Here is a 57,671-nt window from a genome sequence, read left to right as displayed (position 1 = left end):
AATTGTATATGTAGATCAAGGCGGAAAGCCACCAGCATTTTATGCATCAGGTTGGCATAACAAAGAACTTAAAATACCTGCAAACCCTAAAGCTTTATTTAAGATTGCGAGTATTAACAAATTATATACTGCAGTGGCTGTTACAAAGCTAGTTGCTGATAAGCGTTTATCTCTAGACAAAACACTAGCAGATTACCTACCCGAATTAAAAGGACGTATAGAATATGCAGATAAAATCACATTAAAAATGATGATTCAGCACCGAAGTGGTATTCCTAACTACACAGATACTTTTAATTATTGGGCCGAACCGAAGGAAACCTATGAGGAAAACCTGAACTTAATACTAGATTTACCTGCAAACTTTACTCCTAATAAAAAATATCAGTATTGTAACACCAATTATTTATTACTCTGTAAAATAATGGATCGCGTTCTAGGTTACTCATATTATGACTTCATTCAAGAAGAAATTTTGGATCGCCTACAGTTAAAAAACACCTTTAGCTCTGTAAATGATGTAGATTTAGATAATATGATGAGCGGTTACCATGTAGGTCATCCATATGATTTAAAAGCTGATAATGTAGGTATGGTTGCAACTGCAGAAGATGTTGGTATCTTTTTAAGAGCCTTAAATGACGGCTCGCTACTAGATGGTAATGAGCAAAAAATCTATTCTTCTGTATACGAATACGAACATAAAGGCTGGGTTCCTGGATATCAAAGTATCGCAAAATACCACAAAAATTTGGATGCTATTGTTATACAATTTACAAGCACAACAGACACAAAATTGTATAACTGGAATTTAGCTGATATTATATACAATCGTACTATTAAAATTTTAAAACGCAAACAAGATTAAATTATGAAGACAACACCAAAACATGATGAGCGAATTGCAAAAATGACATTTGCCTCGGTATACCCACATTACGTAACCAAAGTTGAAAAAAAAGGACGAACACAAGATGAGTTACAAACGGTAATAACTTGGCTTACTGGTTTTGACAATAACCAAATACAAGAATACATAGACAGTAAAGCTACATTTGAAACATTTTTTTCTGATGCCACTCTCAATGAAAATGCCCATTTAATAAAAGGTGTTATTTGCGGCTATAGAATTGAAGAAATAGAGACTCCTCTTACCAAACATGTTAGGTATTTAGACAAATTGGTAGATGAGTTGGCAAAAGGCCGAAAGATGGAAAAAATTTTAAGAAGCGCATAATAAAAAAACACCATCAATCATGAAATCACAGTTAGTATACTTTATTTACTTATTTGTTTTTCATTAAGATTTTTCTCAAAACGGAAAAATTCATTCTATCAAAAGAACTTATAAATCTTTCAGAAACTTCAATACGAAGTAAACAAACAGCCTACAATGAATTAAAACACAAAAAATAAACCAGCCAAAAAAAGAAAAAGCCCAACATGTGTTGAGCTTTTCATTTTATAATTAAGGATATATTTTAGTCTAAATATCCCATTTTTTTCATCCATTCGTTATTAAACATTTTACCTACATAACGACTACCATGATCGTGAAATAACACAACCACTACATCATCAGGCTTAAAATGCTCTTTTAGTTGCAAAACACCTTTTATTGCTGCTCCGGCAGAATTTCCTAAAAACATACCTTCTTCTTTAGCTAGTAGCTGTGTGTAAACCGCAGCATCTTTATCAGTGACTTTAGTAAACCCATCAATTATTGAAAAATCAACATTCTCTGGTAATATATCTTCACCAATACCTTCTGTGACATATGGGTATATTTCATTTTCGTCAAAAATACCAGTTTCATGATATTTTTTAAAAACACTACCATATGTATCAATTCCCCAAACTTTAACATCCGGGTTTTGTTCTTTAAGATATTTTCCTACTCCAGAAATGGTTCCACCTGTTCCTACTCCTACCACAAAATGAGTAATCTTACCATCTGTTTGTTTCCAAATTTCTGGCCCTGTACTTTCATAATGTGCTTTTGCATTACTTGGGTTATCATACTGATTTACATACCAAGAATTTGGTGTTTCTTCACCAAGTCTTTTTGACACAGAATAGTAAGAACGTGGATCATCTGGTTCAACATCAGTAGGACAAACAACCACTTCTGCTCCAACAGCTCTTAATATGTCCATTTTTTCTTTAGACTGCTTATCACTAATAACAAAAATGCACTTGTAACCTTTTACAATAGCTGCCAATGCTAATCCCATACCTGTGTTCCCAGACGTTCCTTCAATGATGGTACCACCAGGCTTTAAACGACCATCTGCTTCGGCATCTTCAATCATTTTTAATGCCATGCGATCCTTTACTGAATTTCCTGGGTTAAATGTTTCGTATTTAGACAACACCAGACAAGGTAGGTCTCGTGTTAGTTTATTTATTTTTACTAAAGGTGTATTCCCAATAGTTTCTAAAATGTTTTTTGCGTATTCCATACTCATAATTTACTGCTGCAAATGTACTTTTTTTTGATAAGAATAGACGAATGTTTCTTGAATTACTTATCGCAATTTACTCAAACCTAATAGCCTTTACAGGAGATATTTTTGTAATAATATATGATGGTACAAGCAACATAAATAAACATAAAATAAATGTACCAAAATTTAAGGCTACAATGTAGCCTGCACTAATATAAACAGGCGCTTCGGTAACATAATACACACTAGGATCTAGTGGAAATAACTTTAAATACTTTTGAGCAAAAAGTATTGACAACCCAATAATATTGCCCCAAAGAAGTCCTAAAGTAATTAAATAAGAGGCATTATATAAAAATATCTTTCTGATACTCCAGTTATCACTTCCTAAAGCCTTAAGTATGCCTATCATTTGTGTTCGTTCTAATATGAGTACCAATAAGGCTGTTATCATATTTATACCAGCAACAAGAATCATAATACCTATAATGCCGTATATATTTTTTTCAAAAATTTTAATCCATTCAAAGATAGAACCAAATCGTTTTTCAACTGTTACAGCCTCTAGCATAGATGGAATGTTTTTATTTATTTGCAACTCTATGTCATTTAGCTTGCTGTAGTCATCAATAAGAACTTCAAAATGTCCTATCTGATTTGCGTCCCATTTATTAATACGTTGTAAATGTTTTATATCTCCAATAACATATGTTTCGTCAAAATCTTTAAACCCAGAATTATAAATACCTACAATGTTATAAGTAAGCATTCGTGGTTCTCTATTAGGATCGTCTCGTCTGAATAAGGTTGTAAACTTATCTCCTACGTTAAAATTTAAGCGATTTGCTAGGTATTGTGAAATAAGCACTTGCTCATTCATCTCTTGGGTATAATCGGGTAATTCTCCAGAAACTAAAAACTCCTTAAAATATTTCCAATTATAATCAGCGCCAACACCTTTTAGGATAATAGCTTCAAAATCGGTTTCAGTTCTTATAACCCCAAATTTTGTTGCTACTGCCTGGATATGCTTTATGCCTTCAACTGTTTTAAAATTAGGATAAAAACTTTGGTTAGTAGAAATAGGGTTACCACTCTCTTGCGAATTATTACTATCATAATTCATTATTGTTATATCGCCATTAAAAGCAACAACTTTATTTCTTATTTTTTGTTGTAACCCAATTCCTGTAGCTATCGCAATCATCATTACAATAATACCGATAGCAATTGCTGCTATACCAATTTTTATTATTGGTGCCGAAACGCTACTTTTATACGCTTTACTATCAATTATGCGTTTAGCAGTAAAAAATTCGAAATTCAAATGATACGATTTAATTTATATATGGTCAAAAATACAGTTTTATTATTTGTTTTGGTACTGATTTCATGCGGAAACTTATCTAAAGACAAAGCTACAAATGTTAAAACAGATACTAAAGCTACTCTTTTAAAGAATGAAGACAGCTTACCTATGGTTGGAGCAAACCAAACAGCACGTTATCTAACACTGCTAGAAGGAAAACGTGTTGGGATTGTAGCAAACCAAACAAGTGTTATTTTTAAAGCATCTGATGAATCATTACAACTTGAATATACCCATATAGTTGATTCTTTAGTTTCCTTAAACATAGATATAAAAAAAGTATTTGCGCCAGAGCATGGTTTTAGAGGCAAAGCCGATGCTGGAGAAATTGTAAAAGATGGTGTAGATACTAAAACCGGATTACCTATTGTCTCTTTGTATGGAAGCAATAAAAAACCTACTCCTGAACAATTGACTAACCTAGATTTAGTGATTTTTGATATTCAAGATGTTGGCGCACGTTTTTACACCTATATATCATCATTACATTATGTTATGGAGGCTTGTGCCGAAGCGAATATACCAGTACTTATTTTAGACCGACCTAATCCTAATGGGCACTATATTGACGGACCAATTTTAGAAACTAAATACAAAAGTTTTGTAGGTATGCATCCAGTTCCTGTAGTACATGGAATGACTATTGGGGAATATGCCAAAATGATAAACGGAGAAAAATGGTTAAAGGATGAAATCTCTTGTGATATTACTGTGATTCCCGTAAAAAACTATACACATAGCACACCTTATAGTTTACCTATAAAACCATCGCCAAACTTACCTAATGATACTGCTATAAACTTATATCCTAGTTTATGCTTTTTTGAAGGAACAAGTGTTAGCGCTGGACGCGGAACAGATAAACAGTTTCAAATTTTTGGAAGTCCAGCTCTAGACACTACGATGTTTTCTTTTAATTATAAATTTATACCTCAACCTAATGATGGTGCTAAATACCCGAAACATGAAAATGTAACATGCTTCGGAAAAGACTTAAGTAACAGTGCAAAATTAAACAGACTAGACTTAAACCACCTGATAGAAGCATATCAAGCTACTAATGATAAAGACGCTTTTTTTAATAATTTCTTTATCAAACTTGCAGGAACTGAAGCCTTACAAAAACAAATAGAAAGTAAGCACACAGCTTATGAAATAAAAAAAACTTGGGTACGTGGTTTACAGGCTTATGATAGTATGAGACAGCCTTATTTAATTTATAAATAAACTATTATTCAGACAATAAACCTAACAGCCTATCAGGGTAATCTGTAATGATACTATTTACCTTGTAGTTTATCATAGTTTGCATATCTGAAATTTCATTTACGGTCCAAGGTATTACTTGAAAACCAAGATCTTGATAGTGTTTCACACTAGTTTTATTTAATAATTCAAAATAAGGACTGATAATTTCAGGTTTAAAACTTAAACTTGTTAGTTTTTCATCAATGTTTTCATTTTCATCAACTAGCAGAGCTTGCTTCATAGTTGGTGCTTGTTTCTTTATTTCTTCTAGAATACGCACATCAAACGATTGTAAGTTACATCTATCAAAAACGCCATTGTCTTGTATCACTTGTAGTACCAAAGCCACATACTCTTTTGGAGCTGGTGTATAAACATGGTCATATTCTGGAGATGCTTTTATTTCAATATTATACTTTATATCAGGATTTAGAGAATCTGATTTTATAAAAACGTCTTGAAGTAATGGCTTAAAAGCATTCGTATTTTTCTGTTTAGGAAACCTTGGGTGCTGCATGCTACCACAATCAAATTGCTTTATAGAATCATAAGGCATTTGATAAAAGTTAAAAACCTTATCTTGACTTATTGTTATTTTATCTCCATTAGGTTTTAAACAATAAAAGCGGCTCATAAAAGGTTCATGAGAAACCACAACCTTTTTATCTTTGGATATGGCCAAGTCTAATTCTAATGTTTGAACGCCAAGTTCTATAGCTTTTGCAAATGCTGGCAACGTATTTTCTGGTAATAAACCACGACAACCTCTATGCCCTTGAACACCTATTGTTTTTTTTTCGCTACAGCTTATCATAATAATTACTAGGGTAAGTAAAATAATAGATTTAAATAGTTTCATCACCTGGAATGGTTGTTGGTTTTTTATACTTCTGGAATGGTTGAGATAATAAATTTGATACGCGACTATTCTCTTCTTCATCAGGGAACACATCAACACCATAAACAAGCTTATCGCGATCTAACTCCATATAAGTTCCTAATAATCTATCCCAGATTGAGAAAATATTACCATAGTTTGAATCCGTATAAGGAAGAATGTAATGATGATGTACCTTATGCATATCAGGAGACACAAAAAAGTAGCTCATTGCTTTGTCTACTTTTTTAGGCATTTTAATATTGGCATGTGTTAATTGAGTAAAAACAACAGACAGTGATTGATACAAAAACACAATAGCTATAGGTGTACCAACAATAAAAACACCTAAAATGGTAAACGAAAAGCGAATAACACTTTCTATAGGGTGATGCCTATTTCCTGTGGTTGTATCTACTTTATGGTCTGTATGATGCACCAAATGTACCATCCATAAAGGTTTTACTTTATGCTCAACCAAATGCGCTAAATAGGCTCCAAAAAAATCTAACAACATAACACCTAACAAGGCATATAGCCATAAAGGCATTTCTGGTAACCAATTAATGATTCCAAAGTTATTTACTTTAACCCAATCGGCTGTTTTTAGTAATATAAAGGCTAGTCCAAAATTTATAATAATCGTAGTAAGTGTAAAAAAGAAGTTAGGCCAAGCATGTTGCCATTTTTTATAATTGAATTTAAAAAGCGGAATGGCGCCTTCTAAAATCCAAAACAGCGTAATGCCTCCAACAAGCAGTAAACTTCTGTGGAGTGTTGGGATGGTTTCAAAGTAATTAATAATTGTTTCCAAATACTGCTTTTAAATGTTTTGTTCTAAAAATAATAATGCTTTTTGCTTATCATTTTTGTTTAATTTCTCTTCACAAGCTTTCGCTTTATCATCGTCTAATAATTTATATACAACATAATTAATGAAATTATAAAGCGAAGTGTTTAGTTTATCAATTTTCTCAACATCAATTCTATCAAGCTTTTTTAATGCTTTTTCAGGTTTATTTAAAATGAGTAATTCTTGTATTTCATAAAGCTCCATTTTTTGCAAAAAAACGTGTTTGTTCTTTATTGAGCTTTCTTTTAATTGCTTTTTAGATTCTTCAAAATAAGTTTCTGAAACATTTAAAAAATCATCCTTAATATCTTTAGTTACATAAAGTGTAAAATCTTGATATTTACAACCTAATCTAAACGCTGTGGTAAAATTATTTTTTTGATAATAATTAATTAAATCTCTACTCAACAGTGATGTATTTATGGCATATTTTTTTAGTAATTTGATAAGTTGTGATTTGTTTTTGTAGCTCATTTCCTTAAATACTACTTTACCATTTCCATCTAAAATAAAGATAAAAGGAATACCGTTCACACCATACTGTTGAGCGATACCCCGATTTCTATCTATGTCAATTTTAACAGGTATATAATTATCCATTAACACTTGTACGTCTTCCTTGCTCCAGGACTCAGAATCCATTCGCTTGCATGGCCCGCACCAAGTTGCCCAAAAATCAACAAGAACCAATTTGTTTGTCGCTATGGCTAGTTTTTTAGCTTCTTCAAAAGAATGTAACCAATTGTCAGCTTGAATAGTATTAAAAGAAAACAGGCATAAAAACAGGGCTATAAATAATTGCTTCATAATTATAAAACTATGTTTTTTGTTTTAAATATACTAAAAAAGTTAGAAGCTAGATAACACTAAAACATCAATACTATATTAAAACTTTATGCGCGCTTTCATTGCTTCTACAATATTAAAAGCTGCTGGGCAAATAGCGACATTTTTCATGGTGAGATTTGATATTTGCTGAAACTTTTTTCTATCGGTATGCGGAAACTCTCGACAGGCTTTAGGTCGTACGTCATAAATAGAGCAATAATTGTCTGCTCCTAAAAACGTACAAGGTACGCTTTGCAGCACGTAATCATTATCCTCATCAATACGCAAAAACTGATCGATAAACTGTTGCTGCTTCATTTTAAAATGTTTTGAAATTCTAGCAACGTCTTTATCTGTAAATAATGGCCCAGTGGTTTTACAACAGTTTGCACACTCTAAACAATCTGTTTTTTCAAACGCATCATCATGTAACTCTTGCATGATATAGTCTAGTTGTTTAGGCGGCTTTTTTTTAAGCTTTGTAAAGAAGGTTTTATTTTCCTTATGCTTATCTTTGGCGAGCTTTGGAAGATTGTTAATAATGTCTTGCATGCTACAAAAATACTATTTTTAACGAGATGCAATATCTCTTTGCAACCTTACTTATGACTAAAGATTTATTTGGAAAAGCGTTACTAGATTATCAAAATGGTAATTATACAGAAGATATAATTACATCTACCAACATATCTGATGAAGACGAATTACCAATTCCTTATTTGTTTAGAGGTTTCAAAGATATGCCTAAACTAGAGCAAAAAGCCTTACAATTATCTAAAGGTCAAGTTCTAGATGTTGGTTGTGGCGCAGGAAGTCATAGTTTGTTTCTCCAAGAAAAAGGTCTTGACGTGCACGCCATTGATATTTCTAAAGGCGCAGTAAGTGTTGCCAAAGCACGTGGCGTATTGCAAGTAAATCAAAAAGGTATTCTTGATGAGAAGAACACTTACGATACTATTTTATTACTTATGAATGGTACTGGTATTTTTCAAGAACTATCTCAAGTATCAAAATACTTATCACATCTTAAAACACTTTTAAAACCTGGAGGTCAAATTCTTATTGACTCTTCAGATATTGCTTATATGTACGAAGATGAAGATGGCGGTTTATGGATTGACACAAATGCCAATTACTATGGCGAGTTAGATTATTACTTAAGCTACAAAGGCGAAGAAGAATCACCAATGACTTGGCTTTATTTAGACTTTAACACCTTGTACACCGCTTGCAAATCTGTTGGTTTAGAATGTGAAAAAATTATGGATGGAGAACATTTTGATTATTTGGCGAAACTATCTTAAAGTCCTTCACCACCAATAAACGTTTCTAATACTTTGGTTTCAGGAATCAACTTCTCATTAACGGTCATAATATCGTTGTCTAGTATAATGAAGTCTGCAAATTTACCTACCTCAATACTTCCTTTTTCAGCTTCTTCAAAATTAGAGTAAGCTGCCCAAATAGTCATACCTTTTAAAGCTTCTTCTCGCGTTAATGCATTGTCACTATTAAATCCACCTTCTGGATATCCTTCTAAATCTTGCCTAGTTACAGCTGCATAAAACGTTAATAACGGACTCACTTTTTCAATAGGAAAATCAGTTCCTAAAGCAATTTTTTCTGATGCTTTTAAAAGTTCTTTGTATGCATATGCACCATGAATTCGATCTTCTCCCAACCTATCTTCAGCCCAATACATATCACTTGTAGCGTGTGTTGGCTGCACAGATGGCAGAATATTACTATTCTTAAAATAGTTAAAATCGTTATCGGTGATTATTTGTGCATGCTCTACACGCCAACGTCTATCTTTTTGAGTCTTTAAAACTTTCTCATAGGTTTTTAAAACAAATGTATTTGCGGAGTCTCCAATAGCATGTGTATTCATTTGATAATTTGATTCAGCTATCCTATTTGCTAATTTTTCATAAGCTTCAAGTCCTATAATCATAGCTCCAAAATGATTCTCTGCATCTGTATAAGGCTCTTTTAAAGCAGCTCCTCGAGAACCTAAAGCGCCGTCAGCATAAACTTTAACCGAACTCACATTAAGTTTATCTGTTTTTATTTTTCCTTTTGATAAGTAATAATCTAAATTTTCGTTTGAATTACTAATCATAGCATACATACGCATTTTTAAATCACCTGCTTGTTGTAAACTATCAATTAGCTCAATCACAGGTTTATCTAATCCTGCATCATCAACTGTGGTAAGCCCTAAATTCTTACAAATAGTTTGTGCTTCTAACAACGCTTTAATTTGCTCTTTTTTTGTTGGGCTTGGAAAAATGGCTCTAACCAATTCCATAGGATTATCTATTAAAACACCTGTTAACTCACCATTCAATTTTAAAATCTCTCCACCTTCTACTTTAGTATCTTTTGTAATTCCTGCTAAATCAAATGCCGCTTGATTACATAACATAGCATGACCGTCTATTCGTGTTAAAGCCACAGGAGTTCTTGGATACAACCTATCTAAAAGGCGTTTATCAGGATACGTTTTATCTTCCCAGTCGTTTTGATCCCATCCGCGACCTAACAAAAATGTAGTGTTTCGTTGATTTTGAAAGTCAACAACGCGTTTCATCATATCACTAAAACTTGTTGTTCCTGTTAAGTCAACGCGATTCTGCTGTAATCCTAATCCGTAAAAATGACAATGCGCATCAATAAATCCTGGGAAAATGCTTTTTCCTTGAGCATCAATAATAGTATCAGCCTCGTAATTGTTTTTTAGTGTTTCTGATGTTCCTACCTCAACAAACTTTCCGTCTTTAATAGCAAAAGCTTCAGCTATGCTAAATGTGTTATCTACTGTATATACTTGGCCGTTTACAACCAATGCATCGACTTGTTTTTTTTCTTGCTGGCATGCAAACACCAAAAAAATAATTGATAAGAGACTTATATTTTTCATATTAAATGCTTTATTCACTTTGGTAAAAATAAAAAAAGCGCCCAATATTGAACGCTTTTGTCTTGATAGATTTTTTATGGTTTAAAAATCAAACTTATATGTTGCTCCAGCCAGTACTTGAATGGTTTGCACAGGATAGTTTGCCCAACGCATATAATCTTGATTTGCTAAATTATTTCCTTTTAGAAAAACTGATAGTTTATCATTAATATGATATCCTAGATTTACATTGGCATCAAAATAACCATCTAACGTAACGGTTTGCTGTATAAATGGTGTAAATAAACCTGACAAAGCGTTACTAGCTTCTCGTTCTCCTACATAAAACAGACTAGCTCCTGCATACCATTTTTTATTTATTTGATAATCGGCAAATAGCGACCCTTTGATACTTGGTAAGTTCCAAGCTTCAGCCTCTGAATCAACGTCATAAATAAAATAATCAGCTTTTAAACCTAATGTGAAATTTCTATTTACATCAACACTTAAAGCTCCACCAAAACTAAACGTTGACACATCGTCATAAACAATACCATAAGAGTTACCAAAATGGTAGTTTTCAGAAGCACTAAAAACTTGTAAGCTGTTTACTTTGTATAAAGCTTTATCGCTTTCAGCCATATAATTTCCATGTATATCATAACTTACATTATTAGATACTTTTCCTTTTAAACCAATGTAGCCATTATATTGTTGATCTGTTGGTAAAATATTTAGTGTTGGTGATACAAATGGATTTTCTTGCACTAAATCATAATACGTGTTTTGATTTAATCCGCCTTGAATTCCTCCATAAGCAATAAGAATTTCGTCAACAATTCTATATGAAGCTGTAACATTTGGATAGATGTAAAACTTGTTATCACTATTTTCAAAATCGTTTAAATAGTAAGCAGAAACTCCTAAATTTACGGTCAAATCATCTTGTGTTATTCTGTATGATGGCGATAAACCTACGCTAAAGTTTCCGTATTTCACCTCATTTGCAGACTGATAATTTTGATCAAATTTACCTCCTAAATATCCTATGTTAATAGCGGTAGAAATCTCTTGATCTGCAATAGGAATATCGGCTGTTCCGCTTGCTGTAAAGTAATTTTCACCAGAGCCATTGTTGTCTCCAAAATGTCTTAAAAACACGCGTCCAGATTTTATGTAAGTATCTTCAAATGCTATATCACCGCCTAAATGCGCACCGTAAAATGTGTGTCCTACATCTAAATCATTTGTAGCTGCTATTAGAGGCACAAAAGTGTTTATTGCACTTGGTAAACCATACCAGTTATATTTTTGATGCAAACCTCCTAACTCAACATTCCAGGTAAGATCCCTTAAACTTTTTGAATAATTTACTTGAAGTTTCGTATCATAAAAATCATCGTCTAATGCAACGTCTTTTATACCACCTTGTGATGAATGATGCGTAACATAACCGCTTACACTTTCTGTTCGGCTTAAAGCATGGTTTAGATAAACTTCGCCTAAAATTGAAGTATAACTTCCAAATCCTAATGTGGCATAGTTGTCATACAATTTCGCAGGTTCTTCTTTGTCTACTACGGCGGCTTTTCCTTTTGCTGGAGTAAATGTTGATGCTACAGGAAAAGAAAAAATATTGTATTCTATTTGCTTTTTTGCTGCTGTTACATCATCATCTAAAGACGGTTCTTCTTTTACCTTAAAAGCATCTGAAATAGTTGGTGTGTAAGGCTTAACAACATTAATAACATTTGTGTCAATGGTATCATTTTCGCGTTCTTGTGCCCAAGAAACAGTTGCTCCTGCTATTAAAAAAAGGGTTAATATATTATAAATGTGCTTTCGCATATATTTTGATTTTGTTTGATATTTTTATTCTTCTTTTTTAATAATTGTTTGAGACTATAAAGCTAGCTACAATTAATCTTCAATTTCTGGTTGTACAGATGCATTGGTTTTAGCTTCTTCTGCTTTAATTTTGCTTAACTCTTCTTTGGCTTCAGAAACAACATCACTATAGTCTTTAAAATTCTCTATAACGCTTTCTAATATATAAGTTGCTTGAAAAGCATCTTTAAGTGCGTAAAAGTTTTTGGCCATAAGCACTAATCCTTTAGCACTATAGAGTTTGTATCCTGAATAGTCTTTTGCTAATTGCTGTACAACTTCATTAGATGCTTCATAAGCACCTTCTTGGTTTTTAAAATATGCATTGTAGTATAAAGCTTCAGCTGCTGTCTCTCCTGTTGCTGTTTTTTCTACTTCGGAGTAAGCTGCTTTTGCTTTTGTTTCATCGTTGGTCTTCATTGCAGAACGCGCAATGATTACATGAGCATCACTTTTTATTTTATTATCAATTTTAGATTGTACCAATACTTTCTCGGCATAAGAAACTGCTTCATTGTAGTTTTCTAATTGATAGTTTGCTTTCATTAGGTTAGATTGAGCAAAAACGACATTTTGCGGGAAACTAGCTTCTGTTTCTAAACGCTTTAGTACAGGTATTGCTTCAAGCCAGTTTTTCTTTTCTAAATATACTTGAGAAAGTCGTGATAAAGATTCTTCAGTAAACTCGCTTTGTGGCGCATCAAGAACTGCAACATAATGTGACGCTGCATTAGTTTTTAAATCGTCTTTGTAATATAGTTGCGCTAGGTAGAAATGTGCTTGCAATGCGTGAATTCCGTTAGGAAATTGATTTAAATAATTATTAAATTGACGAATAGCGTCATTACTTTTATTATCTAAATATTTTTTCTCTGCAGACTCATAAGTGGCATTGTCTAAATCAGTATCAGTGACATTTACATAATCTAGTGTTTGTACCCAACTTGCATATTCGTCTACACGACCTAAATCAATATAAATTAACCTTGCTGTAGATACTGCTTGATTTGCTTCTGGAGTTCCTGGAAATGCTTTAGCGACGTTTTTAAATTTGGTTAATGCTTGTTCATTTGCATTTGCATTATAGTGCACTAATCCTTGTCTTAACATAGCTTTTGGAACTAATGAACTTCTGTCGTATTCAGCATTTAAGCGGTCATACATTTTTAAAGCTTTGACGTTTTCACCTTTTTTTACGTATGAATTTCCTAACTCATACATGGCATCGTCACGAAGTGTCGATTTTGGATATCGGTTAATGAAAGTCTCTAAATCAGCTATTTTTTTGTTCACATTTCCGGCATAACCTTGACTCAATGATGCTTGAAAAAAAGCATAATCAGCATCTACTTTATTAATTTTTATAGCTTTGTGATACGAAGCAATGGCACTATCATAATCACTAGATACAAAATAGGCATCTCCCAACCTTAAATAAGCATCATTTAAGCGAATAACATCATCACTATGGTTTGCTATAAATGTTTTGAAATGCTCGGTTGTTTTTGGATAATTCTTTTGTTTAAAATAAGTATAAGCTAAATTGTAATCAATGTTTGTTACCTCTGGAGTAGATGTAGAAACTGTTTGCTGCTGAAATTGCTTAAATCCTATTAAAGCATCTTCATAATTTGTTAAACTATAATCGGTTTCGGCTTTCCAGAATGTTGCTCTAGCTGTGTATATATCCTCAATAGGTTCTTTTAAAGATTTATCAAAAAGTGTTTCTGCTTCTTGATAGTTACCTTCATTATAAAGCTCTAATCCTCTGTAAAAAGTAACCTTTTGATAAGCTGCCTTGTTTGCATAACTTCGTTTTCCTTCTAGTAATTTAAGAGCTTCTTGATAATTCTTTGAAGTAATGTAAGAGTCTATCAATAATGTTTCTATTTCTTCTTTGTATTGTGTATCAGGATACGTTTCTAAATAGCTTGTTAGTACTTGTGGTACCGACTGATATGGGTTTCCTATCTCGTAACTTATTTTAGCATAATTAAGCCAAGCATCCTCTTGAATTTTCAAATCATAATCCATTTGAGATGCGTTTCTAAAGGCATTTAGTGCTTCTTGCTTTTTATTTAAATGCACATAGCTTTCCCCTAAATGATAGTAGGCATTTTGAGCTACGCCATTATCACCACCTATTATTTTATTAAATTCAGAAATAGCATTTTCATAGTTTCCTTGCTTATAATAAGCATACCCCAATTGATAATAATCTGTGTTATTCCACTTTCCTTTTTTTCCTCGGTATTCTTTTAAGAACGGAATGGCTTCATCGTATTTTTCTAGATTAAAATAACTTTCTCCAATAATTTTATTGAGTTCAGATATTTCGTTTCTATCGCTTTTAGGTAGTTGCGCTTTGGCAAGTTTGATAGCCTCTTCAAATTTTCCTAATTTAAAGTTTAAGTCAGCTTGATAGTAAGACAACTTTTCTTTGTATTTCTCTTGATCACTTACTTGATCAAAATATGTATTGGCTGTATTGTAATCATCGCCTTCATAAGCCATAAAACCTATGTAATACTTGGCTTGAGAGCCGTACTTTTGTGAACTCTCTAAACGAGATAAGTGTTTTTTTGCAGTTGCATAATCTTTTGTAACAAAGGCCACATAACCGTTGTTAAAACTAAATTTGTCGCGTTCTGATCTAGCTAACGAAGATTCATCAACCTTATCATACCACTTTTTTGCATATGCATATTTTCCATTAGCGAAGTAATAATCTGCTACATCAAGAAAAGCTGAATTGCGCTTGGTACTCATTGGGTAATCTTCAACAAAATCCTCAATTAACTGATCGGCGTTTTGCTGGTTTAACCTAACTGCACAATTGGCTATGTAATAGGCACAATCTGACAATAACTCTTCAGATTTGGCGTCTTTTTTTATTGTTTTAAACAATGTTTGAGAAGCTAAATATTGTTGATTATTATACAACATCAAAGCCTTTTGATAAGCAACCAAGTCGCTAGTATAAACAGCAGACTGTTGTGCCTGCATGTGAAATAAGGCTCCAAGAATTAATATAAAAGCGGTGATTTTATGTTTAATCATTAAGTTTTATTTTTATAAACATCAAAGATAATTCAATCTATTTTTATAACGGTATAATTGTATTTTAATTATAAACACTCTTATTAAAATGGTATTTTCATGCAATTATTGTGTTTTATTTGGTTGTTAATTACTAGAATTAAAATATCTTTCCACCTTTAAATTCTCAATCATTATTTTTATAAAGAATTTACAAGCATTTATGGATCTAACCGAATTATCTGAACACCAAAAAGACGCTTCACTTTCCAGGCACCCATGGGAAAAAGCTCGATTGGCATTTGTGCTAAAAAAAATAAAAAAACATATACCCAATAATGATTCTCCTGTAATTTTGGATATTGGATGTGGCGATACATTTGTTGCAGAAGGTTTGCATGATAAAATGCCAAATGCCATAATTTTTTGTGTAGATATTGCTTTTACAGATGATCAAATGCTGTATTATTCTGAAAAATATAACAACAAAAATATTTATGTTTTCAATTCTTTAGAAAATGCATTAACAAAAATAAATACCGACATTACGTTTGTTTTAGCCCTAGATGTTATGGAACATGTAGAAAATGACATGGCTTTTTTAAGAAACATCATCTCTATAGATCTATTCACTAAAGACACGCAATTTTTTATAACTGTCCCTGCCTTTCAAAGGCTTTTTACCAATCATGATATTATTTTAGGCCATTATCGCCGTTACAACAACAAAACACTTGAAAAAGTCACTACACAAGCAGGTTTAAAAACTGTTTTCAAAGGGTATTTTTTTACATCACTATTACTCCCAAGGTTTTTAATTAAGCTTAAAGAAATGTTTATAAAACCAAAAAACAGTACAACTCAAGTTGCAGAATGGCGAAGTAGCGCTTTTGTAACTTCCGTATTCAAAAACACACTTATCTTTGATTTTATGTTGTCGACTTTTTTAGAGAATTTCCATCTAAAACCTATTGGTTTATCTAACTACATCATATGCAAAAAACATGTATAATTGTTCCGTGCTACAACGAGGCATCAAGATTTCCTTTAAAAGCATTTCAAGAGTTTTTAAAGCGTGACAACACGCTTGACTTTTGTTTTGTAAATGATGGCAGCAAGGATGCTACAGCGGTAATTCTTGAGTCTTTAAAAAAAGACTATACAAATGTGACTGTTTTTAATTTAGATAAAAACAAAGGAAAGGCTGAAGCAATTCGCTATGCAGTACATAATATAAACCACGAACATTGTAATTATATAGGGTATTTGGATGCTGATTTATCAACCTCATTGAATGAAATGTTACGGCTGACAAACTTTATTTCTCCAAAAACCCAATTTATTATGGGTTCTAGAATAAAAACACTTAATACAACTATAAAACGACATCCTTTACGACATATTTTAGGACGTGTCTTGGCAACGGTCACAAATATTATGATTTTAAAACTTCCAATCTATGACACACAATGTGGCGCCAAGCTCATAAAAACATCTTTAGCTGTATCAATTTTTAAAGAACCCTTTGTTAGTAAATGGCTATTTGACATAGAGTTGCTTTTAAGATCGCAACAGATTCTAGGCAATGATTTTAGTGACATATCTATTGCCGAAGTTCCGTTACAAAAATGGTTTGACAAAGGAGATTCCAGGATAACATGGGTTGATTTCATTAGAATTCCTTTAGATTTGATAAAAATCCGTAATAAATATCGTTGATTATATGTTGAAAAAACTAAATTCGGCTTTATTAAAAAAACCTGTTTTAAGTCTGCTTGTTTACGGTATAATCATTCGGCTATGTGTTTTTATTTTTTACCATGCCGTAACCATTTACCCTGATTCTCAAAATTATATTGACCTGGGTCAAATCATTTTAGATTTTGATATTATAAATTACTCCGGAGAGCGCACTCCTGGTTTTCCAACGCTCATTGCTCTTGCTGGTGGCAATTTATATATTACTGTATTTTTTCAGTTGATATTAGGGCTTTTAGCAATGTACCTTATGTATGATTTTTTTAAGTTAAAATCACAAGATATTCCTTTTGCTTTTTGGAGCTCTATCATAACTACGTCCTTTATATATGTTATTTTTTATGAGTTTGCAATACTCACAGAATCGCTTACTTATTTTATGCTAACGCTTACATTCTGGTTTATTGAAAAATTTCATATTTTAAAACTTTCAGCTTCAATAAAGCACTATTTTATTCTATCACTTATCCTAGGCTGCTTATATTTAACAAGGCCTATGTTTATTTATATACCAATTGGTCTTTTCCTTTTCATTTTTGTTAAACACATAAAAACAAATTTTAGAAAAGCCTTTTTAAAACCTATCATAATATTTCTTTTTCCTTTTATATCATTTTATAGCTGGTGCTCTCTCAATGAACGCAACAATGGCTACTTTACTAGCTCTTGGTATTTTGGTATAAACATTTCTCAAACAGCCACATCTTTTTTTGAAAAGGTGCCAGATGAAGATAAACTAATACGAGATATTTTTGTAAAACATAGAGCTTATGTTGAAGCTAACGAACCTGATTACGCTTACCCAATGGCTGTTTGGTATGCCTATGATGAGTTATTAGAAAAAACACAGTTATCACCTCCAGACTTATCTAACAAACTTGGAGAAATTTCTAAAAAACTATTTAAAAAATATCCAGGTTTATACTTAAAACAAGTAGGTATTTCATGGTTGCATTTTTGGAACGCCAAAAATGCATTGATATGGAATGTTGATAAATTTGAAAATCGGTTTATAAGACGAGGTTTAATTGGATTATGGATTTATATTCAAGGGAATATTTTAATCGCTATTCATTTTTTATTTGTTTTATTCGCTTTTAAAAAGATTATCCAGTTTTTTACATCAGGATTTCATCTAGATAGTGATTTGTTTCTTGTGGCCATTGTAATGGGAGGTTCGCTTGCTCAAGCACTAGTTACATTTGGAACAAATTCACGTTTCGCCTTTCCTTATCTCCCATTAATTGTTTACTTTGTATTCATAAATTTATATACCCTAAAAAAATCTTATGCAAAACGTACTTCATCTTAAAGACGCTTCTATTTTTCAAGGAGACAGCCTAGTGCTTTCTGATGTAAATGTAGAAGTAAACAAAGGCGAATTTGTTTACTTAATTGGTAAAACAGGAACCGGAAAAAGTAGTTTTATGAAAACACTTTACGGTGATTTACCGCTTACTAAAGGCGAAGGAAGTATTGTTGATTTTAACTTAAGAACACTAAAGGAAAAGGAAATTCCGTTTTTAAGAAGAAAATTAGGCGTTGTTTTTCAGGACTTTAAGCTTCTCAATGACAGAACTATCAATGAGAATTTACTATTTGTTTTAAAAGCTACTGGCTGGAAAGACAAAAAAGATATGATGACCAGAATAGAAGAAGTGCTTAATAAAGTAGGTATGAAAACCAAAGGCTTTAAGTTTCCTCACGAACTTTCTGGTGGAGAACAACAACGTGTTGCCATAGCTAGAGCTTTACTTAACAATCCAGAATTAATTCTTGCTGATGAGCCAACAGGTAATTTAGATCCTCAAACTAGTATTGAAGTTATGGAAGTACTTCAAGACATTAACAAAAATGGAAACACTATTTTAATGGCTACCCACGATTATGCTTTACTATTAAAATACCCAAGTAAAACATTAAAATGTGATGACAACCAAATTTATGAAGTAGTTCAGCGTAAAGGATAAGACTAATACTCATATATAGCGCTTTTAACTTTCAAAGCGGAATAATAAGCACTCTAAAAACAAAATCCTTTATTTAGATTGAATAGGAAAATACAATTAAAACAGCTTAATTCTAAACATGTTTAATTTATTGTTTAGATTTGAAAATGAACTATACCCTGTATGATTTCTATTTTAATCCCTACATATAATTACAATGTGTTACCTCTTGCAAAGAATTTAGTAAACCGTGCAAAAAAGCAAGGCTTAATCTTTGAGTTAATTTGTATGGATGATGGCTCAAACTCTGTCAAAAATAAATCTAACAACGATATAAACTCATTACCTAATTCTAAATTTATTGAGAGAAAAACAAACCTTGGAAGAACCGCAACCAGACAAGCTCTTGCTAAAGAAGCTAAATACGACTGGCTGCTTTTTCTAGACGCTGATATAACCCCAAAAAACGACGCCTTTATATCACAATACACCGCGTTTGTTTCAGAACCCTATGATGCCATCTTTGGTGGTTTTGCTTACAACCCTGAAGACTACAAACCTAATAAATCATTGCGATATACATTTGGAAAAAATCGCGAAGAAGTTGATGCTCACAAAAGAAATAATAACAAATATAAATTCATTATTTCTTCAAATTTCATGATAAAAAAGCATGTTTTTTTCAAAATAAACGCATTAAATTTAAAACCCGCTTATGGTATGGATTATGTTTTTGGGCATCAATTAAGTATCAATAAAGTTCCTATTCTACATATTAACAATGAGGTTTATCATTTAGGAATTGATGACAACATAAACTACTTAAAAAAGACCAACCAAGCGTTACACACACTTTCTGCCCTTCACAAAAACAACAATATAAATGATTCACACATAAGCCTCATTAAAGCTTACAGCTTTCTAAAAAAGGCTAACATGCTTAAAGTTTTTAGGGTCTTAACGAAACCTTTCATTAATCAAATGAAAAAATATTTACTAAAAAATAAAGCACCCAATTTGTTTATTTTTGATTTATATAGGTTAAGTTATTTTTGCAATATTACAACATAGTCTATGAAGCCTTTTTTCTCGGTAATTATCTCATTATATAACAAAGAAAAGCACATAAAAGAAACCGTTTTTAGTGTTTTAAATCAGTCTTTTGTTGATTTTGAGGTTATCATTGTAAATGATGGCTCTACTGATAACAGCTTAGAAGTCGTAAAAAACATAAACGACGCTAGAGTTCATATTTACAATAAAACCAACGCAGGTGTATCTTCTGCAAGAAATTATGGGATAAAAAAAGCAGCTGCAGATTATATTGCATTTTTAGATGCTGATGACATTTGGGATGACAACTTTTTATACGAGATAAGTATTTTAATATCTAATTATCCTAAAAACAAGGTTTTCTCAACCGCCGCTAAAATTAAAAGCCCCAAAGCATTATACAATGCTGATTATTTTTGTATTCCTAATAACGAGGTAGCTGTTCTTAATTATTTTAAAGCTAGCTTAAAGCACCCAATTATACACAGCTCTTCCGTGGTTATCAATAAAGACATTACGCATGAAATTGGTGTATTTAATGAAGGTTTGAAAACGAGTGAAGATTTAGATTATTGGATAAGAATAGGATTAAAGCATCCTGTTGTTTTTAAAAAAACACCCTTAATTACCATTAATGTAACCGATAATAGTTTAACCAAATCTAACAGAAATCACTACAAAGCTTTAGACTATTCTAAATACTTAAAACATTATGATTCAGTTGATTTTTTAGAGGATTATATTAACAAAAACATATACTCGTCTATCATTAAATATAAATTAATAAATGACAAAAAACATAGTAATACTCTTAAAGAAATTCTTAATTACAAAAAGCTATCATTAAAACAACGCTATATTATTGCTTCTCCAAATGCTTTGCTAAAGTGTGGTGTAAAATTATTCAGAATACTTAATAATAAAAAAAACTATTATTGATTTTTAAAATCTAAAAATTGCTTATAATCCCTTATATAGTCGTCTTCATCAAAAACTTCAGATGCTAAAACTAAACATACAGCCCCTGAAGAAAAATTTTCTAACTCTCTCCAAATACCTGTAGGTATTAGTAATCCTTTGTTTGGCTTATTAAGAGTTATCTTTTGTTTGGAAGCTCCGTCATCCACAACAACTTCAAAGCTTCCACTGACTGCTATTAAACACTCTAACTGTTCTTTGTGAGCATGACCACCTCGATAAGCACTACTTGGCACATCATATAGATAATAAACACGTTTTACTTGATAAGGCAACACCTCTTTTTCAATTACAGCCAAGTTTCCTCTTGGATCTTCGATTTTTGGAATTTCAATTATTTCTATATTTGAAGGTGTTACTTTACTCATTTCTGTAATTGTTTATATTTACGAATTCCTTTTAGAGCTACATTAAATTTAGGAATAACTTGATTAAAACCAATCAAACCTCTTCGTAATAAGGCAAACATAAGCTTTATAGCATAAAAATACGCAAAGGAACCTTGTAATTTATAATGCATTGCCGCTCTGCCAAAAATATATCTATCCGACGTTACATCATCACTAGAACTTACAGGTTCATGAATCACTATAGTTTCTGGCACAAAATAAGAAGGTATTCCTTTTTCAAATATACTTCTAAAGAAAAACACATTTTCTCCTTCTTCAAAAGTAGCTCCTAACCCAAAATTTTCATTAAAATTAATATTATTCTTAATTAATTCTTTTGTTTTAAAACTAATTTCAATTGAGAGTATTTTTCTGTAAAATTTTAAAAGCGTAGTGATTTTCTGTGGATAATTACTGTAAGGCTTTCCCTCTGTTGTTAGAGTTTTAAAAGTTAAGACAGATGCTTTATTATTGTTTTTATAAGCTTTAACTATTTTTTTTTCAAAGTGTTTTAAATATATCACATCATCATCAGCGAGTAAACAAATCTCTCCAATTGCATTATTTAGAGCCAAGTTTCTACTTTTTGAAATTCCTCTCTCAAAAGAATTAATAACTCTTATGTTGGCTTTATTTGATTTTAAAAGATTGCCCTCTGTAGTTTGATTTATTATCAATATTTGATAATCATCAAGGTCATTATTCTGAAACATCACAGAAAGAAAATCTAGTGAATCCCTATTCATTGTTGCAATAAGAATCTCTAACTCACAAGAGTTTTTTTCTATATTATTCATGTAATCAAATATCTTACTTCTGAAAAAAAAAGCTAAAACTTGTATTAATAAAACACCTATTATAGCTATCACTAATTAAGCTTACAAATTATCTTCTTTGAGGTTTTAGATAGTTTTAAACGAAAATAATTTTGTGTACTTTTGAAAGCAAAGGTATCAAAATATGTACGAAACCACTATTCTAAAATAATCATGTTTTATACCTTATCTATAATAGGCAAAAAAACTACATGAAAATACTCTTAATAGGCGAGTTTAGCAGGTTACATAATTCTCTTAAAGAAGGTTTATCTCAATTAGGACATGATGTTACCTTAATAGGGTCTGGTGATTTGTTTAAAAAATATCCTGTTGACATAAATATTGCTCCGGTATTTTTCAGAAAAAAAGCCCCAGTGTTTTTTAGAAAACTAATTCATAAAATTACAGGTTTTGACATAGCCGATGTTGAAACCTATCTAAAAGTAAAATCTATACTTACTGATTTACAAGATTATGATGTTGTACAATTGATCAATGAAGACGCTTTTACAATGCATCCAAAAATGCAAATTTCAATATTAAAGCGTATAATAAATCAAAATAAAAAACTCTATTTACTTTGCTGTGGTGATGATTACATAACCATTAATCACTACTTAAAAGAAGAATTAAAATACTCTATTTTAACACCTTATTTAAAAAACAGAACACTAAAAAAACAATTTTCGTATTCTTTAAAATACACGACAAAGTCATACAAAAAATTACATGAGTTTATAAAAAAACATAGCCAAGGAACTATTGCTACAGATATAGACTATCATTTACCAATGCTAAATCACAAGCAATACTTGGGTTTAATTCCTAACCCTATAAACACTAATAAACTCTCTTATGCACCTTTAAGTATTGATGGAAAAATTATAATTTTTCACGGTATAAATAATATGAATTATATAAAAAAAGGCAATGCCTTTTTTGAAGAAGCCTTAAATATTATTCAAAAAAAATATACCAATAGCGTTGAGATAATAACAACTCGAAGTTTACCTTATAGCGAATATATTAAAACATACAACAAAGCGCATATTATTTTAGATCAAGTATATTCTTATGACCAAGGCTACAACGCGCTAGAAGCTATGTCACAAGGAAAAGTTGTATTTACAGGTGCAGAAAAAGAATGGCTTGACTACTATCATTTAAAAGAAGATTCTGTTGCTATAAATGCACTTCCTGACGCTACTGCAATAGCAAAAAAACTTGAGTGGCTTATTCTTAACCCCGAAAAAATTCTTGAAATTTCTAAAAATGCACGAGCTTTTATTGAAAAAGAGCATGATTACATAACTATAGCTAAAAAATATCTTGAGACTTGGGATACAACTACTAATTAAGTTGACTAATAATTTTTGCTGGATTTCCTCCAATCACTACATTTTCAGGAAAACTTTTAGTTACAATACTATTAGAGGCTATAACAGAATTCTCTCCAATAGTAACTCCTTTTAAAATCACAACGTTATTCCCTATAAAAACATTACTCTTTATAACAACTTTCATAGGGTTAGGATCTTTATTAAATCTATTATCTATGTGTAAATCATGAAAGTTGCTATCATATATTTGACAATTATAACCTATTAACACATTATTGCCTACTGTTATAGATTTTTCAGAAATAGCAGAAAACGCATTATTAATATGAATATCTTCTCCGAAATTCACTTTTGCGACTTCTGACCTAGCTTCTATATAAGCATAGCCATTATAATACATTGGAGAGTTTATTACACCTAAATTTACGTTCTTTTTAAAACTAATTTCACCTTTACCTCTTAGCACAACAGGTTGATGAGCTTTAAACCTTCCAGAAACACGCCTGTTATTAGAATATAAAGAATACTTTATTTTTCTAATATTTAAAAGGCTTTTTACTAATAACTTTTTTATCATAAACTAACTCTTATCTTCATCGTCGTTTTCTTCTGATTGATTAAGTATTTCATCTGGTAAAACCCCAAAAAGCGAACTACTAAAAGTAAGTAAAATAACAACATAATGAAGTACATATGTAGCAAAATGAGCCATATTAGCTCCTTTAACGCCATAAATATCAACAAAATATTTACTTGAAATATAAAGTGTTATCACAAAAAAAGCTTCAATTATAATGTAATGCCAAAACATCTTCTTTGCTAAAAATTGATAAGCTATTACCATAGATAATACTTTAACAAAATCACCTAGTAGCTGCCAAAGAAACAAATCCTCAACAGGCTTAAACTCTGCCGAAAAGATAATGGCAATAATAAAGGGTCTTAACAAATAAATCACCAAAAGACCTAATGCAAAAACCGGGATAATGGTTTTGTAAAACCCAAAAACTTCTTTTCTAAACTCTTTAACGCTATCTATTTCTGATAAACGAGGCAACACATACAAGCCTAAAAGCGAACTTACAAACATTAGGTAGTACTTTGATATACGATTCATAGCTTCCCAAAATCCAGCTTCTCTCAACCCTATGTTTTCAGAAATATAATTACGTATAGCAAGCGCCACAATAGGCAACACAATAGCTGAAAACAAAGCCATAATAGAATAAGCACTTAACTTTTTAATATAGCCAATACTAATACTCTTTATTTTGATAAGCGGTATTAAGCTACGCTGATAAGAAATACCAACCATTGTTATTAAAAAAATTAATGACTCTGCTATAGCAACGGCAACCAAAGCGCCATCTATTTTATCTTTATAAATCAATAAAATGGTTATAGATGTGCCTAAAATTTGCCCAAGAATATTTATTATAATTAGTATTTTAAACTTTGAAAAACCATTTAAAATAGAAAACGTAAACAGATTTAATGAGTAAAAAGGAAGCGCAACAGCTAGTATTTTTATTACATAGGCATAATCATTATATGTCGCAAAAATTTGATCATTTATATAGTCGGCATTAAAATAACAAAAGAAGGAAACAATAACCGTAGAAATAAACCCTAAATAAAAAACTGTAGAAACTGTTTTACCTAACTCAACAGCATTATTTTTAAACTCTGCAATGTATTTTACAACCCCATTATAAATTCCTAATGTTGCAAAAGTTTGTGCCGAGCTTAAAAAGTTTCTTAAATTTCCTATTAAAGCAAGTCCTTCAGCTCCTACAAAAAGCGCAATTGTTTTAGATGTTAAAAAACCGGTGATTATTTTAGTAATTACAGATGCCGAGTTTAACGATGCAACTTTAATTAAAACATTATTGTCTATATATTTTATTAACCGCTTCAATTAATAGGCATTTAAAACTTTTATAACATAACTCACTTCGTCATCTTGTAAGACAGGACTCATCGGAATGCTCACTATTTTGTTATGAATTTCATCAGTAATTGGCAACTTCAAATCTGAATACACCTTTAAAGCTTCTTGCTTATGAGGCGGAATTGGATAATGAACTAACGTCTCTATTTTATTATCAGTCAAATAGTTTACAAATTTATCTCTTTCTTCTACCAAAACAACAAATACATGAAAAACATGATCTTTTGAATGATTATAACGAGGTAATATTATTTTTTCGTTGTTTATTTCAGTACTATATCTTTTTGCTACCTGACGACGCCTTTCATTTTCCTTATCAAGACCATTTAGCTTAACATTTAAAAACAAGGCTTGTAACTCATCTAATCTATTATTGTAACCTATAAGCTCATTTACATATTTTACATCAGAGCCATAATTTCGAAGTTTTTTTATGGTTTCTGCTAATTTATCATCGTTTGTCGTTACTGCTCCTGCATCACCAAGGGCTCCTAAATTCTTGCTTGGATAAAAACTAAATGCAGCTGCATGACTTAAATTACCAGCTTTTTTAGAGTCTTTATTTATAGCGCCATGCGCTTGAGCTGCATCTTCAACAACTAATAAATTATGTGTTTTAGCTATATTTAAAATCGTATCCATTTCAGCTAATTGCCCATAAAGATGAACAGCTAGAATAGCTTTGGTTTTTGATGTTATATGCGTTTTTATTTGGCTTACAGAAATATTATACGTTTCCTTGTCTGGTTCTATAAAAATAGGCTTAAGCCTTGAATTAACCACAGACAATATACTTGCAATATATGTATTTGCTGGCACCAAAACCTCATCACCTTCCTCTAACATTCCTAATGTAATATAAGCCTTAAAAATTAAGGTTATGGCATCAAGTCCATTACTAATTCCTATACAATGCTTTGTTTCACAGTAAGAAGCAAAATTAGACTCAAAAGTTTTAACTCCGTTTCCTAAAATATAATATCCTGAATTTAAAAACTTCTGAAATTCTTCAACAAATGCACTCTCATAAGTGGCATTTACCTTATGCAAATCTAAAAACTTAATCATTTTAAAATGGTATTTAGATTCTTGTAATTTGATGTTTCTATTTTATAAAAATTTTGCGAAATACTTCTAGCTCCAAAAGACTCTTTCCATGATAACAGTCCTTGATTAATTTGTTTGCCTTCGTTTTCATTACAAATTCCGAAATCAAAATATTTTTTTGAAGCGAAAACATCTTCTATAAGGTGGTGAAATATCATATCTAGACTTCCTAACTCTTGTTTTTGATTATTTGCAGAAATATATTGAGCGTGAGCTACCATTTCAGATTCAAAAATAGTGGTTCCTGCTACTATTTCGTCATTTTTATACACATTAAATTGCCTAATATTTTTAGGGAATTTAGATTTTAAGTAGGTTATCTCTTGTAATGTGTGAACGGGCTTAACATTAAATCTGTCTCTTAAATTGGGGACTAAAATTTGATTCCAAAAAGCACTCAAGTCTTCTTCTTCTTTTACAACTAAATTTTGCTTTTTTGCTTTTTTCAAACCTCGTTTTCTATTTGAACTTGTAAGCTCAAGCCTGTGAGAATTTTCTATAACCATTGTAATATCGCTTCTCACTAATTGGGCGTTTAAAATAAACATAAAGTAATCTAACGTATCACTTGGAAGCTTATTATAAATTCTTGGTAACATTTTTAACACCAAATCATTAACACCTAATTTATTAAAAAAAGCCAATAACTCTTTAAAAACATTCAAAACATCAGTAAATACAGCTTGATCTTTTAATAACAAGCCGCCATAGGTTAAACCTTGGTGAGAATATATAGTATCTCCGTTTTTATTTGCAGGAAATAAAGCCACCAACTTGTCGCCTTTAAAAATCATTTTTGATGCATCTTCAAATCTGTCTTGATGGTACTCTATAAAGTCACGATGAAATAAAAATGTGGCATTTTTTGCTTGTGCTACAAAGCTATTCCATTGGTCATAATATTTTGATGTATAAGCAACAACGTTATAGTCGTTCATTAATTTTTATTTAAAATATTGAAACAATACTAACTTAAGGTCTAAAATACTTATTATTTTAAAATATTTGGTTTGTACTAACGTTTTATTGCTTTATCTTTCGTGAATATTTATTTTTAATATTGTGTATCATTGATAAAAAATAAGGGCCTAACATATAAAAATAGCACGCTGCTTTTGATATACGTTTTTGTGTTTTTGTATTGCATTTTTAATAATGCTATCTATTCACCAGACTCGGCTAGTTATCTTAATGCTACTATTTACAGATCGCCTGGATATCCTATTTTTGTTAGAGTATTCTCTATTATTTTTCAGCAATATTTTGATTTTTTCATTATATCTGCACAGTGTTTATTGGGGCTTTTTGCTGTTCATACTTTAGCTATAAAAACTTCAAAAGTATTACACCTAAGTTTTGTTTTAAAACTTGTTTTTGTTTTACTATTAGTTTTCCCTTTTTTCCCACCGCTTTGGGTTGCAAACAACATTTGTTCTGAAGGCTTAAGCTATCCTTTATATTTATTTTTTCTAGCTTTTTCTTTAGATTTTTTATTTAACAACACATCAAAATCCTTATTAATACTATCAGCTAGTTATATTCTTTTAGTTTTAACTCGTGGTCAATTTATAGTGCTTACTATTATTTTTACTGCTATCTATATTTTAAAAAACAAGCACATTGTTTTAAAACCTACAATTATTAAAAACGTTATAGCTTTACTATTACTGCCATTTGCCGTTACGTTATTAGATAAAACATATCACAAAGCCAAAGATGGCTTATTCATAGCTACTCCGTTTACATATATAAATGCTTCGGCATCGGCTTTGTATGTAAGTAAAGCTAGTGATAAAATGCTTTTAAACAATACAGACGACCAACTTATTTTTGATGACTGCTATGCCTTTATTTCTGAAAATAAATGGCTTATGTCTAGTAAAGAGCGCCCCTCTTTTAGTGCCTATTACAAGCATTTTCATGACAATTTAGGAAGAATTTGTAATTACACATTACATGATCGTGGAACTGCATATTATGTAAATAAAAATCAAACTATTGTAGACGCTAGATATCATATTGAAAAGTCTTCTAAAAGAATGCTTCCTGTATTAATTAAGAGTAACTTTAATAATTGGATCAAGCTATTTTACAGTAATTTAGTACACGGATTTAAATCTCAAATCATACTTTTTTTACTCATTGGTACTTTTATAATTAGTTTTATTAAAACACTAAAATCAACAAATAACAATACACTTATTATATTTTACCTAACATCTTTAATTTTATCTAATGCCCTAATTGTAGCTTTTGCAAGCCACTCTATAATGCGCTATTTATTTTATAACTATTCGCTATTTTTTATCATTGCTATTTTAATCTATAAATACATTCGTGATGTCAAAAACAATTGAATTATCTATTGTTATGCCTTGCTTAAACGAAGCAGAAACATTAGCTACTTGCATTAAAAAGGCTCAAAAGTTCCTTTTAGAAAATCAAGTAAGTGGTGAAGTTATCATTGCTGATAACGGTAGTACTGATGGCTCTCAAAACATAGCAAAAACACTAGGCGCTAAAGTTATTCATGTTGAAAAAAAAGGCTATGGAAACGCATTACGAAGCGGTATTAATTACGCGTTGGGCACTTACATAATAATGGGAGATGCTGATGACAGCTATGATTTTGAATCTCTAAAACCCTTTTTAATTAATTTAAGAAAAGGACATGATTTAGTCATGGGAAATAGATTTAAAGGAGGTATAAAAAAAGACGCTATGCCTTTTTTACACAAATATTTGGGTAATCCTGTGCTTTCCTTTTTAGGTCGCCTATTTTTTAACATTAAAATTGGTGATTTTCATTGTGGCTTACGTGGTTTTTCAAAAGAAGCTTACTACAAAATGAATTTAAAAACCACTGGAATGGAATTTGCTTCTGAAATGATTGTTAAATCAAAACTTAACAACCTATCAATTACTGAAGTTCCTACAATATTACATAAAGATGGTAGGTCACGTCCTCCTCATTTAAATACTTGGCGTGACGGATGGAGACATCTGCGTTTTTTATTATTATACAGTCCTATGTGGTTGTTTTTAATACCTGGTATTCTACTCATGATTACTGGAATTTTAGCTTCTGGAGTATTGATTTCGCAATCTATTATTATTGAAAAAATTGTTTTTGATATACATACATTGCTATACACATCTAGCATGGTGCTTGTTGGTTTCCAATTTTTTGTTTTTTATGCACTAACAAAAGTTTATGCTGTAGAAAACCAATTATTACCTAAAAGCAATAGGTATGAAAAACTCTTTAAATATCTAAATTTAGAGTCTGGATTAATTATTGGGTTTTTACTACTAGCTGCTGGAATTGGCTTAAGTTTTTACGGCATTTCTATCTGGAAGAATTTTGAATATGGAAACTTAAACCCTTCTAAAACCCTTCGAGTTATTATACCTGCAGTATTTACAGGATTACTGGGCATGCAAATTATCTTTTTCAGTTTGTTTTTTAGTATTCTAGGGCTTAAAAACTCAAAACAAACCCAACCTTAATTTTTCTTTATTAACAAATAATATAGGTTTATAAAAACAATGGCTCCGTTTGAAATTATTATAGGCCATGACGTTTGTAACATAAACCCATAAGTCACAAAAAGTACACAACCTATTGTATTTATAATTCGAAGTTTAACTACGTTTTTCATCATAAATGATAGTAGTAAAACAGCCATGGCTGCATAACCAACCCATTCTGTAAATGCTATATTAAAAATCATCATTATGTAGTGTTTGTTCATAAAAAAAAGGAACTCTGAAATTTAGAGTTCCTTTTTTATTGTTTTTCTATATTTAAGAGAACTAGATAGACTTATTTCTTTTTCGTTCTACTTCTGTTAAAAGAATTTTACGTATTCTTAAGTGATTTGGCGTTACCTCTACATATTCATCTTTTTGAATATATTCTAAAGCCTCTTCTAATGAAAACTTAATTGCAGGAACAATTTTTGCTTTATCATCAGCACCAGCACTACGTACGTTACTTAACTTTTTGGTTTTTGTAACATTTACAACCATATCGTCTCCACGAGAATTCTCACCAATAACTTGACCTTCATAAATATCTTCTCCTGGGTCTATAAAAAACTTTCCACGCTCTTGTAGCTTATCAATTGAATAAGGAATTGCTTGCCCTTTCTCCATTGATACTAACGACCCATTTTGACGTTCTGGAATACCTCCTTTTAATGGTTGGTATTCTTTAAAACGGTGTGCCATAATAGCTTCTCCAGCCGTAGCAGTTAGTAACTGATTACGTAATCCGATAATACCTCTAGATGGCACTATAAATTCGCAAACCATACGTTCTCCTTTAGCTTCCATGCTTAACATTTCTCCTTTTCGCATAGTTACCATTTCTATAGCTTTTCCTGAAACTTCTTCTGGTAAATCTATAGTCATTTCTTCAACTGGTTCACATTTTACACCATCAATTTCTTTGATGATAACTTGTGGCTGTCCTATTTGTAATTCATAACCTTCACGACGCATTGTTTCTATTAAAACAGATAAGTGTAATACACCACGTCCAAAAACCATAAACTTATCAGCACTGTTAGTTTCTTCAACACGAAGTGCTAAATTCTTTTCAAGCTCTTTTGTTAAACGTTCTTTAATATGTCTAGACGTTACAAATTTACCATCTTTACCAAAGAAAGGAGAATCGTTAATAGTAAATAACATACTCATTGTTGGCTCATCAATAGCAATTGTTTTTAAGCCTTCAGGATTTTCCCAATCTGCAACTGTATCTCCAATTTCAAAACCTTCTAAACCTACTATAGCACAAATATCTCCTGCTTGAACTTCGTCAACCTTTAATCGTCCTAAACCTTCAAAAACATGAAGTTCTTTTATTTTAGACTTAACTACAGAACCATCTCGTTTTACTAAAGAAATATTTTGATTTACTTTTAACTGACCTCGTGTTAAACGACCAATAGCAATTCTACCTGTGAAAGATGAAAAATCTAATGACGTAATAAGCATTTGTGTATTTCCTTCAGGAATTTTTGGTGCAGGAATGTGCTCTATAACCATATCTAATAATGGCTCAATATTTTCTGACGGCTTTTTCCAATCATCACTCATCCAGTTGTTTTTTGCTGAACCATAAACGGTTGGAAAATCTAATTGCCACTCTTCTGCTCCAAGTTCAAACATTAAGTCAAATACTTTTTCATGAACCTCTTCTGGAGTACAGTTTTCTTTATCTACTTTATTTACAACGACACAAGGTTTTAAACCTAAATCAATCGCTTTTTGAAGTACAAAACGCGTTTGAGGCATTGGTCCTTCAAAAGCATCAACTAATAAAAGTACACCATCTGCCATGTTTAACACACGCTCTACTTCACCACCAAAATCGGCGTGACCAGGCGTATCAATAATATTGATTTTTGTGTCCTTATAAATTACAGAAACATTTTTAGACGTAATTGTGATACCACGTTCACGTTCTAAATCGTTGTTATCTAAAATCAAATCACCAGTATTCTCGTTTTCACGAAATAACTGACAATGGTACATAATTTTATCAACCAAGGTTGTTTTACCGTGGTCTACGTGAGCAATAATTGCAATGTTTTTTATTTGAGCCATAATACTGTGCCTTATTTTAAGCGTGCAAAGGTACGCTATATTTTGATATAATTACTTTTATATTTTCATATTTAGTTAATTAAATGTTATAGTCGATAAAAAACACAATTTTCATCTGTATATTTCGTTAAACAAAATGATTAATAGTAAATAGCCTTTTTAACCAACTTGTGCTTGTCACAGGCGATTTACATCTGAACCCTACAAACCCTTTACAGATGAAATTGATTAACAAATATTCAAAATTTATACCCTACCTATATTTTATAGCGATTATAGCGTATTGGTTTACTAGAGTAAATAGAAGCGAAGGAATTACCGCTTACCCAATCTTATTATTCGGTATTCCGTTTATTTGGCAACTTATAAAACCTAGTAAAAAATTGAACTTTTCTTTAGGTATTATTTTTGTGTGTTTATCATCATATTTAATACTTGCTTACTTATCAGAAGTCTTAAACATTATCAATTTTTCATGTTCTATTGAAAAGTTTATAATGTATAGCGGATTATTTGTTTTCACAAATTTTGCAATGGCTTTATGGATGATAAGAAATAGCATAAAAAAAACCTTTTAAATACGTATCTTTGCATCTTGAAATATGAAATCATAACTAAATGAAACTTCAAGATATACCTAAAATAAAGCATACTGAAGTTAACAATTTTTTCCTTTTATGTGGCCCATGTGCCATTGAAGGCGAAGATATGGCATTACGTATTGCTGAAAAAGTAGTTTCTATAACAGATAAGCTACAAATTCCTTATGTTTTTAAAGGAAGCTTTAAAAAAGCCAACAGAAGTAGAATTGACAGTTTTACAGGAATTGGAGATGAAAAAGCTTTAAAAATACTTCAAAAAGTATCAAACACATTTGACATACCAACAGTAACAGACATTCACGAAGTTTCTGACGCTCAAAAAGCTGCCGAGTATGTTGATGTATTACAAATACCTGCTTTTTTAGTTAGACAAACAGATTTGGTTGTAGCTGCAGCCAAAACAGGCAAAGTTGTAAACTTAAAAAAAGGACAATTTATGAGTCCTGAAGCTATGAAACATGCTGTACAAAAGGTAAAAGATTCTGGCAGCGATAAAGCTTGGATTACAGACAGAGGTACCATGTTTGGGTATCAAGATATGATTGTAGATTTTAGAGGCATTCCTACTATGAGAAACTATGCACCTGTTGTTCTTGACGTTACACACTCACTTCAGCAGCCTAACCAAACAATTGGAGTAACAGGAGGAAGACCTGACATGATAGAAACCATAGCGCGTGCAGGTGTTGTAAATAATGTTGATGGCTTATTTATTGAAACACATTTTGATCCTGCTAATGCAAAAAGTGATGGCGCTAATATGCTACACCTTGATAATCTTGAAAAATTACTAACTAATCTGGTTACTATACGCAAAACCATAAATGCTTTTTAAGCTAATTACACAATTCATTGAAAACACTAAAAACTACGTTGTTAGTAATAGGAATTCTATTGCTTACTTCACAAAAGTCAACTGCCCAAGACAACATAACAGCACCAAAATACTCACAATCTAACAAAGGTAAATTCTTTGTTAGTTGGGGCGGAAATAGAGACACATATTCTAAATCTGACATTACCTTTACTGGAGATAATTATAATTTCACTTTAAGAGATGTAAAAGCTGAAGATAAACCTAAAGGATGGCACATAGATTACATAAACCCAACAAGACTTACAATTCCTCAAACCAATTTAAAAATAGGTTACTTTATTAATGATAAGTATTATGTTGCTGTTGGAGTCGATCATATGAAATATGTCATGACTCAAAATCAATTTGTAAATGTTGATGGCTATATTTCATTAAACCCTAGTAATCCTGGAGCATACCATAATGGACTTTATCAAAATCAGCCTAAACAAGCCACTTGGGATTTTTTAATGTTTGAGCACACAAACGGATTAAATTATGTTTTTGCAGAATTTGGAAGACGCGATGATATTTCTCATCTTTTAAAAATTACAAACACAGATGTTTTCCAAATTAATATTACTGGTGGTGCTGGTGCTGGTGTTTTATACCCAAAAACCAACACGACACTTTTATTAAAACCAAGATATGATGAGTTTCATGTTTCTGGTTACGGCATATCTGCTACCGCAGGTTTAAACCTTACATTCTTTAAACATTTTTTCATTCAAGGTGATTTAAAAGGTGGTTTTATTAATATGTCAGACATTAGAACTACCAATAATTCTGCTGATAGAGCGTCTCAACATTTCTGGTTTGGCCAAAGCATTATTAGCTTTGGGTCTATTTTTAGAATTTAATAAACCCCTAAAAAGCAATAAAATTAGGTTGCCTATATACACAAAAAGCACATAGAAACAACACGAAAAGAATTAACAATTCACCTTAAAACTTTTTGAAGTTAATATAAATGCTAAAAAATTTCCTTTAAAATAATTTACAGAATACAAACTTATGCTAAAATAGCTTTAAGACAACGATAGAACTAATATTTTGGTTTTACCTTATGGTTACAAAACACAAGTGTTTTAAGACTTTAAAAATAACAACCTAAATTATTACAGGTTACTCTTTTCTATTTTTTTCTTGGATATTTCTAACAATATTCGTTGCCATATTCCTTGGAATAATACGTGGTAGCGTTGCTAAAAACTTATTAAACTTCCCAGGAATAGCATACGTTTTTCCTTTCATCATGGCTTGATAACCATACAATGCAACTGATTTTGCATCAGCCATGTTAAATTTAATTTTGTTTTCTGATGAGTCACTAGAAACAACTTCTTGAAAAGATGTTTTTGTTGGCCCAGGACACAAAGCAGTAACCGTAACTCCTGTATCTTTTAGCTCGTTAGCAATTGCCTCTGAAAAGGATAAAATATAACCTTTGGTAGCATAATATAATGACATAAGTGGCCCTGGTTGAAATGCCGCTAATGATGATAAGTTTAAAATTCTGCCAGAACCTGATGCAACCATATCCTTTAAAACCAACTTGGTTAAATGCGTTGTTGTCATCACATGAAGATTTAGCATTTGCGCTTCACGCTCCCAATCAGTTGAGTGAAAGGTTCCAAACAAACCAAAACCAGCGTTGTTTATTAAAACATCAATTTTTGCATGGCCTACGGCATCCATAATATCAACCGCTACATTTTGCACACTCAAATCTTTTTGTAGAATTTGCACATCTACAGAGTAAGTTGCTTCTATCGTTTGTTTGGCTTGTTTTAAATTATCAGAATTTATATCAACCAACACTAGATTGTAAGTGTCTTTGGCTAATAACAGTGCTAATTCGTATCCTAATCCGGATGCACCTCCAGTAATTAAAGCTATTTTACTCATTTTAACTCTATAAAAATTGTATTAATTACCGTTTACATAATCTTGCAGATAAGCAAATCGTTCTGTTAATTTACCTTTTTGTGTTATTCTTGCTCGTTTTAAAATACCTCTTTCGTCATTATTAAAAAAAGCTGGTATAACATGCTCTAAAAACATATCTCCAAAACCTTCACTTGCATCTTTGGGTAATTCACATGGTAAATTATCAACTGCCATTACTGTAATAGCGTTTTCTGCATCAAAGGCAACTTCTTGCTCTGTTTCTGGATCGTATCCATAAAAAGGATCTGCAATGGTTGAAGGTCTTATCGTTGATGCTACAGGACCATCAATATCACATGACACATCGGCCACTAAATTGATTTTAAAGTCGGCTTTTTTAGCGTCATCTCTTGTAAACAGATACGGTGCATTATTTCCGTAAAAATGACCAGCAATAAAAAAGTCTGTTTCTTTTGCATAAGCCATAAAATTACTTTCATAACCTGTAGGGTCTTTATAAAAAGCGTGCTTATTTCCTACTTTTCCATCTTTACGCTTTGCATACTCCATAACATCTGCCATAACATAAACAGGCTCTGTAAATGACGATGTTAAGTATAAAGCATCACTTATTTCTTTTATTTTTAAATGATCTAAAATTTCTTTTGCACCATAAGCCACTTTCCCTGTTCCTGTAAGCAAAACCTTTAAGTTACTAGGCAACGTGATTTTGTCTAACTCTGCTTTTACCTCATCTAAATCGGCTAACGTTTCTACTTTAGGCAATGTAAATAAACCATCTCTTAAGCCTAATGCTCTAAAACCATTATAGGCGCCTACCAACCCTGCATAACGACCAAAGCCTATTAACCTTGCTCCGCTTTTTTTTACTATAGTTTCGTGATCAAACATTTCAATATTTTTCTCAAGCATTGCTTGTAAAAGCTTTCTATTATAAGGTTGCTTTTTTATGGTATGAGAAAAATAGAAATATTTTTTATCGGGAATTAAATTTGGTATAGGCACTTCTTTTACACCTAACATGACATCACAATCTGACACATCATCAGTTACAGTAAAACCTAATTTTCTATATGCTTCGTCTGGAAAAATACGAATGTCACTAGATTCTACTACAAATTCAGCTTCAGGAAATTGTGTTCTTGCTTCTGCTAACTTTTCTGGAGAGAAAACCACACGTCTATCTGGTGGATTTTTTCGTTCCTTTATAATGGCAAACTTGATACTCATATGTTGAAATTATAAGTGTTTATTGATACAAATCTAACCTGACAACAAGATATTTGGTATAGATTTTGCACGAAAATACGTGGATTTAGACTGTTGCACAACTTTTTTTTAGTAACTTCGCTATCCTTTTTCAAAAATGCTTTGAAAAAAACTAATTGGGGTCGACTGGTTTTGACAGCGAGATCAATTAAACGGTAAGCACGTCGCGTAATGACTTTGAAACGCGTAAAAGGCTAGGTCAAACTTTTAAACGGCGAGAATAACTACGCTTTAGCTGCTTAATCTGAATCATAGTAAGATTTGCCTAGGTACACAAGGTGTACAAGCTAAATGTCTCCGGAAAGCCTTGATTGACGGCGTTCCTTTTTGAGGCATCGTAAATGTCAATATAGATTGTAAAGTGCTTCGATTTACTTTTGAAATTTAAGAAGATAAGTTATACGTAGGTTGTCTTTAACCAGCTTATAATCGAAAAAACAAGAAAAGAATAAGCGTGTAGAAAGCCCTTTAATGGCTTGTTTGGACGAGAGTTCGATTCTCTCCGACTCCACCATAATAAAAAAAGCTCTCCAATTTGGAGAGCTTTTTTTATTCAAATGTTTTTATGCTGAGACCTTTGTGTTTCCATTTAGAGATACCTCCTTCTAAATCATAAACTTTAACAAAACCTGCTTCTAAAAGTTTATCTGCACATTTTGCACTTCTGCCTCCAGATTTACAATAAACAATAACAGGTTTGCTTTTATCTAGCCTCTCTATATCTTCATCAAAAGTATCTGAAAAATAATCTATATTTTGAGCATTTGCTATAAAGCCTTCTTTAAACTCTTCAGGAGTTCTTACATCTACCAACTGAATGCCTTCAAGATCTAATATGCTTTGCATTTCTTCGGCTGTGATAACTTCTATATTACCTTCTTTTTTTATTTCTTGACAGCTTAATAGTATGCTAAAAAACAACATCAAACTTAAAGTAGTTGCTAAATGTTTCATAACTTATATGTTTTTAATGGTTTGCTACGTCACCTTCCCATTCGTTAAATCCTCCTAAAAGGTTATGGGTTTGTGTGAATCCTAATTGACTCATTATGGCACAAGCTTGTCCGCTTCTATTTCCTGATCTGCAATACACATAATAGGTTTTGTTCTTATCTAAAGCTTCTACTTGATTTATAAACTCTTGTCCTTGATATATATCAATATGAACTGCGTTTGGTATAAAACCTTCTTCTAGCTCTTCATCTGTTCTTACATCTAGAATAACGGCATCTGCATCATTTGATAATTGCTCTTGCCATTGGTCTTGTGTTAAATCTGCCATAATTATTTCTTTAAATTTACTACAAAATTACTGTTTCTTTATGAAAATGACATAAAAAAAACCGAAGTGTTTGTACTTCGGCTTTTAATTTTTTACTTGACAAGTTTATGCAACGATTATACTTTTATAGTACAACCTATGGCTCTTGTGTGTGTTTCTTGAACTTCTTTTCCTGCTAAAAGGGCATCAACGGCATTTTCAACATACTTTTTGTTTACTGCATTCGCATCTTGGTAGTTATCATCTATGGCTCCAATATACTTTACTTGATTTCCTTTGTCTGTTTTTTGAAGCACATAAACATGTGGTGTTTTTGTAGCGCCATACTTCGGATAAATTTTTTGTCCGGCATCCATTAAATAAGGAAAAGTGAATCCTTTTGCTTTGGCTCTTGCTCGCATAGCTTCCATACTATCGCCTGGTTTTACATCTGTATTATTTGGCATGATTGCTATTACTGGATAACCTTTGCTAGCATATTTTTTGTTTAACGCTTCTATTCTATCTTCATAAGCTACAGCATACGGACATGTATTACAAGTAAATATCACGATAAAACCTTTAGCATCTTTATAATCTGCTAATGATACCATTGTACCATCAATATTCTCTAATTTAAAATCAGTAGCTATATCTCCTACTTTATAACCGCCTTCGTTAGTGATTGTAAAAGCTGAAAAAAGTACTAATGCCATAACTGCAATGGTTGCTTTTAGTGTTTTCATAAGTTATTGGTTTAAAAATTGTTTTAATTCGGTTTCTAACTCGTTATAGTTAAACGACTTTTCATAAAACTGTCGTTTATCTTTATTGTAAATTAATGTGGCAGGAATAGCACCTGACCAGTTTTCTGACACTTTAGGAATCCAAGCATTAGAATCTGGATCATTAAGCACTAATATTTTAGAGTGTAATTTTTCTTTTTGTATAAAAGGTTTTAACTTGCTTTCATATTGATTAGGAAAATCTAAACTCACTAATATAACTTCAACATTCTTATCCTTGTAAGTTTTGTTTATTTTTTCAAAATAAGGAAGTTCCTTAACGCAAGGCGCGCACCAAGTTGCCCAAAAATTAACAACATAAACAGTGTCATCTTTTTTATTTAAATAAGGTTCTACGCCTTTAAAATCATAAACTTCTAGCGAAACTTCTTTTGGAGTTTGATCTGTTTCAGGAATGACTTGTTCTACTTGTTCAGATTTATTTTGGTTGTTACACCCAAACAACACCAAAACTATAATATACTTTAAATACTTCATAAGTTAAAATTAAATATTCATAGATATAAAGTGTATCTGTTTAACAAATTTTTATACAAATAAGCTGACGTCCTATTATTTATCAAAAAAACATTGTGTTTTTACAATTTCATTTCTATATTTGAGGCCTACAAACATATCAAATGAATATAATTTTAAATAATACTTGGTGGTGGCAATTCCGAAACACAAATTTCGTGAATTAACCCTATCGTATATTTAAATTTTAAAATATCCAGAAAGGCTTGTCATTCACGACAAGCCTTTTTTAATTTATAAAACAAATGAAAACATTTAGTTTATACACACACTACAAAAAAATACTTGCAGACACTATTACACCTGTTAGCATATACTTGAAAATACGCGACAAGTACCCTAACAGTATTTTATTAGAAAGTAGTGACTATCACGCAAATGATAATAGCTTCTCATACATATGCTGCAATCCTATTGCATCTATAAAAGTTAAAAATGAGATTATTACTGAACAATTTCCAGATAATAGTCAACTAACTACTAATATAAAACCGGGAGTAAATGTTACCGAAAGAATACACAAGTTTACACAACGTTTTAAAGTAGATACTGACGAAACATTTAAATTTATAAATAATGGTGTTTTTGGCTACATGGCATACGACGCTGTTCGTTATTTTGAAAATATTGATATTTCAAAAAAAGCAAATCATCAAGATATTCCGGACATATACTATGCTGTTTACCAAAATATTATCGCTATAAATCATCATAAAAACGAAGCATATATTTTTGCTCATTGTTTTGACACTGACAATAACATAGATGAAATTTATCAACTTATAACGTCTAAAAATTATGCTGGTTTTAATTTTTCAGTTGATGGCGCCACAACTTCTAATTTAACTGATGACGAATATAAAGAACACGTAGCGTTAGCTAAAAAACATTGTGCTCGTGGTGATGTATTTCAGCTGGTGCTTTCTAAAAAATTCTCTCAAGCATTTAAAGGCGATGAATTTAACGTATATCGTGCCTTAAGAAGCATTAATCCGTCGCCTTACTTGTTCTATTTTGACTATGGCGATTTTAAAATCTTTGGCAGCTCTCCTGAAGCGCAACTCATAGTCAATAAAGGCAAAGCTGAAATTCACCCAATCGCAGGCACATTTAAACGCACAGGAAACGATGAGAAAGATGCTGAACTAGCAAAAAAACTATCAGAAGATATTAAAGAAAATGCCGAACACGTTATGCTTGTTGATTTGGCTAGAAACGACTTAAGCCGTCACGGCAATGCAGTTTCTGTTGAAACATACAGAGAAGTACAATTCTTCTCTCATGTTATCCATTTAGTAAGTAAAGTTACAGGCAAAAAACATGAAAATTCAACAACCATGCAAGTTGTTGCCGACACTTTTCCCGCTGGTACTTTAAGCGGAGCTCCAAAGCATAAAGCCATGCAATTGATTGAAAAGTATGAAAAAACAAGTAGAGACTTTTATGGCGGCGCTATTGGTTTTATGGATTTTGAAGGAAATTTTAATCACGCCATAATGATACGAACGTTTTTAAGTAAAAATCATCAGCTACACTGGCAAGCTGGCGCAGGAATTGTATCTAAATCAAGCCCTGAAAACGAACTTCAAGAAGTGTATAATAAATTAGGCGCCTTAACAAAAGCCATTGAACTTGCAGAAACCATTTAGTTATGAAAAAAGTATTAGTTATTGACAATTACGATAGTTTTACCTACAATTTGGTACACTACCTAGAAGATTTAGATTGTGACGTTACAGTAAAACGAAATGACCAACTTCATATAGACGATGTTGAAGCCTTTGATAAAATTGTTTTATCTCCAGGACCTGGAATTCCTGACGAGGCTGGCTTGTTAAAACCTATTATAAAAAAATATGCGGCTACTAAAAGCATTCTTGGCGTTTGCTTGGGTCAACAAGCTATTGGCGAAGTTTTTGGCGGTTCTCTTATAAACCTAGAAGCTGTTTACCACGGTGTTGCTACAAACATTACCGTTACAGTTGATGATGAACCCTTATTCAAAGGACTAGATAAAACCATAAGTGTTGGTCGCTACCATTCTTGGGTTGTAAACGAAACACTTCCTGAAACGCTTGAAGCAACATCTTTTGATGACAACGGACAAATCATGTCGTTACGCCATAAAATATATGATGTTAAAGGCGTGCAATTTCACCCAGAATCTGTGTTAACACCTGATGGAAAAAAAATGTTAGAAAATTGGGTTAATTCTTAAAATCTAATCATTGAATTTAAAAAATTAAAAATCTTTCAGTTTTACAGAAATCATTATGAAACATATATTAAACAGACTTATAAATCAAGAAAGCATCTCTACCGAAGAAGCGAAACAAGTTCTTGTTAATATTTCTAAAGGAGATTATAATCAAAGTCAAATTGCATCATTCTTAACCGTGTATATGATGCGAAATATTACCATAGAAGAGTTACAAGGATTTCGAGATGCCTTGCTAGAACTTTGTATCCCTGTAAATTTAGACGCCTACAATGCGGTTGATTTATGCGGTACTGGCGGAGATGGCAAAGACACTTTCAATATTTCAACACTAGCATCATTTGTAACAGCTGGTGCTGATGTAAATGTTACAAAGCATGGTAATTATGGCGTTTCTTCTGCTTGCGGATCTTCAAACGTATTGGAATATTTAGGTATAAAATTTAGTAATGATATTGCGTTTTTAAAAACCTGTTTAGATGACGCTGGTATTTGTGTGCTTCACGCACCTTTATTTCACCCTGCTATGAAAAATGTGGCGCCTATTCGTCATGATTTAGGTGTAAAAACATTTTTTAATATGCTTGGTCCAATGGTTAATCCGTCGTTTCCAAAAAATCAAATGGTTGGTGTTTTTAGTTTAGAATTACTTCGTTTATACAGCTATTTATATCAAACCACAGATAAAAACTATAATATTGTTCATGCACTAGACGGTTATGACGAAATCTCTCTTACTGGAGCTGCAAAAGTCACAAACAACAATACAGAGCTTGTTTTAAACCCGTCAGATTTTGGTATAGACACATTAAACCAAAATGCCATACACGGTGGAAATTCTATTGAGAGTTCTGCTAAAATTTTCATGCATGTTTTACAAGGTCAAGGCACCGAAGCTCAAAATCATGTGGTTTGCGCTAATGCTGCTTTGGCTATTTCTACAGTAAAAAACACATCAATTCAAGAAAGTTTTGAATTAGCAAAACAATCATTAATGAGCGGAAATGCAAAAAAGCGTTTTGATAAGCTCGTAGCTTTAAGCCAATAATTTATGGACATACTTAATAACATAGTCATTGATAAGCGACAAGAAGTTAAGATAAAAAAGTCTCTAATACCTGTAAAGCAGTTAGAACAATCTGTTTTATTTGAAAGAGCTACCATTTCACTTGCAAAAAACTTATCAAAAAGTACAACCGGAATTATAGCAGAGCACAAACGTCGTTCGCCTTCAAAAGAAGTCATAAATCACAAACTCAATGTGTATGATGTTGCTTCAGGCTATGAAAAGGCTAATGTTTGTGGCATGTCTGTTTTAACTGACGGCAAATATTTTGGTGGTTCTCTAGATGATTTACTAATAGCAAGAGCCAGCTGCAATATACCTTTGCTCCGAAAAGAGTTTATTATCGATTCTTATCAAATTATTGAGGCTAAAGCTCATGGTGCAGATGCTATTTTACTTATCGCAGCCATTCTTACCAAAGATAAGATTAAGCAATATTCTGAATTAGCAAAAAGCTTAAACCTTGATGTACTTTTAGAAGTTCATAATGAAGAAGAGTTACATAAATCTATCATGCCTAGTTTGGATATGATTGGCGTCAACAATAGAAACCTAAAAACTTTTGAAGTAAGTTTAGAAACTAGCAAAAGTTTAAGCTCACTAATACCTAACGACTTTGTAAAAGTTTCAGAAAGTGGTATCAGCGCTATTGATGCTATAAAAACCTTACAACCTTTTGGCTACAAAGGATTTCTAATTGGAGAAAACTTTATGAAAACTGATAATCCTGGTGCAAATGCTAAACAATTTATAGAATCTTTAAAGTTATGAAGCTAAAAGTATGTGGCATGAAATATCAAGATAACATCACTAACGTTGCCAACTTGCAGCCTGACTATCTAGGCTTTATCTTCTACGAAAACTCAAGTAGGTATTTTGAAGGGGATATTCCTGAACTACCAAAAGGGATAAAAAAAGTTGGTGTTTTTGTGAATGCCGAAAGTGATTACATAATATCAAAAATAAAAAAACACAGTTTAGATGTTATTCAACTTCACGGAAGCGAATCTGCTGATTTTTGCAACGAATTAAAGCAAACCCTATTAAGCCATCCTATTGAAATCATTAAAGTATTTTCAATAAAAGACCAATTCAACTTTGATACTTTAAAACCCTATGAGGCCGTTTGCGATTACTTTCTTTTTGACACCAAAGGAAAATTGCCAGGCGGAAATGGCTATGTATTTAATTGGGAGATTCTTAATAATTATCCATCTACAAAACCTTATTTTTTAAGTGGCGGCATAGGACTGGATGAATTAAAAAACATACATGCATTTACAAAAACAACGGCTTCAAAATATTGCTATGCCATAGATGTAAACAGCAAATTTGAAGACAAACCCGGTTTAAAAAATTTAGAAAAACTACAAGAATTCTACACACAATTATGAACTACAATATAAACGAAAAAGGCTATTATGGAGAATTTGGAGGCGCATACATTCCTGAAATGCTTTATCCAAATGTAGAAGAGCTACGTCAAAACTACCTTAAGGTAATGAACGAACCTAGTTTTAAAACCGAGTTTGATGAGCTTTTAAAAAACTATGTTGGCAGACCTTCTCCGCTTTACTTTGCCAAGCGCCTATCTGAAAAATACCAGACCAAAATTTATTTAAAACGAGAAGACCTCAACCATACAGGCGCTCATAAAATAAACAATACTATTGGACAAATTCTTATGGCAAAACGCCTAGGCAAAACAAGAATTATTGCTGAAACAGGTGCTGGTCAACATGGTGTTGCCACGGCAACAGTTTGTGCGTTAATGGGAATAGAATGTATTGTTTACATGGGAGAAATTGACATTGCTAGACAAGCACCTAACGTTGCTAGAATGAAAATGCTAGGCGCTACCGTTGTGCCTGCAACATCAGGAAGCAAAACCTTAAAAGACGCAACTAACGAAGCTATAAGAGATTGGATAAACAATCCTATTGACACGCATTATATCATAGGCAGTGTTGTTGGTCCGCATCCTTATCCAGATATGGTAGCCAGATTTCAATCTGTAGTTTCTGAAGAAATTCAATGGCAGCTTAAAGAACACGAAGGAAAAAGCAATCCTGACTATGTTATTGCTTGTGTTGGTGGTGGCAGTAATGCTGCGGGTGCTTATTATCATTTTTTAGAAAACGAACATGTAAACCTTATAGCGGTTGAAGCTGCTGGTCATGGCATACACTCTGGAGAAAGCGCGGCAACATCTGTATTAGGTAGAGAAGGCATTATACATGGTAGCAAAACACTTCTTATGCAAACTAAAGACGGGCAAATTACCGAGCCCTACTCTATCTCTGCCGGATTAGATTATCCTGGCGTAGGACCTATGCATGCACATTTATATACATCTGGTCGTGCTGAATTTATTGCTGTAACAGATAACGAAGCCATGAATGCTGGTTTAGACCTATGTAAACTAGAAGGTATTATTCCTGCTATTGAAAGCTCACATGCGCTTGCTGTTTTTGAACAGAAAAAATTCAAACCAAATGATATTGTAGTCGTGAGTCTATCTGGTCGTGGCGACAAAGATTTAGCAACATATATTAAGCATTTTAATTTATAACGATGAACAGAATTCAACATAAACTTAACGAAGATAAAAAGTTACTTTCTATATATTTCACTGCAGGCTACCCAAACCTCAATGATACAGTTGCAATAATTCAAGACCTTGAAAAAAGTGGTGTTGATATGATAGAAATAGGACTTCCTTTTAGTGATCCACTAGCTGATGGTCCTACCATTCAAGCAAGCTCTACGAAAGCATTAAAAAATGGTATGACAACCGAAGTGCTTTTTAAACAATTAAAAGACATCAGAAAAAGTGTGTCTATCCCACTAATTATCATGGGTTATTTTAATCCAATATTGCAATTTGGTGTTGAAGCGTTTTGCAAAAAATGTAACGAAATAGGCATAGATGGACTCATCATTCCTGATTTACCTGTTGATGTATATCACGAACATTACAAGTCTATTTTTGAGAGCTACGGACTTATTAATGTATTTTTAATTACGCCGCAAACCTCTGAAAAGCGCATTCGTTTTATAGATAGCATATCAAACGGTTTCATTTATATGGTTAGTAGCGCTAGTGTTACTGGAAGTAAAACTGGGTTTGGTGACAAGCAAACACAATATTTTGAACGCATTAAAAATATGAACCTAAAAAACCCACAGGTTATAGGTTTTGGTATATCAAATAAAGAAACATTTACACAAGCAACAACGTATGCTAAAGGCGCCATTATAGGCAGTGCTTTTATAAAACATATAACAAATAATGGTGTTGAGACCATTGACGAATTCACCAAACAAATAAGAATCTGATTTTAAGATAGTTTTAATAAAATTCTGTTTAAAATTTGTTAGATTATAATGAATCAAAAAACAAAAATATTATGGGAACTATTGAAGATAAAAGAAAATTTAAACCTAAAAAAGAACAAAACAACCCTACAAACCCTACTGGTAACACCAATCAAAATACCAACCAGTTTGATATTGATAAGGACACTATTAAAGAACAGCAAAACAAAAGCTAATTTTTAAAAACACATAAACACTCCTTAAAACCTATTCATTACCGAATAGGTTTTTATATTTACAGCTTTTTACAATTTAAAAATATGCCTTTAAACATTGTTTTAATAGAACCCGAAATACCTAATAACACAGGAAACATAGGCCGATTAGCATTAGCAACAGGATCAAAACTACACCTTGTAAAACCTTTTGGTTTTGAAATAAATGATTCCAGACTAAAACGTGCAGGATTAGATTATTGGCAACATCTTGATGTTATTTATTATGATAATATTGATGATTTTTTTCAAAAAAACAGCAATGCAAACATGGTATTTCTTTCTAGTCACGGCAAGAAACAACACTGGGATATTACATTTGAAGACAATCTATTTTTAGTTTTTGGTAAAGAATCTGTAGGCTTACCCAAAAATATCACAACGCAACACCAAGATCATTTATTTAAAATTCCCTTATACAGTGAGCACATACGTAGCTTAAACCTATCAAATGCAGTAAGCATTATTGTTTACGAAGGTTTACGTCAACTACAATAATACAATTCAAAAGCAAGATAAACCCACTAACCATTTATTTTTTGTAACAAATTCACACACACTTGTACTGATATGTAAACAGATCAATATCAACTTGTAAAGCTGATTACATAAAAATATCATAACATGAAAAGTGTATTAAAAAAAATATTAAAATGGTGTCTTATTCTATTTGCGCTCTATATGGCGATAACCACAATAATTTTGGGTTATCAAGATACTGACTCCGAAAAAGGAATTTATAATTTTTATTGGTCTGGTATAAATGCGTTTTGGAAAAACGACAAACCATTTGGTTTTAAAATAAAGCAACCCATAGAAACAAAATTTAATGGTGCAGATGGCCCATATGTTTATAAAGATTCTGTTTTCTCTATATCTAAAAACAATGCGTTAAGTAAAATAAAACTTGATACTTCAAAACCTCTTACAGTTGTTACTAACAACACAAGCCTTCCTAGCTTTACTGTGTCGCTCAATAAAAACTTAAGCCAAGAAAATGACCACTATGACATGCCCAAAAAGCTAATAGCCATTTCTGATATAGAAGGAAACTTTGACGCATTATATAGCTTTTTATTAGCAAACCATGTTATTGACAAACAAGCCAATTGGATTTTTAATGATGGGCATTTAGTATGCAACGGAGATTTTTTTGATAGAGGTTCTGAAGTAACACAAGTACTTTGGCTTATATATCATTTAGAAAATCAGGCATTATTACATGGCGGAAAAGTACATTTCATTATGGGAAACCATGAAATCATGAACCTATACGGCCATATAAAATATAATGATCAAAAGTATATTCACGCTGCAAAACAAATTTGTAAAACAAAAAACTGGAATACATCTATAAAACAATTATACAGCCAAGATTCAGAATTAGGAAGATGGTTACGCACTAAAAATATTGTTGAAAAAATTGGAACCATCATTTTTGTTCACGGAGGATTGAATAAATACCATTTAGAAAATGCTTATGATATTAACGAGTTAAATACAATTGCAAGAAAATATTACGGCAAGGTTCCTTCAAAAGCCAATATCAAAAATGATAGAGACGAAATTATTGTCAGCGGAATAAATAGCCCGTTCTGGGACAGAAGGCTTAATTTAGACACCAAACACAAACTTGCGCTTAAAGCTAGTGGTATTGATATTAACCCAACAACACAAGAAACTGTAAATGCTATTTTAAAGCATTTTAAAGCCTCAAAAATTGTAATTGGCCACTCGCTTGTTAATGATATACAAACTGATTATAATGGTAAAGTTATTAAAATAGATGTGAAACACGGTTTAGAAATGAACTCTGGAAAAACTAAAGGATTACTAATTGAAAACAATAATTTTTACAAGATTAATGATTTAGGAGACAAGCTATCACTAAAACACTAACTACCAACTCACAAATAACCATAAAACCCAATGGGTTTGTAAAAATTTTAACTACTTTTAGAAGCACAAACATAATATAGATAAACACACTAGTGCGTTTATCTATATGTTGTACACCATTTGAGAAAAGCAATCTACATAGCATTAATATTTGGGGTTTTGGTTTCTTGTAAAGAGAAAACCAAACCAGAAAAAGCGGAAAATAAACCGACTGAAATTCCTGCGTGGAAAGTTGATTTGGATACAATTTTGGAAAAGAACAATCCAAAAAATCTTGACCTTTCTAAACATCAGTTGTTTATCGACACAACTCGGAATTCAGAAACGTTTAAAAGACTGATTAACTCGAAACCAAACCGAATGGATAATGACGCAATTTCATATCACGAAAAAGAAATTGCAAAAAAGCATAAACCAATAAAAATTGACCTAAAAGAATTTCCAAGGCATTGGATAAGTTTAAAAAAACTCAACAATGAATTTGTGATTTATGAACCTTGTGATGGAAATACAACCGCTTTTGAAATAAATGAAAGTTCAGTTCTATTCTTCTACCAACTGGAACCTCACACTGACTTGATATCTGATTTAAGGAAAATAACGGAAAATGAAATCTCATTGGAATTAAGAACTGTTCCACAAAAAACGGATACTGAAAAAACTGAACTGACCATAAAACCAACCGAATTTGAAAATGTCTATTTGCTAACTTATAGTTTTGGCGAATGGTACGTGACACCAAAAGAAAAAGTGTCTGAATTTGATATTGTGGTTAATCATTGTCCGACAATGAAAAGAATGGAATTTAAAGGATTTGACAAAAAATAACGTAAATAAAGCACTACATACAACAATATATAACCGCAATTACGGCGGATTCGACTACTTCTGACACGAGCACAAAGTGCGAACTGGCAAAGCAATCCACTCGGAATTGCTCACGTCTGTGCTCAACCAAAAAATAATCGCTAATTTGCACGCAACGAAACCATATACAAACACGCTAGCTCCAATTTGATGAGAATAAAACTTAACATATTATTAGCCCTACTGTTATTTACAATAACCGTAAAAAGTCAATCAAGCTATTCTGGTTATTTAGGAAAATCTCCAATCACATTAGTAATGTACCATTATAGTGACGGAGTTTCTTTAGCTTATTACGCATACAATAATTATGACAACCCAATAACCATTAATGGGAAACTTAAAAATGGTGAATTATGCCTTTTCGAAAAAGATAAAAACGGAAACAATATCGCAACATTAGTCTTTGAAAATTTCGATGATAAAAAAGAAGAAATTAAAGGAACCTGGATTAAATCTGACAAATCAAAAACTTATCAAATTTCATTACACAAAGATTTTGAAATTTATTACGGAGACAATTTAGAGTGGACAGGCTATGAATTACTTCAGTCAAAATCTACAAAACAACATTATTTTAAAACCATAATAAATAAAGAAAAAGATAACTTTTATGCAAGAATAGCAGGTATTAAAATATTTGAAAAAAAGACAGATAAGTTAATTCAAACTATTGAATTAGACTGCCAATTATTCGGAATAGACAACGTAAGTGTAGGTGATTATAACTTTGATGGAATTGAAGATTTTTCGGTCTTTGAAGGAAGTTATGCAGGTCCAAATACGTCAAGTATTTACATTTTAAGAGTCCCTAACTCTAATCAATATTTAAAAAGTAATTTTAGTGGCATCTCTTTAGCATTTGACAATGATTCAAAACTCATTTACGAACACAATCAATGTTGTGCAGGCAGAAGCCATATGAATGCTACCTATAAAGTAGTCAACAATGAAATGATTTTAATTGAAAAAAAATGCCTGGAATATAATGACGAAAAAGAAGATTTTATTGAAACCAAATGTGAATAACAACGCTGTATAACACCGCATATAACCGTTACTAACACACAGCTCACTCTTTATGCTCGTGTCTCAAGCTTTTCTATTCGGTTTGTATTTGCTAAATTAGTGCACAACCCACGCAACAAACCTTACACAAACACATTGACTAAAAGCTAAAAAAACAAATGAAAAATATATTAGCCTTTATAATTCTAACTTTGACTTTTAATTGTTTCTCACAAACGCAAACAGAAATGAATCAAGAAGCTTATGATTTATTTCATGAAGCTGACAAAGAATTAAACAATGTTTATAATAAGATTCTTACTACATATAAATCAGATGCAATTTTCATAGAAAACCTAAAAAAATCACAACGTATTTGGATAAAATTTCGTGATTCAGAATTAGAAATGAAATATCCAAATTATAAAACACCCCATTATGGTTCATCACATCCTATGTGCAGAGCTTTTTACTTAAAAGAATTAACTGAAGAAAGAACTAAAAAACTAAAAGTTTGGCTTAATGGAATTGAAGAAGGCGATATGTGTTCAGGTTCAGTAAAAACAAATTAAAAACCAATTATCAATACCATATATAATTTATTGCTAGTTCCCACCTACGTCCTACACAAGCAAAGCGAACTGGCTAAGCAAAATCCTCCCGGACTTTCTATCTGTGATTTATTTGCCAACTTTAGTGATTAAAACACACAACTATTCTTATATAAGCACGCTGTAAGCAAGCTAAAAATTCGAACTCTAAATAAAAAAAAGGCCAACCCATAAAGCCTCCTTTCACCAATCTACAACGCATTTCATCGGATAAAAACAACACTTTATCGATAAAAAATTTGCAAGTCTCAAAAACCTTTTCTATATTCACCTCGTTTTAAGCACATTAGCCAGTACATCGCGAGGTACAACTAAAAGCCAAAAACACACGCTCCCTTTCTATTAATAGCCAAAACACAGGCTATACCGCATGGTCGTGGCAGTAACGCCTGTATAAAAAAACCGGAAAATGGCCAACCCAAGTCTTTATTAACCTAAAACAACTAAAATCATGAAGACACAAGTAAAAAACAGTTCTAAAACGCAAACAGCCAACGAACTAATCAATCAAGCGGCACAAATGCCAAAACAACTATTGGAAAAACACAAAATCCAATTACCACAAACCACCAGTACCCAGCCTGTAACAAGCAAAAATGTTACAAAACAACCCCAGCTCAAACAAGCGCGTACCTCAGGCTATTACGAAACCGGTATGGCGCTAAACATCACCCACGGTATACAAGTAGTAGACTACCTCATTACCTATGACACCAATTACAACCCTAGCAATCCCGCCATTGCCGTAGCCAGCCTTGAAGCCATGAACACCAAAGGCCAGGACCTCCTAGACAGCGCCCGTGCAAAAATGCAAGAAAAAAAGAACACCACACAAGCCCGTCAAGATGTGTATCGCAACCTCAAAACACTAGCAACACGCATCCTAAACGAGCTAAAAGCTTCTGGCGCACCACTAGCAACCATAGACAAAGCCAAGCACTATGTACTAAAAATCCGTGGGCAACGTATCATCAAGATAAACCCTAACAGCACCGCAAAACACATCAGTGCTAGTCAAACCTCATTTACAGAGCAAATTCAGCACCTTACAGACCTTATTAATGTGCTATCAACCTGCACCCAGTATCAGCCCAACATACCCGAGCTGCAACTCACCGCACTCACAAACAAACGCGATGCCATGAAAGCCACCAACAATGCCGTAAGCACCGCACAAGCCGTATGGAGCACCTCACGCCTAGAGCGTAACAAGTTCTTCAACGAACCCGTAACAGGCTATGTAGATACCTTTCTAGCTGTAAAACGTGCCGTAAAAGCCATCTTTGGTGCCAGCAGCCCGCAGTATCAACAAATAAGTGGGCTTACCTTTACACGTATAAAAAGTTAAGCTGGCTTTAGGAGTAAAATCTCCTAATTATTTTTTAAACCACGAATGCTTTAGTGTTCGTGGTTTTTTTTATACCCTCAAACCACCATGTCATGCCACACCTGGTGCAGAACCTAAACAAGCGCTCCAGCAATAACAGCACACAAATAACCATAAAACCCAATGAGTTTGTAAAAATTTTAACTACTTTTAGAAGCATAAACATCATATAGATAAACACACTAGGGTGTTTATCCACATGTTAGGCATAATTAACACAAACACCATCGAATGGATATAGAAATTTGGACAAAAAGACACTTTACTGCAAAATCAAAAATTGAATGGAACTGCCCAAATTGCGGAAATAATACACTTCAATTAGTAAGCGAAGACTTTAAATCCGAAGAAACAGTTCCTTCAAAAGATTATAGAGCTAAAAACGATGATTGGGAAATCGAATGGATAAGTCTGACATTCAATGGACGATTAAAATGCAAAACTTGTAGTGAGAATGTGTTTTTTACTGGAATAGGAAATCCTGAACATAGCGGATATTACGATTATGAACTTGACGATTATCACGAAGAATACACAAATACTTTTACACCGACATTTTTTCAACCAACAATAAATATTTTTAATATTCCAAAAAAATGTCCTGACACTGTTAAGGAACAAATTTGGGACTCTTTCAAGTTATTTTGGTGTGATTTATCATCTTGCGCCAATAAAATAAGAATAGCTCTAGAAGTGTTATTAAACGAAGAAAAAGTCAAACGATTTGAAGTCGTAAGCGGGAAACGTAAACCAATCTCACTACATCGAAGAATACAGTCTTATAGTAACATAGAAGTACGAGATTTATTTTTAGCGATTAAATGGATAGGCAATACAGGAAGTCATACAGGCGAAGTGGAAACTATTGATATTATTGAAACATATAAACTGTTGGAATATTCTTTAAAGAAATTATACACTAATGAAGAAGAGGAAATAAAGAAAATTACGAAAGAAATTAATAAGAGGAAAGGCACAAGAAAACGAAAATAACTATGCCTAACACCGTGTATAATTCATTGCTAGTTATAGCCTACTTACGAAAGTCCTCGCGGACTTTCTATCTGTGATTTATTTGCTAACTTTAGTGCTTAAACCACGCAACGAAATCATACACAAACACGTTGGCAGTAATTTGAGAAAAACATTAACTAATTAAAAACAAAACACTTCAAGAAGAGTGAATAGAATTGAAATAATAGACAAAATTGGTGCTCAATACCAAATTGGAAATACTGAATCTGGAGAATTTAGTTACTCATCTGCACTTAAATCAATCGGAAAAGATATTAAGGATTTTCAGAAAGGTGATACAGGAACAAACCATCAATATTTAGATATAAGATTTGAAAATGAACGACTTTGTATTTTGATAGAAACAAAGAACAAGTTTAGTAAATGGAATAAAGAAAAAATTCAGAAACAATTACAAGACTATGTCCGCTTTGAAAAAGCTTATTCTGACAAAAGAATTGTTGCAATTCTTGCCGAAACAGAAGGTGACGATATTTGTGTTTGGTATGGTCAATCAGTAATTATAGATGATGAACATATAGTTCTTGAAGAAACTAAACTAAAAACGTTTGAAGAGTATGAAGAAATATGCTTTGGTAAAGTTAACGATAAAATCAAAGTAATTGATTCTATCAAAACCCTTAATGAAAAACTACATTCAGACGGTGTAAATGAAAAATTAAGAAGCCAATTCGTTGGTACTTGCCTTTTAGCATTAAAAAATGGTTTAGTCTATGAAAACATTAAGGATACAATTAACCCTAAAACAGGGAAACCTCTAAAAGCAGAAACAGTAGTACTCAATAACATCAAAGATATTTTAGAAGGATTATTAACTAAAAGCGGTAGTATAAACAAGGCTAGTAAGTTAGCAATTCTTAACAATAAAGTTTTAGATGACCAAGATGTTCAAAGTCTTACTTATAAAGAATTAACTGATATTTTAAAGTTTATAGACACTAATATAGTTCCTTACATAAACGATAAAAATACGGCAGGACAAGATTTGTTGAATTTGTTCTTTACAACCTTTAATAAATATGTAGGAAAATCTGATAAAAACCAAGCTTTTACACCAGACCATATATGTAGTTTTATGAGTAAAGTTGTTGGTGTTAATAAACATTCAAGGGTTTTAGACCCTTGTTGCGGTAGTGGTGCTTTTCTGGTAAGAGCTATGACAGACGCAATGGATGATTGCGAAAGCGAAGATGAACGAGAAAAAGTAAAACAAGAGCAAATTTTTGGAATTGAATATGAAGCAGGCGCATTTGGCTTGTCATCTACAAATATGTTAATTCACGGAGATGGAAACTCGAATGTTGTCCAAGACTCATTATTTAACAAAGGTAAATGGATTGAAAATAATGACATCAATGTAGTATTGATGAATCCGCCGTATAATGCTACAAAAAAGTTTTGTAATTCCGATTATACGAAAAATTGGGATAGTAAGAAAAAAGAAGACCCTTCAAAAGGTTTCCATTTTGTTGAATGGGTAGCAAGACACGTTTCACCATTAACTAAAATGGCAGTATTACTTCCAATGCAGGCAGCTATAGGTAATAGTAGAGATGTCAAGGAGTTTAAGAAAAAAATGCTAGATAACTACACTTTAGAAGCTGTATTTTCTTTACCTGTTGAAGTATTTTATCCAGGTGCAGCAGCAGTTGCTGTGTGTATGGTGTTTGACCTTTCACAAAAACATATTAAAGCAAATAAAGAAACCTTTTTTGGATATTATCGAGACGATAAATTCACAAAAAGGAAAGGACTTGGTAGAGTTGAAATGACTGATGAGAAAGGAAATAGTTTATGGGCAAAAACAGAAGAATTATGGCTTGATTTGTTTAAAAACAAAAAGCAAGTAGCAGGTTTATCTGTTATGCGGAAAGTTAGTTGGAAAGATGAATGGTTGGCAGAAGCATATATGGAAACTGATTATAGTAGTCTTGAATCCGATGATTTTGAAAAAACAATTAGAGATTATTATTCATACATAATTAAAGATGGTGGCGAAAATGCTTAACACAGATAATTGGGAAGAATTTTGTTTGAATGATTTATTCGATATTGGTCCCGGTAAATACCATAGTAAGGATGAGTACGATGAAGGTCTTACACCTTATGTCACAGCTTCAGCAAATAATAACGGCATAGCACAGAGAATTAGCTTAACACCTGATTTTAAAGGTAATGCTATAACAACAGGTAAGGTTGGTTGCACAGCATTTTATCAAATAGAAGACTTTTGTGCTTCGAGCGATGTTAATATTTTCAGAGCAAGTAAATTTAAAATGACTTCTAAAATAGGTGTTTTTATTGCGTCTATCATCAATTTTTCTGAAAATTACAAATGGACTTACGGCAGACAATGTCGTGTAGGTGATAGTAAAAAAATTGTTATAAAACTGCCTATTTCATTTGATAAAAATCATAATCCAATAATTGATAATGAAAAGAAATTTAACCCTAAAGGTTATGTTCCTGATTTTAAATTGATGGAATCAATTATTGAAAATAAAATAAATAACAGTCCAATTGGAAACTCATTAAAAACAAAAAACCGAAACAATAAAGCCTCATTTGAAACAGAAAATTGGAAAGAATTTTATTTGCATAAGCTTTTTAACATTACTATGGGTAATGGAATAGATGCTAATAAGACTACTAATTTTGACCCAAAATATAACTATGTATCGAGAGATAGTAATGGAAACGGTGTTGTTTCTGTAGTGGATGAAATAAATGGCGAAGACCCTTTCCCTGCAGGTGCAATGTCTGTTTCTTTAGGCGGAAGTTTTTTAGGGTCTTGTTTTATTCAAAAAAAGCCGTTTTATACAGCTCAAAATGTTGCCGTTTTAAGAGAAAAAGAATCACTTTCGCTTCATACTAAACTTTTTATTTCTTCTCTAATTCGTAATGAATGTAAAGTTAAATATTTAGCATTTGGTAGAGAATTAAATTCTCATATAAGGAAAGATTTTACAATCAAACTTCCAGTCTTAAAAAAAGGAAATGAAACTGTTATTGATAAAGAAAAAGATTATTCTGAAAATGGATATGTACCTGATTGGAAACTTATGGAAGAAATTATCAAAAAACTTCCTTATGGAGATAGAATTGAATAAAAAACTACAGCCAACAATGCCTATAAGTAATAGCGCTGTCCTCAACTACGCCTATTCAGCCATTCCAGAGTTCTGATTAACCATTCCAGAGTTCTGATTGACCATTCCAGAGTTCTGATTAACCATTCCAGAGTTCTGATTAACCGTTCCAGAGTTCTGATTAACCATTCCAGAGTTCTGATTAACCATTCCAGAGTTCTGATTAACCGTTCCAGAGTTCTGATTAACCGTTCCAGAGTTCTGATTAACCGTTCCAGAGTTCTGATTAACCATTCCAGAGTTCTGATTAGCCATTCCAGAGTTCTGATTAACTGTTCCAGAGTTCTGATTAGTCATTCCAGAGTTCTGATTAACCGTTCCAGAGTTCTGATTAACCGTTCCAGAGTTCTGATTAACCGTTCCAGAGTTCTGATTAACCGTTCCAGAGTTCTGATTAACCATTCCAGAGTTCTGATTAACCGTTCCAGAGTTCTGATTAACCGTTCCAGAGTTCTGATTAACCGTTCCAGACTTTTGATTGACCGTTCCAGAGTTCTGATTGACCATTCCAGAGTTCTGATTAACCATTCCAGAGTTCTGATTAACCATTCCAGAGTTCTGATTAGCCATTCCAGAGTTCTGATTAGCCATTCCAGAGTTCTGATTAGCCATTCCAGAGTTCTGATTGACCACCACAAAGTTCTGATTGACTAGTACAAAGTTCTGATTGACTGGTACAAAGTTCTGATTAAGTGGTACAAAGTTCTGATTAGGTGGTACAAAGTTCTGATTGACTAGTACAAAGTTCTGATTAGGTGGTACAAAGTTCTGATTGACTGGTACAAAGTTCTGATTGACTAGTACAAAGTTCTGATTGACTGGTACAAAGTTCTGATTGACTAGTACAAAGTTCTGATTGATTGGTACAAAGTTCTGATTAGGTGGTACAAAGTTCTGATTGATTAGTACAAAGTTCTGATTAGGTAGTACAAAGTTCTGATTGACTGGTACAAAGTTCTGATTGACTAGTACAAAGTTCTGATTAGGTGGTACAAAGTTCTGATTGACTGGTACAAAGTTCTGATTAGGTGGTACAAAGTTCTGATTGACTGGTACAAAGTTCTGATTAGGTGGTACAAAGTTCTGATTGACTGGTACAAAGTTCTGATTGACTAGTACAAAGTTCTGATTGATTGGTACAAAGTTCTGATTAGGTGGTACAAAGTTCTGATTGATTAGTACAAAGTTCTGATTAGGTAGTACAAAGT

57 protein-coding genes and 1 other RNA gene (2 of these 58 cut by a window edge) are annotated in these 57,671 nt (G+C 32.2%); 34 read left to right on the top strand and 24 right to left on the bottom strand.

Annotated features, from left to right (window positions below; all coding sequences use genetic code 11):
• Positions 1-868, top strand: the 3' portion of a protein-coding gene (locus ABD690_RS08940; protein ID WP_344729561.1) for a serine hydrolase domain-containing protein. Its footprint begins 167 nt before the window's first position; 868 of the gene's 1,035 nt are visible here — the last part of the coding sequence; the start codon falls outside the window, past its left edge; its stop codon occupies positions 866-868.
• Positions 869-871: 3 nt separating this feature from the next.
• Positions 872-1,237, top strand: a complete 366-nt coding sequence (locus tag ABD690_RS08935) for a DUF2200 domain-containing protein (protein ID WP_344729559.1) — start codon at positions 872-874, stop codon at positions 1,235-1,237.
• Between the two features lie 244 nt (positions 1,238-1,481).
• On the opposite strand, the gene ABD690_RS08930 is transcribed toward ABD690_RS08935, so the two are convergent.
• Both ABD690_RS08930 and ABD690_RS08925 read right to left on the bottom strand, forming a co-directional pair.
• A complete protein-coding gene (locus ABD690_RS08930; protein ID WP_344729557.1) occupies positions 1,482-2,462 on the bottom strand; it encodes a PLP-dependent cysteine synthase family protein in 981 nt (326 codons plus the stop codon).
• Positions 2,463-2,538: 76 nt separating this feature from the next.
• Positions 2,539-3,774 (bottom strand): ABC transporter permease, encoded by a 1,236-nt coding sequence (locus tag ABD690_RS08925; RefSeq protein WP_344729555.1) that lies wholly within the window; start codon positions 3,772-3,774, stop codon positions 2,539-2,541.
• Positions 3,775-3,795: 21 nt separating this feature from the next.
• Between ABD690_RS08925 and ABD690_RS08920 the strand changes: the two genes are divergently transcribed.
• A complete protein-coding gene (locus ABD690_RS08920; protein ID WP_425554964.1) occupies positions 3,796-5,043 on the top strand; it encodes an exo-beta-N-acetylmuramidase NamZ family protein in 1,248 nt (415 codons plus the stop codon).
• A 4-nt stretch (positions 5,044-5,047) separates the two neighbouring features.
• Here the strand turns inward: ABD690_RS08920 and ABD690_RS08915 are convergent, their stop codons facing one another.
• The 4 genes from ABD690_RS08915 to ABD690_RS08900 form a co-directional block, all read right to left on the bottom strand.
• Positions 5,048-5,923, bottom strand: a complete 876-nt coding sequence (locus ABD690_RS08915) for a glycerophosphodiester phosphodiesterase family protein (RefSeq protein ID WP_344729551.1) — start codon at positions 5,921-5,923, stop codon at positions 5,048-5,050.
• Complete coding sequence (locus ABD690_RS08910) at positions 5,910-6,755, bottom strand: sterol desaturase family protein (RefSeq protein WP_344729549.1); 846 nt, start codon at positions 6,753-6,755, stop codon at positions 5,910-5,912. The genes ABD690_RS08915 and ABD690_RS08910 overlap by 14 nt, the downstream gene beginning before the upstream one ends.
• A 9-nt stretch (positions 6,756-6,764) precedes the next feature.
• Entirely contained in the window at positions 6,765-7,601 is an 837-nt protein-coding gene (locus ABD690_RS08905; RefSeq protein ID WP_344729545.1) for a thioredoxin family protein, read from the bottom strand.
• 78 nt (positions 7,602-7,679) lie between these two features.
• Positions 7,680-8,174, bottom strand: coding sequence for a YkgJ family cysteine cluster protein (locus ABD690_RS08900; RefSeq protein WP_344729543.1), 495 nt, complete (start codon positions 8,172-8,174; stop codon positions 7,680-7,682).
• Between the two features lie 53 nt (positions 8,175-8,227).
• Here ABD690_RS08900 and ABD690_RS08895 point away from each other — a divergent pair, with 53 nt between their 5' ends.
• Complete coding sequence (locus ABD690_RS08895; protein WP_344729541.1) at positions 8,228-8,926, top strand: class I SAM-dependent methyltransferase; 699 nt, start codon at positions 8,228-8,230, stop codon at positions 8,924-8,926.
• Here the strand turns inward: ABD690_RS08895 and ABD690_RS08890 are convergent.
• The 3 genes from ABD690_RS08890 to ABD690_RS08880 form a co-directional block, all read right to left on the bottom strand.
• Entirely contained in the window at positions 8,923-10,545 is a 1,623-nt protein-coding gene (locus ABD690_RS08890; RefSeq protein WP_344729538.1) for an amidohydrolase, read from the bottom strand. The two genes, ABD690_RS08895 and ABD690_RS08890, sit on opposite strands and share 4 nt — an antisense overlap.
• A gap of 81 nt (positions 10,546-10,626) precedes the next feature.
• A complete protein-coding gene (locus tag ABD690_RS08885; RefSeq protein WP_344729536.1) occupies positions 10,627-12,372 on the bottom strand; it encodes a TonB-dependent receptor in 1,746 nt (581 codons plus the stop codon).
• A gap of 72 nt (positions 12,373-12,444) precedes the next feature.
• Positions 12,445-15,471, bottom strand: coding sequence for a tetratricopeptide repeat protein (locus tag ABD690_RS08880; RefSeq protein ID WP_344729534.1), 3,027 nt, complete (start codon positions 15,469-15,471; stop codon positions 12,445-12,447).
• Positions 15,472-15,673: 202 nt separating this feature from the next.
• Between ABD690_RS08880 and ABD690_RS08875 the strand changes: the two genes are divergently transcribed.
• From ABD690_RS08875 to ABD690_RS08850, 6 genes are all read left to right on the top strand, one after another.
• On the top strand, positions 15,674-16,462 hold the full coding sequence (locus tag ABD690_RS08875; protein ID WP_344729532.1) for a methyltransferase domain-containing protein: 789 nt from the start codon (positions 15,674-15,676) through the stop codon (positions 16,460-16,462).
• Complete coding sequence (locus ABD690_RS08870; RefSeq protein WP_344729530.1) at positions 16,444-17,169, top strand: glycosyltransferase; 726 nt, start codon at positions 16,444-16,446, stop codon at positions 17,167-17,169. The genes ABD690_RS08875 and ABD690_RS08870 overlap by 19 nt, the downstream gene beginning before the upstream one ends.
• A 4-nt stretch (positions 17,170-17,173) precedes the next feature.
• Positions 17,174-18,520, top strand: a complete 1,347-nt coding sequence (locus tag ABD690_RS08865) for a hypothetical protein (protein ID WP_344729528.1) — start codon at positions 17,174-17,176, stop codon at positions 18,518-18,520.
• Entirely contained in the window at positions 18,498-19,178 is a 681-nt protein-coding gene (locus ABD690_RS08860) for a cell division ATP-binding protein FtsE (protein ID WP_344729526.1), read from the top strand. The genes ABD690_RS08865 and ABD690_RS08860 overlap by 23 nt, the downstream gene beginning before the upstream one ends.
• Before the next feature lie 162 nt (positions 19,179-19,340).
• Positions 19,341-20,228 (top strand): glycosyltransferase family 2 protein, encoded by an 888-nt coding sequence (locus ABD690_RS08855; RefSeq protein ID WP_344729524.1) that lies wholly within the window; start codon positions 19,341-19,343, stop codon positions 20,226-20,228.
• Between the two features lie 3 nt (positions 20,229-20,231).
• Positions 20,232-21,149 carry a glycosyltransferase family 2 protein gene (locus ABD690_RS08850; RefSeq protein ID WP_344729522.1) on the top strand — a complete coding sequence of 306 codons (918 nt, stop codon included), beginning with the start codon at positions 20,232-20,234 and terminating at the stop codon, positions 21,147-21,149.
• Here the strand turns inward: ABD690_RS08850 and ABD690_RS08845 are convergent.
• Both ABD690_RS08845 and ABD690_RS08840 read right to left on the bottom strand, forming a co-directional pair.
• Entirely contained in the window at positions 21,143-21,556 is a 414-nt protein-coding gene (locus ABD690_RS08845; protein WP_344729520.1) for a sugar 3,4-ketoisomerase, read from the bottom strand. The genes ABD690_RS08850 and ABD690_RS08845 overlap by 7 nt on opposite strands.
• Positions 21,553-22,374: a glycosyltransferase family 2 protein gene (locus tag ABD690_RS08840; RefSeq protein ID WP_344729518.1), complete on the bottom strand. Its 822-nt coding sequence runs from the start codon at positions 22,372-22,374 to the stop codon at positions 21,553-21,555. Before ABD690_RS08840 ends, ABD690_RS08845 begins: the two co-directional genes overlap by 4 nt.
• Before the next feature lie 230 nt (positions 22,375-22,604).
• Here ABD690_RS08840 and ABD690_RS08835 point away from each other — a divergent pair, with 230 nt between their 5' ends.
• Entirely contained in the window at positions 22,605-23,753 is a 1,149-nt protein-coding gene (locus tag ABD690_RS08835; protein ID WP_344729516.1) for a glycosyltransferase, read from the top strand.
• Here the strand turns inward: ABD690_RS08835 and ABD690_RS08830 are convergent.
• The 4 genes from ABD690_RS08830 to ABD690_RS08815 are packed head-to-tail and all read right to left on the bottom strand — an operon-like array spanning position 23,746 to position 27,731.
• Entirely contained in the window at positions 23,746-24,312 is a 567-nt protein-coding gene (locus ABD690_RS08830) for an acyltransferase (RefSeq protein WP_344729514.1), read from the bottom strand. The genes ABD690_RS08835 and ABD690_RS08830 overlap by 8 nt on opposite strands.
• Before the next feature lie 3 nt (positions 24,313-24,315).
• Complete coding sequence (locus ABD690_RS08825) at positions 24,316-25,653, bottom strand: O-antigen translocase (RefSeq protein WP_344729512.1); 1,338 nt, start codon at positions 25,651-25,653, stop codon at positions 24,316-24,318.
• Entirely contained in the window at positions 25,654-26,754 is a 1,101-nt protein-coding gene (locus ABD690_RS08820) for a DegT/DnrJ/EryC1/StrS family aminotransferase (RefSeq protein ID WP_344729510.1), read from the bottom strand.
• Complete coding sequence (locus ABD690_RS08815; RefSeq protein ID WP_344729508.1) at positions 26,751-27,731, bottom strand: GNAT family N-acetyltransferase; 981 nt, start codon at positions 27,729-27,731, stop codon at positions 26,751-26,753. Before ABD690_RS08815 ends, ABD690_RS08820 begins: the two co-directional genes overlap by 4 nt.
• Positions 27,732-27,908: 177 nt before the next feature.
• On the opposite strand from ABD690_RS08815, the gene ABD690_RS08810 reads away from it, so the two are divergent.
• Complete coding sequence (locus ABD690_RS08810) at positions 27,909-29,150, top strand: hypothetical protein (protein WP_344729506.1); 1,242 nt, start codon at positions 27,909-27,911, stop codon at positions 29,148-29,150.
• A complete protein-coding gene (locus tag ABD690_RS08805; protein ID WP_344729504.1) occupies positions 29,134-30,303 on the top strand; it encodes a glycosyltransferase family 2 protein in 1,170 nt (389 codons plus the stop codon). Before ABD690_RS08810 ends, ABD690_RS08805 begins: the two co-directional genes overlap by 17 nt.
• Here the strand turns inward: ABD690_RS08805 and ABD690_RS08800 are convergent.
• Both ABD690_RS08800 and typA read right to left on the bottom strand, forming a co-directional pair.
• Positions 30,300-30,530, bottom strand: coding sequence for a uroporphyrinogen decarboxylase (locus ABD690_RS08800; RefSeq protein WP_344729502.1), 231 nt, complete (start codon positions 30,528-30,530; stop codon positions 30,300-30,302). The genes ABD690_RS08805 and ABD690_RS08800 overlap by 4 nt on opposite strands.
• A gap of 79 nt (positions 30,531-30,609) precedes the next feature.
• A complete protein-coding gene (gene typA, locus ABD690_RS08795; RefSeq protein WP_344729500.1) occupies positions 30,610-32,409 on the bottom strand; it encodes a translational GTPase TypA in 1,800 nt (599 codons plus the stop codon).
• A gap of 218 nt (positions 32,410-32,627) precedes the next feature.
• Between typA and ABD690_RS08790 the strand changes: the two genes are divergently transcribed.
• The 3 genes from ABD690_RS08790 to ABD690_RS08780 are packed head-to-tail and all read left to right on the top strand — an operon-like array spanning position 32,628 to position 34,727.
• Positions 32,628-32,987: a hypothetical protein gene (locus tag ABD690_RS08790; protein ID WP_344729498.1), complete on the top strand. Its 360-nt coding sequence runs from the start codon at positions 32,628-32,630 to the stop codon at positions 32,985-32,987.
• Positions 32,988-33,027: 40 nt separating this feature from the next.
• A complete protein-coding gene (kdsA, locus tag ABD690_RS08785; RefSeq protein ID WP_344729496.1) occupies positions 33,028-33,846 on the top strand; it encodes a 3-deoxy-8-phosphooctulonate synthase in 819 nt (272 codons plus the stop codon).
• A 17-nt stretch (positions 33,847-33,863) separates the two neighbouring features.
• Positions 33,864-34,727, top strand: a complete 864-nt coding sequence (locus tag ABD690_RS08780) for a hypothetical protein (protein WP_344729494.1) — start codon at positions 33,864-33,866, stop codon at positions 34,725-34,727.
• A 265-nt stretch (positions 34,728-34,992) separates the two neighbouring features.
• Here the strand turns inward: ABD690_RS08780 and ABD690_RS08775 are convergent, their stop codons facing one another.
• Both ABD690_RS08775 and ABD690_RS08770 read right to left on the bottom strand, forming a co-directional pair.
• The gene (locus tag ABD690_RS08775) at positions 34,993-35,775 is read right to left on the bottom strand and encodes an SDR family NAD(P)-dependent oxidoreductase (RefSeq protein ID WP_344729492.1); all 783 of its coding nucleotides are present in this window, start codon (positions 35,773-35,775) and stop codon (positions 34,993-34,995) included.
• A gap of 21 nt (positions 35,776-35,796) precedes the next feature.
• Complete coding sequence (locus ABD690_RS08770) at positions 35,797-37,002, bottom strand: NAD(P)-dependent oxidoreductase (RefSeq protein ID WP_344730265.1); 1,206 nt, start codon at positions 37,000-37,002, stop codon at positions 35,797-35,799.
• 163 nt (positions 37,003-37,165) lie between these two features.
• Here ABD690_RS08770 and ssrA point away from each other — a divergent pair.
• Positions 37,166-37,561: a transfer-messenger RNA gene (gene ssrA / locus ABD690_RS08765) on the top strand.
• 35 nt (positions 37,562-37,596) lie between these two features.
• On the opposite strand, the gene ABD690_RS08760 is transcribed toward ssrA, so the two are convergent.
• From ABD690_RS08760 to ABD690_RS08745, 4 genes are all read right to left on the bottom strand, one after another.
• Positions 37,597-38,001 (bottom strand): rhodanese-like domain-containing protein, encoded by a 405-nt coding sequence (locus ABD690_RS08760; RefSeq protein ID WP_344729490.1) that lies wholly within the window; start codon positions 37,999-38,001, stop codon positions 37,597-37,599.
• A 13-nt stretch (positions 38,002-38,014) separates the two neighbouring features.
• Positions 38,015-38,329: a rhodanese-like domain-containing protein gene (locus ABD690_RS08755; protein ID WP_344729488.1), complete on the bottom strand. Its 315-nt coding sequence runs from the start codon at positions 38,327-38,329 to the stop codon at positions 38,015-38,017.
• Positions 38,330-38,445: 116 nt separating this feature from the next.
• Entirely contained in the window at positions 38,446-39,054 is a 609-nt protein-coding gene (locus tag ABD690_RS08750) for a thioredoxin family protein (protein ID WP_344729486.1), read from the bottom strand.
• Between the two features lie 3 nt (positions 39,055-39,057).
• Positions 39,058-39,591, bottom strand: coding sequence for a TlpA disulfide reductase family protein (locus tag ABD690_RS08745; protein ID WP_344729484.1), 534 nt, complete (start codon positions 39,589-39,591; stop codon positions 39,058-39,060).
• A gap of 284 nt (positions 39,592-39,875) precedes the next feature.
• On the opposite strand from ABD690_RS08745, the gene ABD690_RS08740 reads away from it, so the two are divergent.
• From ABD690_RS08740 to ABD690_RS08660, 17 genes are all read left to right on the top strand, one after another.
• Positions 39,876-41,279 carry an anthranilate synthase component I family protein gene (locus ABD690_RS08740; protein WP_344729482.1) on the top strand — a complete coding sequence of 468 codons (1,404 nt, stop codon included), beginning with the start codon at positions 39,876-39,878 and terminating at the stop codon, positions 41,277-41,279.
• A 2-nt stretch (positions 41,280-41,281) separates the two neighbouring features.
• The gene (locus ABD690_RS08735) at positions 41,282-41,848 is read left to right on the top strand and encodes an anthranilate synthase component II (RefSeq protein ID WP_344729480.1); all 567 of its coding nucleotides are present in this window, start codon (positions 41,282-41,284) and stop codon (positions 41,846-41,848) included.
• A gap of 55 nt (positions 41,849-41,903) precedes the next feature.
• On the top strand, positions 41,904-42,896 hold the full coding sequence (gene trpD / locus ABD690_RS08730; RefSeq protein WP_344729478.1) for an anthranilate phosphoribosyltransferase: 993 nt from the start codon (positions 41,904-41,906) through the stop codon (positions 42,894-42,896).
• A 3-nt stretch (positions 42,897-42,899) separates the two neighbouring features.
• Positions 42,900-43,685: an indole-3-glycerol phosphate synthase TrpC gene (gene trpC / locus ABD690_RS08725; RefSeq protein ID WP_344729476.1), complete on the top strand. Its 786-nt coding sequence runs from the start codon at positions 42,900-42,902 to the stop codon at positions 43,683-43,685.
• Positions 43,682-44,308: a phosphoribosylanthranilate isomerase gene (locus ABD690_RS08720; RefSeq protein WP_344729474.1), complete on the top strand. Its 627-nt coding sequence runs from the start codon at positions 43,682-43,684 to the stop codon at positions 44,306-44,308. Before trpC ends, ABD690_RS08720 begins: the two co-directional genes overlap by 4 nt.
• Positions 44,305-45,486, top strand: a complete 1,182-nt coding sequence (gene trpB / locus ABD690_RS08715; RefSeq protein ID WP_344729472.1) for a tryptophan synthase subunit beta — start codon at positions 44,305-44,307, stop codon at positions 45,484-45,486. Before ABD690_RS08720 ends, trpB begins: the two co-directional genes overlap by 4 nt.
• A 2-nt stretch (positions 45,487-45,488) precedes the next feature.
• A complete protein-coding gene (gene trpA, locus ABD690_RS08710; protein ID WP_344729470.1) occupies positions 45,489-46,253 on the top strand; it encodes a tryptophan synthase subunit alpha in 765 nt (254 codons plus the stop codon).
• A gap of 71 nt (positions 46,254-46,324) precedes the next feature.
• Entirely contained in the window at positions 46,325-46,468 is a 144-nt protein-coding gene (locus ABD690_RS08705; protein WP_344729468.1) for a hypothetical protein, read from the top strand.
• An 84-nt stretch (positions 46,469-46,552) separates the two neighbouring features.
• On the top strand, positions 46,553-47,005 hold the full coding sequence (locus ABD690_RS08700) for a tRNA (cytidine(34)-2'-O)-methyltransferase (protein WP_344729466.1): 453 nt from the start codon (positions 46,553-46,555) through the stop codon (positions 47,003-47,005).
• Positions 47,006-47,131: 126 nt separating this feature from the next.
• Complete coding sequence (locus ABD690_RS08695) at positions 47,132-48,406, top strand: metallophosphoesterase (protein ID WP_344729464.1); 1,275 nt, start codon at positions 47,132-47,134, stop codon at positions 48,404-48,406.
• Positions 48,407-48,526: 120 nt separating this feature from the next.
• Entirely contained in the window at positions 48,527-49,234 is a 708-nt protein-coding gene (locus tag ABD690_RS08690) for a hypothetical protein (protein WP_344729462.1), read from the top strand.
• Positions 49,235-49,423: 189 nt separating this feature from the next.
• Complete coding sequence (locus ABD690_RS08685; protein WP_344729460.1) at positions 49,424-50,302, top strand: XAC2610-related protein; 879 nt, start codon at positions 49,424-49,426, stop codon at positions 50,300-50,302.
• Positions 50,303-50,460: 158 nt separating this feature from the next.
• Positions 50,461-50,853, top strand: coding sequence for a lysozyme inhibitor LprI family protein (locus ABD690_RS08680; protein WP_344729458.1), 393 nt, complete (start codon positions 50,461-50,463; stop codon positions 50,851-50,853).
• A 490-nt stretch (positions 50,854-51,343) separates the two neighbouring features.
• The gene (locus ABD690_RS08675; protein ID WP_344729456.1) at positions 51,344-52,240 is read left to right on the top strand and encodes a hypothetical protein; all 897 of its coding nucleotides are present in this window, start codon (positions 51,344-51,346) and stop codon (positions 52,238-52,240) included.
• 270 nt (positions 52,241-52,510) lie between these two features.
• Positions 52,511-53,272 carry a DUF4145 domain-containing protein gene (locus ABD690_RS08670; protein WP_344729454.1) on the top strand — a complete coding sequence of 254 codons (762 nt, stop codon included), beginning with the start codon at positions 52,511-52,513 and terminating at the stop codon, positions 53,270-53,272.
• Positions 53,273-53,459: 187 nt separating this feature from the next.
• A complete protein-coding gene (locus ABD690_RS08665; RefSeq protein ID WP_344729453.1) occupies positions 53,460-55,322 on the top strand; it encodes an HsdM family class I SAM-dependent methyltransferase in 1,863 nt (620 codons plus the stop codon).
• Complete coding sequence (locus tag ABD690_RS08660; RefSeq protein WP_344729451.1) at positions 55,315-56,424, top strand: restriction endonuclease subunit S; 1,110 nt, start codon at positions 55,315-55,317, stop codon at positions 56,422-56,424. Before ABD690_RS08665 ends, ABD690_RS08660 begins: the two co-directional genes overlap by 8 nt.
• 51 nt (positions 56,425-56,475) lie before the next feature.
• On the opposite strand, the gene ABD690_RS08655 is transcribed toward ABD690_RS08660, so the two are convergent.
• On the bottom strand, positions 56,476-57,671 hold the 3' portion of the coding sequence (locus tag ABD690_RS08655) for a methyl-accepting chemotaxis protein (protein WP_344729449.1). The gene runs 349 nt beyond the window's last position; 1,196 of the gene's 1,545 nt are visible here — the last part of the coding sequence; its start codon lies beyond the right edge, outside the window — the gene reads right to left on this strand; it ends in the stop codon at positions 56,476-56,478.

Source organism: Corallibacter vietnamensis, assembly GCF_039537875.1.
Taxonomy (GTDB): Bacteria; Bacteroidota; Bacteroidia; order Flavobacteriales; family Flavobacteriaceae; genus Corallibacter; species Corallibacter vietnamensis.
Note: the sequence above shows the minus strand (reverse complement) of the source record. Positions and strands in the feature narration are given on the sequence as shown.

Coding starts and splice junctions, on each gene's coding strand:
- ABD690_RS08935 (WP_344729559.1), top strand. CDS start 872: ATGAAGACAACACCAAAACATGATGAGCGAATTGCAAAAATGACATTT.
- ABD690_RS08930 (WP_344729557.1), bottom strand. CDS start 2,462: ATGGAATACGCAAAAAACATTTTAGAAACTATTGGGAATACACCTTTA.
- ABD690_RS08920 (WP_425554964.1), top strand. CDS start 3,796: ATGGTCAAAAATACAGTTTTATTATTTGTTTTGGTACTGATTTCATGC.
- ABD690_RS08915 (WP_344729551.1), bottom strand. CDS start 5,923: ATGAAACTATTTAAATCTATTATTTTACTTACCCTAGTAATTATTATG.
- ABD690_RS08905 (WP_344729545.1), bottom strand. CDS start 7,601: ATGAAGCAATTATTTATAGCCCTGTTTTTATGCCTGTTTTCTTTTAAT.
- ABD690_RS08900 (WP_344729543.1), bottom strand. CDS start 8,174: ATGCAAGACATTATTAACAATCTTCCAAAGCTCGCCAAAGATAAGCAT.
- ABD690_RS08895 (WP_344729541.1), top strand. CDS start 8,228: ATGACTAAAGATTTATTTGGAAAAGCGTTACTAGATTATCAAAATGGT.
- ABD690_RS08890 (WP_344729538.1), bottom strand. CDS start 10,545: ATGAAAAATATAAGTCTCTTATCAATTATTTTTTTGGTGTTTGCATGC.
- ABD690_RS08885 (WP_344729536.1), bottom strand. CDS start 12,372: ATGCGAAAGCACATTTATAATATATTAACCCTTTTTTTAATAGCAGGA.
- ABD690_RS08880 (WP_344729534.1), bottom strand. CDS start 15,471: ATGATTAAACATAAAATCACCGCTTTTATATTAATTCTTGGAGCCTTA.
- ABD690_RS08875 (WP_344729532.1), top strand. CDS start 15,674: ATGGATCTAACCGAATTATCTGAACACCAAAAAGACGCTTCACTTTCC.
- ABD690_RS08870 (WP_344729530.1), top strand. CDS start 16,444: ATGCAAAAAACATGTATAATTGTTCCGTGCTACAACGAGGCATCAAGA.
- ABD690_RS08865 (WP_344729528.1), top strand. CDS start 17,174: ATGTTGAAAAAACTAAATTCGGCTTTATTAAAAAAACCTGTTTTAAGT.
- ABD690_RS08860 (WP_344729526.1), top strand. CDS start 18,498: ATGCAAAACGTACTTCATCTTAAAGACGCTTCTATTTTTCAAGGAGAC.
- ABD690_RS08855 (WP_344729524.1), top strand. CDS start 19,341: ATGATTTCTATTTTAATCCCTACATATAATTACAATGTGTTACCTCTT.
- ABD690_RS08850 (WP_344729522.1), top strand. CDS start 20,232: ATGAAGCCTTTTTTCTCGGTAATTATCTCATTATATAACAAAGAAAAG.
- ABD690_RS08845 (WP_344729520.1), bottom strand. CDS start 21,556: ATGAGTAAAGTAACACCTTCAAATATAGAAATAATTGAAATTCCAAAA.
- ABD690_RS08840 (WP_344729518.1), bottom strand. CDS start 22,374: ATGAATAATATAGAAAAAAACTCTTGTGAGTTAGAGATTCTTATTGCA.
- ABD690_RS08835 (WP_344729516.1), top strand. CDS start 22,605: ATGAAAATACTCTTAATAGGCGAGTTTAGCAGGTTACATAATTCTCTT.
- ABD690_RS08830 (WP_344729514.1), bottom strand. CDS start 24,312: ATGATAAAAAAGTTATTAGTAAAAAGCCTTTTAAATATTAGAAAAATA.
- ABD690_RS08820 (WP_344729510.1), bottom strand. CDS start 26,754: ATGATTAAGTTTTTAGATTTGCATAAGGTAAATGCCACTTATGAGAGT.
- ABD690_RS08815 (WP_344729508.1), bottom strand. CDS start 27,731: ATGAACGACTATAACGTTGTTGCTTATACATCAAAATATTATGACCAA.
- ABD690_RS08805 (WP_344729504.1), top strand. CDS start 29,134: ATGTCAAAAACAATTGAATTATCTATTGTTATGCCTTGCTTAAACGAA.
- ABD690_RS08800 (WP_344729502.1), bottom strand. CDS start 30,530: ATGATGATTTTTAATATAGCATTTACAGAATGGGTTGGTTATGCAGCC.
- typA (WP_344729500.1), bottom strand. CDS start 32,409: ATGGCTCAAATAAAAAACATTGCAATTATTGCTCACGTAGACCACGGT.
- ABD690_RS08790 (WP_344729498.1), top strand. CDS start 32,628: ATGAAATTGATTAACAAATATTCAAAATTTATACCCTACCTATATTTT.
- kdsA (WP_344729496.1), top strand. CDS start 33,028: ATGAAACTTCAAGATATACCTAAAATAAAGCATACTGAAGTTAACAAT.
- ABD690_RS08775 (WP_344729492.1), bottom strand. CDS start 35,775: ATGAGTAAAATAGCTTTAATTACTGGAGGTGCATCCGGATTAGGATAC.
- ABD690_RS08760 (WP_344729490.1), bottom strand. CDS start 38,001: ATGAAACATTTAGCAACTACTTTAAGTTTGATGTTGTTTTTTAGCATA.
- ABD690_RS08755 (WP_344729488.1), bottom strand. CDS start 38,329: ATGGCAGATTTAACACAAGACCAATGGCAAGAGCAATTATCAAATGAT.
- ABD690_RS08750 (WP_344729486.1), bottom strand. CDS start 39,054: ATGAAAACACTAAAAGCAACCATTGCAGTTATGGCATTAGTACTTTTT.
- ABD690_RS08745 (WP_344729484.1), bottom strand. CDS start 39,591: ATGAAGTATTTAAAGTATATTATAGTTTTGGTGTTGTTTGGGTGTAAC.
- ABD690_RS08740 (WP_344729482.1), top strand. CDS start 39,876: ATGAAAACATTTAGTTTATACACACACTACAAAAAAATACTTGCAGAC.
- ABD690_RS08735 (WP_344729480.1), top strand. CDS start 41,282: ATGAAAAAAGTATTAGTTATTGACAATTACGATAGTTTTACCTACAAT.
- trpD (WP_344729478.1), top strand. CDS start 41,904: ATGAAACATATATTAAACAGACTTATAAATCAAGAAAGCATCTCTACC.
- trpC (WP_344729476.1), top strand. CDS start 42,900: ATGGACATACTTAATAACATAGTCATTGATAAGCGACAAGAAGTTAAG.
- ABD690_RS08720 (WP_344729474.1), top strand. CDS start 43,682: ATGAAGCTAAAAGTATGTGGCATGAAATATCAAGATAACATCACTAAC.
- trpB (WP_344729472.1), top strand. CDS start 44,305: ATGAACTACAATATAAACGAAAAAGGCTATTATGGAGAATTTGGAGGC.
- trpA (WP_344729470.1), top strand. CDS start 45,489: ATGAACAGAATTCAACATAAACTTAACGAAGATAAAAAGTTACTTTCT.
- ABD690_RS08705 (WP_344729468.1), top strand. CDS start 46,325: ATGGGAACTATTGAAGATAAAAGAAAATTTAAACCTAAAAAAGAACAA.
- ABD690_RS08700 (WP_344729466.1), top strand. CDS start 46,553: ATGCCTTTAAACATTGTTTTAATAGAACCCGAAATACCTAATAACACA.
- ABD690_RS08695 (WP_344729464.1), top strand. CDS start 47,132: ATGAAAAGTGTATTAAAAAAAATATTAAAATGGTGTCTTATTCTATTT.
- ABD690_RS08685 (WP_344729460.1), top strand. CDS start 49,424: ATGAGAATAAAACTTAACATATTATTAGCCCTACTGTTATTTACAATA.
- ABD690_RS08680 (WP_344729458.1), top strand. CDS start 50,461: ATGAAAAATATATTAGCCTTTATAATTCTAACTTTGACTTTTAATTGT.
- ABD690_RS08675 (WP_344729456.1), top strand. CDS start 51,344: ATGAAGACACAAGTAAAAAACAGTTCTAAAACGCAAACAGCCAACGAA.
- ABD690_RS08670 (WP_344729454.1), top strand. CDS start 52,511: ATGGATATAGAAATTTGGACAAAAAGACACTTTACTGCAAAATCAAAA.
- ABD690_RS08660 (WP_344729451.1), top strand. CDS start 55,315: ATGCTTAACACAGATAATTGGGAAGAATTTTGTTTGAATGATTTATTC.